Raw genomic sequence first — 54,619 nt, forward strand, 5'->3', positions numbered from 1 at the left:
GCAGATCGACGTGGTGGTGCTGTCGATCCTGATCTACGCGCTGCTGGGCAAGCTGGCCGACAGCCTCGCCCGCGCGATGGAGCGTGCCAGCCTGCAATGGCATCCCGCCTTCCAGACCGTCTCAACCTAGAATGGGGTCCGACATGTCCTTGATCAGCGCCTTTCCCAAGGCCCCGTCCTTTGCCTTCCACGGCGTCACCCGCAGGTTCGGCGCGAAGTCGGTGCTGACCGGGATCGACCTGGAGGTGAGCCAGGGCCAGTTCCTCGCCATCATCGGCAAGAGCGGCTGCGGCAAGAGCACGCTGCTGCGGCTGCTGGCCGGGCTCGATGCCCCCGATGGCGGCAGGATCGAGCGTGCCGCGGTGCCCGCAGGCCAGACCGCAACCCGGGTGATGTTCCAGGAGCCGCGCCTGCTGCCCTGGGCGCGGGTGGTGGACAATGTGGCGGTGGGCCTGACCGGCATCGCCACGGGCGCCGAGGCCCGGACCCGCGCCCGTGCCATGCTGGCCGAGGTCGGGCTTTCGGGCCGCGACGCGGATTGGCCCGCCGTCCTGTCGGGCGGGCAAAGGCAGCGCGTGGCCCTGGCACGGGCGCTGGTCGGCCAGCCGGGAATCCTTGCGCTGGATGAACCGCTCGGCGCGCTCGACGCGCTGACGCGGATCGAGATGCAGCATCTGCTGGCCCGGATCTGGCAGGCGCAGAAATTCACCGCTGTCCTCGTGACCCATGATGTCGCCGAGGCCGTCGTGCTGGCCGACCGCATCGTCGTGCTGGAGGCGGGCAAGGTGGCGCTGGATGTCACCATCCCGATCCCGCGCCCGCGCCGCCATGGCTCGCCCGAGGTGGCGCATTACGAACAGATGATCCTCGCCCGCCTTCTGGAGGAGGAGCGCGCCTGAGCCCCGCCCAAGAAAAACGGGGCGCGCGGGGACCTTTCCCCCACGCGCCCCGCCCTGTCGCAACCCTGGTCTAGCCCCGGGCCAGCAGATCGGCGATCCGGATCGGGAAGTGCCGGACCCTTTGCCCTGTCGCATGCCAGATCGCATTGCCGATCGCGCCGACGGTGCCGGTGATGCCGATCTCGCCCACGCCCTTGATGCCCAGAGGGTTCACATGCGGGTCATCCTCGTGGACGGTGATGACCTGCAGGCCCGTCACATCGGCATTGACCGGGATGTGGTAGCCCGCGAGATCCGCATTCATGATCCGCCCGGTGCGCGGATCGAAGCGCGCCTCCTCGTGCAGGGCAAAGGAGATGCCCCAGATCATGCCGCCCATCAGCTGGCTTTCGGCGAGCTTGGGGTTGATGATCCGGCCTGCCGCAAAGGCGCCAACGAGTCTCGTGACCCGCATCTGGTAAAGCTCGGGGTCGATCTTGACCTCGGCAAAGACGGCGCCGTGCGAATACATCGCATGGCCTGCCGCAGCTTCCGGGCTGCGCCCGCCGCTGCCGCTGCCTTCGATCTGGAGGCCGCCGGCGCGGGCGATGATCTCGGCATAGCTGGCCGAGCGCGCCTCGTCACCCCGGACGTAAAGCCTGCCGTCGCGCGCCACCACCCCGGCATTGCCGGCCCCGAAGAGGGGCGAGGCCGGATCGGCGGTGGCAAGCTCGGAAAGCTTCCTGACCGCATCAAGACCCGCGGCATGCAGCGCGCTGCCCGCCGTCGCGGTATGGCCCGAGCCGCCCGCGATCCCGCCATCCGGCAGGTCGGAGGAGCCGGAGCGGAACTCCACCTTCTCCAAGGGCAGGCCAAGGCTGTCGGCGGCGATCTGGGCGAGTGCTGTCCAGGCGCCCTGCCCCATGTCGGCCGCCGCGGTTTCGACCAGGCCGGTGCCGTCGGGGCGCAGGGTGGCGCGGGCCTGTGCGGCAAACATCGGTGCGGCAAACATCGCCGTCCCCATGCCCCAGCCGGTCAGAAGCCCGTTCTCGTCGCGCATCTGGCCCGCCTGCATCGGCCGCCCGGCCCAGCCGAAGGCGCGGGCGCCCTGGGCATAGCATTCCCGCAAGGCTTTGGAGGAGAAGGGCCTGCCGGTGCCCGGCTCGGTCTCGGCATAGTTCTTCAGGCGGAAGTCGAGCGGGTCCATCCCCGCCGCCTCGGCCATCTCGTCCATCGCACATTCCAGGGCCGCCGATCCCGGCGCCTCGCCCGGGGCGCGGACCGGGCCAGGGGTGCCGGTGTCGACCCTGACCCCGCTGTGGGCCGAACGCAGCGCCGGCGTCGCATAAAGCCCCTGGCTGGCATTGGCGGCACTTTCGATGAAGTCATCGAAGGTCGAGGTGGTGGCCAGCGCGTGATGGTCCAGCACCGTCATCTGCCCCGCCGCATCGGTGCCGATCCTGACCCGCTGCCGCGTGGCCCCGCGGTGACCGACCGGGCCGAACATCTGGGCGCGCTGCAGCATCATCTTGACCGGCCGCCCCATCATCCGCGCCGCCATGATCGCCAGAACCTGCGGCCCGTTGACGATGGCCTTGGAGCCGAAGCCGCCGCCGAGATAGGGGCTGCGGATCAGCACATTCTCCGGCGGGATGCCGAAGTAATAGCCATAGACCCCGCGCGACATCACGATGGCCTGATTGGGCATGTCGAGCGTCAGGTGATCGCCCTGCCATTCGGCCACGACCGCATGCATCTCCATCGCGTTGTGGTAATGTTCGGGCGTCTCATAGGTCACATCGACCGACAGGTCCGCCGCTGCATGGCCCGCCTCGATGTCGCCATGGACCGTGGTGCTGGGCCGCCCGAAAGCGCCGATCTCGAATTCATAGCGGGTGCCGCCGTCCAGCCCGACGCGCGGGGCCAGGGCCTCGTATTGCGGGTTGAGAAGCCGCGCCCCTTCGGTGGCGGCCTCCAGCGTCTCGGCCAGGACCAGAGCGATCGGCTGGTTGGCGTAACGGACGGTATCGTCCTGCAAGACCTCGAACTTGAAGGCGAACATGAAGTGTTTGGAGCTGGGGTCGCCGGCCAGCGGCGGGCGGTTCTGCGGCGTCATCACCTCGACCACGCCGGGATGGGCCTTGGCGGCGGCCACATCCAGCGCGGTCACCCTTCCCCTTGCGATGGTCGCCGGGACATAGACGGCATGCAGCAGGCCTTCGGGGTGGTTGTCGGCGGCAAAGGTCGCGGTGCCGGTGACCTTGGCCAGACCATCCCGGCGCGAGAAGGACTGGCCGGAGTTCGAGCCGAAGCGGGTTGGAAAGGTCACGGTGTCAGACATGGGCGAGATCTCCAAACGGCGAGGCGGGGAAGGCCGGCGTCCGCGCCGGGGTGCCGGCGGCGGCCAGCGTCAGCACGCGGATCACCGAACGGCGGGCCAGTTCGATCTTGTAGACATTGTCGCCCGAGGGGGCTGCACCATCCAGGGCCACCTCTGCGGCGCGGGCGAACAGTTCCGCACTGGGTGTCTGGCCGATCATCAGCGCCTCTGCCGCGGCAGAGCGCCAGGGCTTGGCCGCAACCGCGCCAAGTGCCAGACGTGCCGCGACGATCCGTCCGCCTTCCAGCTGCACCGCCGCCGCCGCCGAGACGAGGGCGAAGGCAAAGGAGGTCCGCTCGCGCACCTTGAGATACCGCGCATGGGCCGCGAAATCGCGGGCTTCGGCGGGCAGGCGGATGGCGAGGATCAGGTCGCCCGGTTCCAGCGCCGTGACCTTTTCGGGGTGATCGCCGGGCAGCAGGTGGAAATCGGCAAAGGCGATCTCGCGCTGGCCTTGCGGGCCCTGCACCTCGACCACCGCCTCCAGCGCGGCAAGGGCCACGGCGAAATCCGACGGGTTGGTGGCGATGCAGGACGCGCTGAAGCCGAGGATCGCGTGGTTCTGCGTCTCGCCCCCGATGGCGCCGCAGCCCGAGCCGGGCGCGCGGCGGTTGCAGGGCGAATGCGGGTCCTGGAAATAGGCGCAGCGCGTGGCCTGCATCAGGTTGCCACCCACCGTCGCCGCATTGCGCAGCTGACCCGAGGCGCCCGACAGCAGCGCCTCGGCCACCAGCGGGAAGGCTCCGGCAAATTGCGGGTCATGGGCAAGGTCGGCATTCCTGACCAGGGCGCCGATCCTTGTGCTGCCATCGGCCAGGGTCTCGATCCCGTCAAGGCCGGGCAGGCGGTTGAGGTCGATGAGCCTTGCGGGTTCAGCCGCGCCGACCTTCATCAGATCGACCAGATTGGTGCCGCCACCGAGGAAAGCCGCCTCCGGCGACCAGGCGGCCAGCGCCTCGGCGACCGAGGCGGGGCGGGTATATTCAAAGCTTTTCATGCGGATACCTTCAGGTTTTCGGCGAGGGTCCGGCGGCTGGCGTCAAGGACGGCCTCGGTGATGCCGTGATAGGCGGCGCAGCGGCAGAGGTTGCCGCTCATCCCCTCGCGGATGCGGTCGGGGTCGGTTCCGGCCTGGCCTTCGGCGATCAGGCCCACCGCGCTCATGATCTGGCCGGGCGTGCAATAGCCGCATTGAAAGCCGTCATGGGCGATGAAGGCGGCCTGCACCGGGTGCAGCTGATCGCCCTGGGCCAGGCCCTCGATCGTGGTGATCTCGGCGCCATCCAGCGTCACCGCCAGCGCCAGACAGGAATTGACCCGCCGCCCGTCGACCAGCACCGTGCAGGCGCCGCATTGGCCGCGGTCGCAGCCTTTCTTGGTGCCGGGCAGCGTCAGACGCTCGCGCAGAAGGTCAAGCAGCGTGACACGCGGGTCGTCAAGCGTCACGTCGCGGGCCATACCGTTAACGGTCAGGCTGATGGAGTGGGACATGCATCCTCCATTGGCTTATGATAGGAATGGGGTTCCGGCCCTGCGCATCGGGGCCAGGTCCGGAGAAGGAACTTTCGAACTTTATCGTGAAACCGGGGACTCGAATCGTCCGTCCCGGTGTGTTATTGTTATACGGAGGCACCCTCCGTTTAGCAACAGGAATTTGGGCAAGTGGATCACGACCGGCGCAAGCCGCGATCAGACGGGCTGCGCAACCGCGAAAGGCTGATCGAAGCGGCCAAGGATGTGCTGGGCCAAGGCGGCCCCGGCGCAAGCCTCGAGGCGGTGGCGCGGCAGGCCGAAGTGGGCATTGGCACGCTCTATCGTCACTTCCCGACGCGGGAGGCGCTGTTTCAGGCCGTCTACCGGCATGAGGTGGAAGAGCTGATCAAGCTTGCCGCCGCCCTGGAGGCCAGCCCCGACGGGGTCGAGGCGCTGCGGTCCTGGCTGCGCGCCCAGGTGGCCCTTGTCGCCACCAAGCGCGGGCTGCTCGGCGCGCTGGCGGTGGTGCCGACCGATGAGTCGAAGGCGATGTACAACGAGCTTTCCGCCCGCCTGACCGAGGCCGTGGCCCGGCTTTTGCGCCGCGCGGCAGCCGATGGCCAGCTGCGCCCCGATGCGACGGCGGAGGATCTGTTGCAGACGATCTATGCCCTCTGCTACGCCCGCCCCCCCGAGGCGGGCTGGCAGGACCGGGTCCTGCGGCTTCTGGACATTTTCGTCGACGGGCTGCGGCTGCGCTGACGGCGCCCCCCGCCGTCAGCCCGCGGCCCGTCACCTCTGCGCGGCGGGGCGCAAGAGGAAAACCACGGCCAGCACCAGGCCCAGAACCTGCAGCCCGGCGGCCACCAGAAGCCCCGCGCCAAGCCCGCCCGCTGCGGCGGCGACGGCGGCGAGGCTCGCCACCCCCAGCGAACCACCGAGCTGGTGGGCGACATTGACCAGACCCGAGGCCGCCCCGGCATCCTTCGGCGCCACGCCCTGCACGCCGGCAATCGTCAGGGGCCCGAGGGCGCTGCCATTGCCGAAGCCCAGAACCAGCATCGGCAGGGCCACCGAAGTCAGATAACCCTGCCCCGGCCCGGCAAAGGACAGCCAGAACAGCCCCAGCGCCGACAGGGCAAAGGCCAGCACCGCCACGCCGCCATTGCCCAGCCGCCGCGTCAGCCGCGGCAGGCAGAGCGAGGCCACAAAGGTCATCCCTGTCATCGGCAAAAAGCCCAGACCCGCCTCCACCGCCGAAAAGCCCAGCTCGCCCTGCATCACCTGGGTGGTCAGGAAGAAGAACCCCATCATCGAGCCCACGAACAACATCCGCGCCAGATAGGCGCCCGACCGCTGCGGGCTGGCGAACAGCCGCAAGGGCAGCAGGGGCGCCGGTGATCGGGCCTGGCGCCAGAAGAACCCGGCCAGAACCAGCAGCCCCGCCAGGCCCGAAGCCCAGGTGACCGGATCGCCCGGCCCTGCCTCTGCGGCAAGGACGATGCCGTAGACGAGGCAGGCCATGCCGATGGTCGACGTGAGGGCGCTGAGAATATCCAGCCTGCCCCCCGTCCCCGCCGTCTCGGTCAGAAGATGCCGCGCCGCGAGATAGACTGCCAGACCCACCGGCATGTTGAGGAAGAAGCCGACCCGCCAGCTGAGCAGCCCGGCAAAGACCCCGCCCAGCACGAGGCCAAGGCTCGACCCGATCCCGGCGGTCGCGGCGTAAAGGCTCAGAGCGCGGGTGCGCTCCTCGCCCTCGGCAAAGTGGATCTGCAACAGGGCCAGCGTCGAGGGCGCCAGCACCGCCGCCCCCAGCCCCTGCACCGCGCGGGCGGCCAGCAAAACCGCGGCATCAGGCGCGGCCCCGATGGCGAAGGAGGCGAGCGTGAACAGCGTCAGCCCGGCCAGGAACACGCGCTTGCGCCCGAAAAGGTCGCCCGCCCGCGCCCCGAGCATCAGAAAACCGCCGAAGGCCAGCATGTAGGAGGTCTGAACCCAGCTGAGCATCACCGCCGAGAAGCCAAGCTCCGCCCGGATCTCGGGCAGGCCGGTGATCACGATCGAGGTGTCGAGCAGGATCATCAGGTAGCTGGCCAGCACGACGATCAGCACGGCGCGCTGCTGCGCCCCGGGGGTGGAGCGGGGGGCCGCCATCTTCGTCTTAAACGCCATACTGGTCATCACGCACCTGCTCCATCCAGGTCACGGTCACCCCGTCCAGCGCCTCCGCGATGGCGATATGGGTCATGGCGACGCTGGGGCTGGCGCCGTGCCAGTGGCGCAGGTTCGGCGGGAACCAGACCACATCGCCGGGGCGGATCTCCTCGACCGGGCCGCCCTCGATCTGGACGCGGCCCAGACCGGCGGTGACGATCAGGGTCTGGCCGAGCGGATGGCTGTGCCAGGCGGTGCGGGCGCCGGGCGCGAAGGTGACGATGGCGCCGCCCGTCCGTGCCGGCGCCTCGGCGCGGAAGGGGCTATCGATGCGGACCTGTCCGGTGAAATACTCTGCCGGGCCCGGGGCGGAGGCCTGGGTGCCGTTTCTGGTGATGGTCATCTGCGTGCTTTCAGCTTTTGATGTCCGGGCGAACCTAGCCCTGCACGAGACCCGCGATTAGCCACTGAATATTGGATGCAGTCATACGTCTGATTCATCAATCGGCCACCGCGCCGCTGTCGGCGAGGCCCCGCGCCGCGCCCGAAGGCAAGCCCATTGATCACACCCCAAGGCCGCCCTACCTTGCACCGGCAGGTCACGCGCGGGGAACACAGATGCGGCAGGTTGGGCTGATCCTCGAAGACGGGTTCCAGTTGATGGGGCTCGCCGCCCTGTCGGCCTTTGAATTTGCCAACCAGGAGCTGGGCGAGGCCGGCTATCAGCTGACCCTGATGTCCGAGGTGGGCGGCACGGTCCGCTCCTCGATGCAGGCGGGGATCGAGACGCGGCCCTTCGACACGATGCCCGATACGCTGATGGCGGCGGGCGAGCTTCGGCCCAAGGCGCCCTCGCCGGCGCTGCGCGCCTATATCGCGCGTGCCGGGCGCGAGGCGCGGCGCGTGGCGGGGCTGTGCACCGGCGCCTTCCTTCTGGCCGAGGCCGGCCTGCTCGACGGGCGCAGCGCCACGACCCATTGGGCCCATGCGCAACGCCTGCAGGCGCGCTTTCCCAAGGTGCGCGTCGATGTCGACCGCATCTATATCCAGGACGGCAATATCTGGACCTCGGCGGGGATGTCCTCGGCCATCGACCTGACGCTGGCGCTGATCGAGGAGGATCACGGCGTGGCCCTGTCGCGGCTGATCGCGCGCAAGCTGGTGGTCTATCACCGCCGCCCCGGCGGCCAGTCGCAATTCTCGGCCCTCCTGGAGCTGGAGCCGCGCTCCGACCGGGTCAAGCGCGCCCTGACCCATGCGCGGGAGAACCTGCGCAACCCCCTCTCGGTCGAGGAGCTGGCCGAGGCGGCGAGCCTCTCGCCGCGCCAATTCAGCCGGATTTTCCGAGAGGAGACCGGGCAGTCCCCGGCCAAGGCGGTGGAATCGCTGCGTCTGGAGGCGGCCCGGATCATGCTGGAGGATGGCCGCCACCCGATCGAGACGGTTGCCCGCGACACCGGCTTTGCCGACCGCGACCGGATGCGCCGCGCTTTCCTGCGCGCCTACGGCCACCCGCCCGCCAGCCTGCGCCGCAGCCTGCGCCTGATCGAGGGCGACCCGGTCGCCTGACGGGGCGGCGCGGGGCGGCGCCTTCCGCCCGGGAAATGTCCGGAAAAGCCGCGTCTTCGTCTTTTGAGCTTCGGCTTCTATCGCCTATCTCTGCTGTCCAGAGCAGGCCCGCCAGGGCCCGCCACGACCACAGGCAGACCCGTCCGATGTTGACCCCGCTTCCCGCGCAGGCCTGGCCTCGCGTCCTGCCGCTTTGGCAGGGCATTGGCGGCGCATGGGCAAAGTGCAGCGCGGCCGGGCCCCACAGGGGCGCAAGACCACAGCATCGTCAGCCTCCCCGCGCCACATCGGCGGCCCGCCTGCGCGGCATCCGGGGCCTGATGACCGAAACGTCACAGATGCCATGACGGTGTAAAAGGTGAGTTTCCGACCGGGCCAGAAGGGTTTCCGCCCCAAGGCCCGCCCCAGTGCCAGACGTTGCGGAACGCGAAAAGACCCAAGAAGACCAGAGAGATGACCACACAGACCCTGATGGAGACCGAAGTGAAACCCTGGTGGCGTCAAGGCCATGCCAGCCTTGCGGCGCTTGTGGCGCTGACCCTGCTGGCCCTGGCCTTTGGCGCGCATTTTGTCACGGCGCTGTCGGGCGCCTCGGTCCTTTGCTTCGCGCTGGCCTCCCTTGTCGGGGCGCAGCTTCTGCCGCGCAAGGGGGCGCTGTTGCTTGCGGGTCTGGCGGTGGCACTGGCGCTTGGCGCGGGCGCGATCGGAAGCTTTAGCCCTGCCGCGGCGGCCTTGCGCCTTCTCCTCGACCTTGCCGCCATCGGCCTGCCCCCGGCGGCGCTGCATCTGGGCGAGCGCCTGCGCCCGAAGCCCGCCAAACCTCCGTTCTGGACCGAGGATATCAAGGCCTTCGCCGATGCGGTGCCGCTGGTCCTCTGGGTGGCAGAACCTACCGGCAAGCTTTTGTACCTCAGCCGCCGCTTCAGCGAATGTACCGGGCTTGATGCCGAAACGGCGCTGCGCACCAACACCTGGCACGCGCCGATCTGGCACGAGGACCTCGCCAGCTACCGCGCCTATTGGGAGGAGGCGCGGCGCAGCGGGGTCGAAGGCCATACCAACATGCGGGTCCGCCAGACCGACGGCACCTACAAATGGATGCACACGGTCGGCACGCCCGTCCGCTCGCCCGAGACCGGCGAGATCATCTTCTGGGTCGGCGGGCTTCTCGATGTGGACGAGGAAATCCGCGCCCGCGAGACCATCGACGGGCTGGTCGAAAAGCTGCAGAAGTCCGAACAGATCCGCACCCAAAAGCTGGAACAGACCGAGTGGCGCCACCGCGTCCTCTACGACGACAAGAACTTCGGCGTCGCCGAGCAGGATTTCAGCCGCTGCCTGCCGATCCTGGCCGAGATCCGCGCCAAGGGCGTCACCAACCTGCGCGATTACCTTCTGGCCAATCCCGAGGTGATCGCGGCCTGCGCCGCCGTCTGGACCACGATCGACGTCAACGACACGATCCTGCGGATGCTGCGGGCGGAAAGCCGCGAAGAGGTGGTGATGCGCCCGCCGCCGGAATCGGTGGCCAATGGCATCGAAGTGTTCATCCTTCAGCTGGAAGCGATCTACGAGGGCCGCGAGTCGGCCAATGGCACGACCGTGCTGCTGGGCGCCGATGGCAGCCGGGTCCATGTCGCCTTCTTCGTGAACTTCCGCCCCGATGGCATCGCCTATTCCACCCTTTTCGACATCGGCGTGCAGGCGCGCACCCATGAGTTGATGCTGGGCGTCCAGAAAGAGCTGGCCCGGGTCAACCGCGCAGCCACGGTGGGGGCGCTGTCGATCTCGATCGTGCATGAGCTGAACCAGCCGCTGACCTCGATCGCCGTCGATGTCGACAACCTCGCCCGCGCCGTGGCCGGCGAGGCACCCGACCTCGCCCTTCTGCGGCGGCTTTCGGCGCGGCTGACCTCGACCACCGAGCGGCTTTTCACCCTCGTTCAGGCCACGCGCAACAAGATCACCCGCCGCAAGGGCGCCGAAGAGCCGATCGACCTGCGCAGCCTTCTGAACGAAACCCACGGCCTTCTGTCGGACGAGATCAACCGCCGGCAGGCCGTGCTGCAGATCGACTGCCCCGATGCGCTGCTGCCCCTGGTGGTGGAACGCGTGCAGCTGCAGCAGGTGATCATCAATCTGGTGATGAACGCGCTGGAAGCAATGGAAATCCTGCCACCCGACCAGCGCCGCGTGGCGATCACCGTCGCGCGCAGCGAGGACGGCTATATGCGCTTCGCCGTCGCCGACACCGGCCCCGGCATCGACGCCGCCCTGCAGGAGAAGATCTTCGAGCCGCTTTTCACCACCAAGTCCGGCGGCATCGGCATGGGGCTGCAGATCTGCAAATCCTCGGTCGAGGAAATGGGCGGGCATCTGTCGGTGCGCAACGGCGCGACGGGCGGTGCGGTCTTCGAATTCAGCCTGCCCCTGAGCGGCGGCTGAGCGAGGGCTGAGCGAAAGACGAACGGAAACCGGGCGTTGCGCCGTTTGGGGGCCGGGCAATACCAACGTATGGCATGACCATAAGCAAACCCGTTGGACCGCTGCGGGCAAGCTTGCTAGGGTTTACCGGTGCAGGTCTTGCCGATGCGCCCGAAGTGAAGACGCCACACAGGTGCCCGTCCGGGCCCTCGACGTGACAGGAGATGCGGAGTGGGAATGAAACAGAAGACCTCTCCCGAACCGCGGGGGGCGGGCGAGACGGAGCCGCAGGGCGAAAGGCCCATCGTGCTTGTGGTCGATGACGACCCCGATGTGCGCGACAGCCTGCGCGACCTTTTCGCCTCGATCCAGCTGGAAACCGCCACCTATGGCTCCACCGCCGAGCTGCTGGCGGCGGGGCTGCCCGACCGGCCAAGCTGCCTTGTCCTCGACCTGCGCCTGCCCGGATCGAGCGGGCTGGAGCTGCAGAAGACCCTGGCCGACAGCGACACCCATCTGCCCATCGTCTTCATCACCGGCCATGCCGATGTCTCCACCTCCGTCCGGGCGATGAAGGCGGGGGCGGTGGATTTCCTGCCCAAACCCTTCCGCAATCAGGAACTTCTGGATGCGGTGACCCATGGGATCGAGGTCGACCAACACCGCCGCAACGCCAATCTGGCGGTGGGCGAGCTGCGCGAACTGGCCAAGCAGCTGACTCCGCGCGAGATCGAGGTGGTGCTGGGCGTCCGCCGCGGTCTTCTCAGCAAGCAGATCGCCTACGAGCTTGGCATCGCCGAGATCACGGTGAAGATGTATCGCAGCAGCGCCGGGCGAAAGCTGAAATCCCGCTCGGTCGCCGAAATGATCCGCAAGGCGGAGATCCTGGGGCTTTAACCGCCCTCCCCCCTTCCCGCCTCCCCCTTGACGGCCCTGTGACATGGGGCCGGCCCGCTCTTGCGCGCCCCATTCTGTCATGGCCGTTTATGACGCTTAATTGACATTTGAGCCATGCCGCCCCTGGCCTATTCTGGCCGCAACGATCCTCCCCAACCGATCAGCAGGAGATTGATCATGACGAAAACCACAGCCCTCGTGACGGGTGCCTCCTCGGGCATCGGGGCCGTCTATGCCGACAGGCTGGCCGCGCGCGGCCACGACCTGATCCTTGTCGCCCGCAATGAAGCGCGGCTGAAAGCCCAGGCCGAAAAACTCTCTGCCGCGCATGGCGTGCAGGTCCGCATCCATCTGGCCGACCTGACCGAGCCCGCCGACCTGCGCGGGGTCGAGGCCCTTCTGGCAGAGGACGCCAGCATCGGCATCCTCGTCAACAACGCGGGCTTTGGCGGCGCGGGCACGATGGCGCAGTCGAAGGTCGACGAGATGGAGAAGATGATCGCCGTCAACGTCACCGCCGTGATGCGCCTGTCCTACGCCGCAGCCCCGGCCTTTGCTGCGCGCGGCAAGGGGACGATCATCAACATCGCCTCCATCGTCGCGGTGGCGCCTGAAATCCTGAACGGCGTCTATGGCGGAACGAAATCCTTCGTGCTGGCTTTCAGCCGGTCCCTGAAGAAAGAGCTGGAGGGCTCCGGCGTCACCGTGCAGGTCGTCTTGCCCGGCGCCACCGCGACCGAGTTCTGGGACATCGCCGGCATGCCGCATTCCAACCTGCCCGAGGCCTGGGTGATGACGCCCGCCACCCTGGTCGATGCCGCCCTGGCCGACCTGGACGCGGGCCATTTCGCCTCGATCCCCTCCTTGCAGGACGAGGCGCAATGGCAGGCCTGGGAGGCCGCGCGCGAGGCGATGATGGGCGGGCTTTCCTCCCGCGAAGCCGCGCCGCGCTATCGCAAGGCCAAGGCCGCGTAAGGCATGAAAAGACCGGGGCCACGCTTTGTGGCCCCGGTTGCTTTCGTGCAAAAGCCGGTGACTAGAGCGCGTCGTAGGCGTCCAGCGCCCGGGTCGAATAGACCAGCGCCGCCCCGGCGTTGAGGCTGACGGCCACGCCCAGGGCCTCGGCAATCTCTTCCTTGCTGGCGCCGTTCTTCACGGCGGCCTGGGTGTGAACGGTGATGCAGCCATCACAGCGCAGGGTGACGGCGCAGGCCAGGGCGATCAGCTCGCGGGTCTTGGCATCCAGATGCCCGGTCTTCTCGCCCGCGCCGCCCAGCGCCACATAGCCGCGCAGGGTGTCGGGGCTGAGCTTGCCAAGGCCCCCCACGCCTGCCATGATCTGGCTCCGGTAAGTGTTCCAATCCATCATCGACATAGCCGTCACTCCTTGGGTTGCGGGTAGATGAGGGCGATCAGGGCAAAGGCGATCAAGGCGCCCGCCCCTTCCGCCAGAAGGAAACCGGGCACCACGCCCGGCGAAAGGCCGAAGGGGCTGGCCGCCATCAGCGCGCCCAGCACCACGGCCGGGTTGGCGAAAGAGGTGGTCGGAAAGGCCAGGATCGCGGCGATCAGCCAGGCGCCGACGGCAAAGGGCGCGATGTCGCCACGCTGGCCACGGCCGCAGCCAAAGACCACGATCATCAGGCCAAGGCTCGCCAGCAACTCGCTTTCAAAGCCGCTCCAGGCCGGGGCGGGCGGGGCGGCGACACCGCCCCCCCAAAGCTGCGCCCCCAGAAGCCCGCCGAGCATCCCGCCGAGGATTTGCGCCACCACATAAGCCAGGGTGCAGGTCAGCGTCCGCTCCCGCCCGAGCCATTGCAGGAGGGTGATCAGAGGGTTGAAATGCCCGCCCGAGACCTTGCCCAAAGCCACGATCAGCCCGACCAAGGCGCCCGCGATGATCACCGCCATCATGGGCAGCACCAGCCCCGGCAGGGGCGCAAAGGCCCGCGCCGCGGCCATGCCGCCCGAACTGGCGGCGAGGACCAGAAGACAGGTCCCCAAAGCCTCGGCCCCGGCGCGGCGCGGCAGGGCAAGGCCGGGGTCATCCTCGTGAAAGCAGGTCCAGGCCACGTCAGCGGTCCTGACAGGGGTCGGCAAAGCGGGCCTCGACCTCGGCCATCTTCTCGGCGAGTTCGGAGGGGGTGAAGAAGCCCTTGGTGAAGCCGATATTGGCGAAGGCCACGATCCAGCGTTCGTAATAGGGCAGCTTGCCGATCAGGGCTTCCCCAAGCGCCTCGACCCCTTTGCGCTTTTCCTCGGTGTTGATCAGCTTGGTGAAATCCAGCACATCGGCCAGCGCATGGCAGCGCTTTTCCCAGGGCTCCAGCACATGTTCCTCGCGCAGGACCGAGCCTGCCGCGAAACCGCCAATGTCATTGGGCAGGCGGCTGACGAAATCGGCGGTGCTCATGCGGCTTCCTTCCGGGTCAGGGTCACGGGGATGACGCCGATCATCGCGTCGCGGGTGACGAGGGTGGCGAGGTCGGCCTCGCTCCAGCCGTCGGTGCCTTCGGGGCGCATCGGCAGGACGAGGTAGCGGATCACGGCGGTGGAATCGCTGACGCGGACCTCGACCTCTTCCGGAATCACGGTGCCGAATTCGGCCAGAACCTTGCGCGGTTCGATGACAGCGCGGGCGCGGAAGGGTTTGAGCTTGTACCAGTCCGGCGGCAGGCCCAGCACCGGCCGCGGGTAGCAGGAGCAGAGCGTGCAGACGATCAGGTTATGCACCTGGGGCGTATTTTCCAGCACGATCAACTGGGTATCGTCGTAGAAGGTGATCCCCATCTCTTCACAGCCCTTGCGGCCATCGGCCAGAAGCCGGGCCTTGAAGGCGGGATCGCTCCAGGCATGGGCCACCACGGCGGCACCGAGCGCGGGGCTGCGGGAATCCAGCACCTCGATCTGGTGGCGGATGTCGTTGGCGGCGAAATAGCCCTTGGCGATCATCAACTCGCGGACGGCGGTTTCCATGATGTCGTAATAGCCCGGCATCCCATCTTGGGTGATCGGGGCGTGGGGGTGGTCGTGATCGTCGTCGTGTCCGTCATGCGGCATGATGGGCCTCCAGCCAGGTTTCGATGACTTCGATGCGCAATTCGTCCCGGGGCGCGCCGCCGTATTCGGGCCAGAGCGCCGTCATCGGGATCGAGATGCGGTAGTAATGCTTCCGGCTTCCGGCATTGCGGCCATAGGCCTCTTCCTCGTTGTCGATCAGCATCGCGGCGATGACCTGTTCGACCCGCGCCACCTTGCCGCGCAGATAGAAGGGCACGCGGTAATGGCCGATCGGCGCACGGGTGCCGACGCGCACCATGTCGCCCACGGCAAAGGCCGGGGTCTCGCCCAGGGCGGGCACCACGGCGCGCATGATCGCGTCGGGTGCTGCCGCCTCCGGCCTCTTGGTTCCTGTGTCACCCATCTGGTCCTGCCTCCGATCCTGTTCGGGACCATGATGGCGGATGGGGCGGGGAGGCTCCATCGCACGAAGGGGAGTGTGCCCCATACCCAAGTCTGCCCCGCCCTGCGCCCCCCGCCCTACCCCGGTATGGCCGAAAGCCCGCCCGCGTATGATTCCCTCAAGGGCGTGCGCGCCTTATCCAGAAGGGCGTGCTGCCGCAGGTCCCGACCGCTCCGCCCTTCAGGACCAAGCCCGCGGCAGACGATGCGAGACACCCACAAGCAACAGCCAAGGGGTTGAAATGACAGACGACACCGAACGTTTCCCCACCCGGCGCGACACGCTCTTCTGGGCGGCTGGCCTTGGTCTTGCGGCCTTTGCGCCGCCGGTCTTCGCCTCACCCACCACGCCGGGAAAAACCCATAGGAAAGGAACCGACATGCTGAACTATATCGAGGCCGCCGAGGGCGTTCACATCTTCTACAAGGACTGGGGTCCGCGCGATGCGACGCCTTTGGTCTTCCACCACGGCTGGCCGCTGACGGCGGACGAGTGGGATGCGCAGATGTTCTACTTCCTCGACAAGGGCTACCGCGTCATCGGCTTTGACCGGCGCGGCCATGGCCGCTCGTCCCAGACCGACCACGGCAATGAGATGGACACCTATGCCGCCGATGTCGCAGCCCTGACCCATGCGCTGGACCTGAAGGGCGCCGTCCATATCGGCCATTCGACCGGCGGCGGCGAGGTGGTGCATTACGCCGCCCGCGCCAAGCCGGGCCGGGTGTCGAAGCTGGTGCTGATCGGGGCGATCCCGCCGGTAATGGTCAAGAAGGACAGCAACCCCGAGGGCACGCCCATCGAGGTCTTCGACGGCTTCCGCACCGCCCTGTCCCACGACCGCTCGCAATTCTACCTCGACGTGGCCTCCGGGCCCTTCTACGGCTTCAACCGGCCCGGCGCCAAGGTCAGCCAGGGCCTGATCCAGAGCTGGTGGCGCCAGGGCATGGTCGGCAGCGCCAAGGCGCATTACGACTGCATCAAGGTCTTCTCGGAAACCGACTTCACCGAGGACCTGAAGAAGATCCCCTATCCGACGCTGGTGATGCATGGCACCGATGATCAGGTCGTCCCCTACAAGGACGCGGGCGTGCTGACCGCCAAGATCATGAAGAACGCCACGCTGAAGCTGTTCGAGGGCTATCCGCACGGCATGGCCTCGACCTTCCCCGATGTCATCAACGCCGAGATCCTGGGCTTCCTCAAGACCACGTGAGGCCCGGCGCTTCAGGCCCGAAGGTGCGATCCGCCCGGTGCGTCCCCGCCGGGCGGGTCTGGCCTGAAGCGGCTTCTGGTGGCGGATGCTCCCGCCGCCACCAGAAGCTCTTTTCTTTCCGACGTGAAAGACCCCGCCAATCCGTGTGATTGGCGGGTTTCTTGCCGGGTCGGAGGCCGCTTAGAACCCATGCAGCCTTTGCGCCCATTGCAGGGCGATCATCATGCCCTTGATCCGCGGCAGGATCAGCAGTGAGGCCAGGATCACGAAGACCGAGGCGCAGAGCGCAAGGGTCAGGGGCGCCGGATGCCAGGTCTCGAAGCCAACAGTGACGAAGACGCCCGCCAGATGCCCGACGATGAGGATGGTCAGATAGGCCGGGCCATCATCGGCGCGCTGGTGGAACAGCTTCAACCCGCAAGAGGGGCAGAGGCGGTTGACCTTGAGGTAACCGCAGAAGAGATGCCCCTGCCCGCAGCGCGGGCAGCGCAGCCTGAACCCCTTGCGCAGGGCTGGCTTCAGGGCACGCTCGGGCAGCAGGTCGGCGCTCTCTGCCTCCTCGGACGGGCGCAGATCCTTCATGGCCGCACCCGCCGGTTCAACCACAGGGCCACAACCTCCACCGCGGCGGCGAGAAGCCCGATCGCCCAGATCAGCTGCGCCGACAGGACCAAAGCGCCAAGCCCGCTGCCAAGGGAAAAGCCCAGATACATCGTCGAGGTGTTGAGCGCGAGCGAGACCGGGGCCTGGGCCGGATCTACCGCCACCAGCCGCGACATCTGGGCGGGAAAGAAGCTCCAGACCGTGAAGCCCCAAAGTGCGATTGCTGCCAGCACCGTGTAGAAGGCGAAGGAATGGCTGATCCCGGTGCTGACCGCCAGCGTCAGGAAGGACAGGGCCAGAAAGGCCAGCGACCAGCGCACCACGGGGTCGGCGCCGATCCGGTCGTTCAGGGCGCCGCCGCTGATCACGCCGATGGCGGCAAAGGCGCCCCAGATCGAGATGCTGGCGCCGATCTCGGCCGGGGTGAAGCCCAGCACGGCTTGCAGGTAGATCGCGATATAGGGATAGGCGGTATAGGCCCCGACCGACCAGAAGAAGGTGACCCAAAGCAGGCGGCGGGTCCTCGCGTTGCGCAGGACCGCGAACCTTTGCGCCAGGCCCGCGACCGCGCCGGTCCGCCCGGACCTGCGCGGAATGCCGGTGACGATGCCGAGCATCGCCAGCGCCGACATCACCGCCACGCCCAGAAAGGTCGCGCGCCAGCCGAAGGCATGGCCGATCAGCGCGCCCAGAGGCAGACCGAGCGCGATGGCGATGGTCATGCCGCCGCTGACGATGGCCAGCGCCCTGCCCCGCCGCGCCGGGCTGACCAGGGTGCCGGCCAGCGCATTGGCCCCCGGCGTGTAAAGCCCTGCCGCCATCGCCATCAGGACCCGCGCCAGCATCAGCGTGGCAAAGCTGGGCGACCAGGCGGCCAGCAGATTGCCGGCAAAGAAGAGGCCGATGGCCAGCAAGAGCACATCGCGCCGGTTCAGCCGCGCCGTGGCCACCGTGGTCAGCGGCGAGGTCAGCGACAGCACCAGCGTGAAGACCACGACCAGCGTCGCGATCTGCGGCACCGGCAGGGCGAAGTCGCGCGCCATGTCTGGCAGAAGCGGCGCGATCATGAAGCCCTCGGCCCCGATGGCAAAGGTCCCGAGCGCCAGAAACCCCGCCGGGATCAGCGAATCCTGACCTGCGCCCAATGCCTTGGACAGGCGTGAAACCGTCATCGGAACGTCCTTTCTCACAAAGCTGGCCTCAGGCGAGGAAGCGGTTCACTTCTGCGGTAAAGTCATCGAGGTACTGGAACAGGAAGCCGTGGCCGGACTTGGGGTAGATCACCAGCTTCGCATTCGGCGCCTCCTGCGACAGGATCCAGGAGCGGTGCGTGGGGATCATCACATCAGCATTGCCATTGGCCACCAGCATCGGCAGGGCCAATTCCCCCAGACGCGGCCTGACCCCCGGCCAGCGCGCAATCGCCTGCATCTGGGCCATGAACCCCTCGGTCGTGGTCGGCGGCCCCTTGGGCTCCACCGCCGCGATCCGGTCGATCGAGGCCTGTCCGAGGGTGCGGCCGATGCCATCCACGGCATAGAAGAGGAAGAGGAAATCCCCCGCGTCATTGGTGCCGCGCGCCATCTTGGCCGGGACCCGCGGGTCCATCTGCGGCCCCTCGGGATCAGGCCCGAAGCTGGAGCCTGCGATGATCAGCCGGCGCACGAGGTCGGGGGCGGCCAGCGTCGCCTCCAGCGCCACGGTCCCGCCGAGGGACCAGCCCAGAAGGTCGAACTGGCGCAGCCCCAGCGCGCGGGCGAAGGCCAGGGCGACCTCTGCCATCTCGGGGATGGTTGCGGGCACCTTGCCCCCGGTCCTGCCGATCCCGAGGTTGTCGAACCGGATCACGCTGCGCCCCTCGGCGAGGCGGGCGATGAAGGCGGGGTCCCAGTCATCCATCGTGCCGCGAAAGCGCTGGGTCAGAAGCAGGGGCACGCCCGGCCCCGCTCCGTCGATCCGGCAGGCGATCGGGCCAAGGGGCGTCGGGACGAGGTGGATTTCCTGGCGCGGCAAGTCGGTGAGCATGGCGGGTTCCCAAGACTGGCGGCAGGCTGGCTGCCGGATTGGTTTGCAGGCCGGGCCAGGTGACTGGCGCCGTCCGATCCCTGCAGGATAGGAAGAAGCGGCCGCGGGCGAAGGTTCTACATGGGTAACCCCGGAGGATACCGGAGTATGGGACGGCACCCGCCTCCCCGCCGCGCAACCGACCCCATACCGCAGTCTTGTTGGCGCCAAGCCCGCCCATCGCCTATGCTTTCCGCCAAGGCTTCAGCATGGGAATCGGGCCGTGACACAGGGAACTTACGGCACGGGAACCTACGGCAGGGCATCCGCCCGCCGGCACGCGGGGGCGCTGATCGTCCCCGATGCGCGCCGGTGCGGAAGGGTTGCGTGATCGCGCTGGAACATTCGGAGCTCTTCCATGTCTCGCCGCTGCCGATCCTCTGCGAGGATTGGTCCCAGGTCCGCCTGCGGGTGATGGAGGTTCTGGCCTCGGGCGTCACCGATTTCGACGCCTTCCTGCGCGAGAACCCCGATTTCGCCTATGAGGTGCGCAAGGTGCATCGGGTGGTGGATTCCAACCCCGCCACCCAGAAGGCCTTCGGCGTGGCCAGCCACGCGGATCTGATGGCGCTGGTGCCCAAGCTTCTGCCCGCCAATCCCGCCAGCAACAACCAGGTCCTGCGCGCCATCGCCCGGGGCGAAACCGACTGTCGGGGCGAGCGCATCCTGACCGGGCAGAACGGCAAGCGCATCCCGATCCTGTGGCGCACAAGACTGCCTAAGACGCAGGAAGGCTTTGAAAAGCTTTACTTCTTCGCCATCGACATCAGCGAACAAAAGCAGGTGGAACAGGACCTTGCCGAGGCGCGGGCCGCCCTGCACCATGCCGGGCGCATCTCGATCGTGGGGGAGCTTGCGGCCTCGCTCGCGCATGAGATGACCCAGCCGCTCAGCGCGATCATCACCGATGTCCATACCGCCTCGAACTTTCTGGCGCGGCCCGAACCGGATGTGACGCGCACCCAGGCCCTGGTCCAGCGCATCGGCAAAAGGGCGAGGCATGCGGTCGACACCGTGCGCAACATCAAGAAGTTCAGCCAAAGCAAGACCGCCGCCCTGACGCCCAGCGACATCTTCGGGCTGATCAAGGAATCAGTGGCCCTCGTCGAACACAGCGCGATCCGCGCCGGGGTCGCGATCGAGATGCAGATCGGCCCCGACCTGCCCCGCGTGCTTTGCGATCCGGTCCGCATCCAGCAGGTCTTCGTCAACATCATCCTCAACGCGATCCAGGCCATCGAGAGCAGCGGCCAGGACCAAAGGGTGATCCGCCTGACCAGCGCGGTTCAAGCCGGGCCCTGGGTCATCTTCACCATCGAGAACTCGGGTCCGATCATCCCGCCCGACACGCTGGATGCGATCTTCACGCCCTTCTTCACCACCAAACCCGAGGGCGTGGGCCTTGGCCTTGCGATCAGCAAGCGGATTGCAGAGGATCACCAGGGCCATCTCTGGGCGGAAAACACCCCCCATGGCGCGCAGTTCCATCTGCGGCTGCCGATCCTCTGACCGGGCCAGCACCATACGAGGCGCTCAGGGGGCGCTGGCGATGGCCTTGGCGATGGCCGACAAAAGCTCCACCGGGTCGAAGGGCTTTTCGATCAGCCGAAACACGCGCAGGCGGTCGGCCTGACGGCGGATCGCCTCGGTCGCGAAGGCCGAGATCAGGATGACCGGGATCGGAACGGCCAGCGCCACCAACTGCCCGGTCATTTCCAGACCGCTCATCCGGGGCATCTGGATGTCGCTGACGATGCAATCGCAATGCAGATGCAGCGGGTCGGTCAGAAAGGCATCGGCGCTGTCGAAGACCTCGACCTCATAGCCCGAACTCATCAGGAGGTCCCGAAGCGAGGTCCTGACCCCTTCATCGTCGTCGACCACGGAAACCAGACGCTTGCACTGCACGGGGCACTTGTCCTGAATGACGACGGAACCTCCGTCAAGTTACATAAGAAACCTGCCTGAAAGGCAAGCATACCCGGGTATCCTTGCCGCCTTCGGCCTCGGCCCACCCCGCGCCACAACCTGAAGCAGAGCGCGGGCGAAATCAGGCCCTACCCGGGTAGGGTTCGCGGATTTTCGGCAAGGCCCTATACTGAAACCCCCGAGATCCGGAGACAGCATGGCCAATTCCTTCCCCCCGCACCCGCGCGAAAAGCAGATCTTCCCGCGCCTGGATGCCGCGATGATCGCCCGCATCCTGCCCTTCGGCACGGTCGAGACGCCCGAGGCGGGCGCGCTGCTCTTTGCCCGTGGCGACACCGCCGCCGATTTCTTCGTGGTCCTCGATGGCGAGGTGCAGCTGCTGGATGACGAGGACCCCGAGGCGCCCTCTGCCCTGCGCAGCTATGGCCCGGGCGAGTTCACCGGCGAGCTTCACCTCTTCAGCGAACGGTCGCTGCTGGTCTCGGGCCGGGCCGGGGCTGCGACGCGGGTCCTGCGGGTCAGGCGGCAGGACTTCCGCCAGATGGCCGCGACCCAGGCCGATCTGAACGAGCTTTTGATGCGCGCCTTCATCCTGCGCCGGATCGAGCTTTTGGCGCTGGGGCTGGGAGGCTGCGCGCTGATCGGGCCGGCGGCGGAGGCCAGGGTGCATCTGATCCGCACCTTCCTGACCCGCAATGCCCATCCTTTCAAGCTTTTCGACCCCGAAGAGGCGAGTGGCCGCGAATTCGTGCAGGCCCTGCATCTTACGGAAGCCGATCTGCCCGCCCTCGTGCTGACCAATGGCGAAGTGCTGCGCAACCCTGAGACGACGCAGATCGCCGATGCGCTTGGCCTGTCGGGCGAAGGGCTGGGCGATCAGGTCTTCGATCTGGTCGTGGTCGGGGCCGGTCCCTCGGGCCTGTCGGCGGCGGTCTATGGCGCCTCCGAGGGTCTGCGGACCCTCGTCGTGGAGCGCGACGCGCCGGGCGGGCAGGCCGGAACCTCAAGCCGGATCGAGAATTACATGGGCTTTCCGACCGGGATTTCCGGTCAGGCCCTGGCCAACCGCGCCCTGATCCAGGCGCAGAAGTTCGGCGCGCAATTCGCCATCTCGCGCGGGACGGTGGATTTCGACTGCTCCGGCCTGCCCTATGGGCTGCAGCTGGACGGGGCGGCCAAGGTGCGGGCCAAGGCGGTCGTCATCGCCACCGGCGCCCGCTATCGCCGCCTCTCGCTGCCCGATTACAGCCGGTTCGAGGGCGCGGGGATCTTCTACGCCGCCACCTCCGCCGAGGCGCAGCTTTGCAAGGAGGCGACCGTCGTCATAGTCGGCGGTGGCAATTCGGCGGGGCAAGCGGCGGTCTTCCTGTCGCAGTCCTGCCGCCATGTCCACATGCTGGTCAGGGCCGAGGGTCTGGCCGCCAGCATGTCGGACTATCTTGTGCAGCGCATCATGAACTCGGCCCATATCACCCTGCATTCCCGCAGCGAAATCATTGATTTGCGCGGCGAAGCTCATCTGGAACATGTGGTGTGGAAGAGCCTGGTCACCGGCGAGGTGACCGAGATGCCGGCTCAAGGGTTGTTCGTGATGATCGGGGCCGATCCGAACACCGAATGGCTGAAGGGATGCGTGCCGCTGGATGACAAGGGCTTCATCCGCACCGGCGAGGGTCAGGCCGCCTCGCCCTTCGCCACCCAGCTTCCCGGGGTCTTTGCGGTGGGCGATGTGCGCTCCGGCTCGGTCAAGCGGGTTGCCTCGGGCGTTGGCGAAGGTTCGGTGGTGATCGCCGCCGTCCACCGCTATCTGGCCGACCTGCAGGAGGAAGCCTTGCGCGCCGCCTCAGGCGCCCCACTGCCCCGGCGCGCTGGCTGTTAGGCCGCGAGGTTCGGGCTTTGCAGCTTGTCCACCTGCCAGGCGTCGATCTCGGCCTCGGGCAGGCCGAGCGCCTCGAGCACGGCGCGGGCCACCTGGGCCTGCGCCCCGGCCTCGCCCTCGACGATGGCCACCAGCCCCAGCGCGGTGAGTTCCGCCGCTTCCAGATGGTCGGGCACCACGGCGAGGGTCTGCAGCGCCTCGAACCGGCCACGCGCCAAGGGGGCGAGTTGAGCTACGGCCTCCATGTTAGGCTCGGTCAGAAGCAGGACCTTGCGCCCCTCCATCGCCAATGAGGCCCAGATGCGCGGGTCGCGCAGATCGCCGAAATAGACCTTGTAGCCATCGGCCAAGGCCTCGCGAAAGCGGGTGAGGTTCTCGTCGATCGCGGCATAGGCGATGCCCAGATCCATCAGCGCATCGGCCACGGCGCGGCCATTGCGGTTCATGCCGAAGATCAGGACCGGCCCCTCGAGCATCAGCGGCACCAGCTCGGCCTCGGCGCGCTTGGTGCGCAGGGCGCGCAGGCGGCCGGCGATCTTGCGGCCCATGTCGGCCACATTGGGCGTGGCGGCCAGCGTCACCGTCACCGCCGCGATCAGGACCGAGGCAACCTCGACCCCCACGACATGGCGCACCGCCGGCAGGTTGAAGATGACCAGCGCAAACTCCGACCCCTGCGACAGAAGGAAGGCGATCTGCAGCGAGCCGGGCACCGACCAGCGGAACAAGAGGCTCGCCCCGGCATTGGTGGCGATCTTGACCAGGGTCAGCACCACCGCGACGACGAGGACAAAGGGCCAGAGCCGCGCCAGCGTCGGCACATCCAGCGACAGGCCGACCGAGAAGAAGAAGAAGCCCAGCAGCAGGCCGCGAAACGGCTTGACCTCGGACTGGATGATCGGGCGATAGGGCGTGTCGGCCAGCATCGCCCCGCCGAGGAAGGCCCCCAGCGTCACCGACAGCCCGATCGAGCCTGTGGCCCAGCCCGCGCTCAAGGCCACCAGAATGGCGATGGCGGTGAAGACCTCTTCGTTCTGCGAGCGGAAGATCAGATGCAGCACCGGCTTGACCACATAGGCCGCGAGCAGCATCGAGATCCCGAAAGCCGCCCCCGCCTTGGCCAGCGCCAGAAGGACCGAGGGGAGGAGGGCCGCCCCCGTCTCGAGCGAGCCTGCGACGATCAGGATGAAGATGGCGACGATGTCCTGAAAGATCAGGATCGAGGTGGCGGTCAGACCGACCGGGCAGCCCTGCTGGTGGCGCGCCGCGATCAACTGCGCCACCACGGCGGTCGAGGACAGGGCCAGCGTCGCCCCGACCAGAACCGCAGGGCCCAGCGCCACCCCGGCCAGCATCGCCACGGCCGCCAGCGCCAGCGTGCCGCCGACCACCTGCGCCATGCCGAAGCCGAGGATATCCTTGGCATGCGACCGGATCTGCCCGAAGGAAAAATGCAGCCCGATGTCGAAAAGCAGGAACAGCACCCCAAGCTCGGCCAGGATCTGGATCGTCGCCTCCGACGGGCCGACGCTGATCCCCAGCACGCGGTAGACAAGGCCCAGCGCGAGGTAGCCGACGATCGGGCTGAGCCGCAGCAGGCGCGAGGCGATGGCCGCCAGAATGCCGAAAGCCAACAGGAAGTTGACCGGCAAGAGCGCATCCAGAAGGTGCTGGGTATCATCCATGCCGGTCATCCTGTCTTGTGTCGAGATGGCCTGTCAAGCAAGGCCGCGTGAGCCGGGCTCAAGACCCAGAGGCGCTGGCAAGATAGGCCAGGACATCGGCGATATCCGCCTCGGATTTCAGCCCGGCGAAGGTCATCTTCGACCCCGGCCGCGCCGTCTTGGGGTTGGCGAGGAAGGCGCCGAGGCTGGTCGCATCCCAGACCTCGCCCGTCGGCTGCAGCGCCTTGGAGTATTTGAAGCCCGGCACCGAGCCGATCTGCCGCCCCATCACGTTGTTCAGCTCGGGGCCGATGCCGTTCTTGGCACCCTCGCCGACCTGATGGCAGCTTTTGCATTTCTTGAAGACAGTGGCGCCAGCCGTGGCGTCGCCGGCGTCCTGGGCCAGGACCGGGGAGGCGGCCAGAAGCCCTGCGAGGGCAAAGGCCCAGCGCAGCGGGGAAATATGGGTCATCGAAAGCTCCTCAGGAGAAGGACAAATTGGCCAGGGGCAGGCTGCGCGGGCGGGTGCCGGTCAGGGCCGCGACGGCATTGACGACGGCGGGGGGAACGCCGGGCAGGCCGGGCTCGCCCACGCCCCCCATCGGCGCACCGCTTTCGACGATGCTGACATGGACCTTCGGCATGTCGTCGCGGGTCAGGATCTGGTAGGTGTCGTAGTTCTGATCGCGGCGCAGGCCCTTCTCGTAGACGACCTGTTCGTAAAGCGTCGCCGACAGGCCCAGCGCCGCCGCCGATTCCACCTGGCGGGCGATGATCGCCGGGTTGACGATGCTGCCGGGATCGAAGGCCACCCAGATGTTATGGACCTTCACCGCGCCCTTCTGCAGCGAGACCTCGGCCATCGTCGCTGTCTCCGACCCGAAGGGCGAGGCCATCGACACGCCCCGCGCATAGGTCACGCCATCCTTGGTGTAAGGCCCGCGCTGCCAGCCGCCCGACAGCTTCTCCACCGTCTCCAGAAGCTTGAGGTGGCGGGGGGAGTCCTTGACCAAAAGCTTGCGCAGGGCGAAGGGGTCCTGCTTGCCGGCATCGGCCATCTCGTCGAAGAAGCCTTCATAGAAGAAGTCGTTCATCGAATGCCCGACCGAACGCCAGAAGGCGATGTTCACCGGATGCGGCACCTTGCCATAAGAGACGCGGCCATTGGCGATGGCATAGGGCTTGGCCACGATGCCCTCGACGGCGGAGGAATCCACCCCGGCCTTGTCCAGCCCGAAATAGCGGCCGATCGGCCCCTCGCCCACCGTCACGACATCCAGCGCCACGGGCATCCCGTCCTTGTCGAGTGCCGCGCGGAATTTCGAGGTGCTGAGCGGGCGCACCGCGTCGTTGAGGAACTCTTCTTCCCGCGACCAGACCACCTTGACCGGCTTGCCCGTGGCCTTGGCCAGAAGGATCGCCTGCGGGAAGGGATTGGCCGGGCCATAGATGAAGTGGCGGCCGAAAAACCCGCCGAGCATGGGGGAGTGGATGTTGACCTGCGCCGGTTCCAGCCCGGCGACCTTGGCCGAGACGGACTGGAAGAACTCTGGCATCTGGTTGGGCAACCAGACATCCAGCGTGCCGTCGGCATTGAAGCGCGCCGTGGCCGAGGGGGGTTCCAGCTGGCCATGGGCGAGGTAGGGCGCGTCATAGCGCGCCTCGATCACCTGGGCGGCCGTGGCGAAGGCGGCATCGACATCGCCCCTGGTTTCGGCGGGCACGGTGGGGCCAGTGTAATCGACCAGCGATTTCAGCATGGCCGCGTTGCTGTATTCCTCCGAGATCGTGTCGAGCCCGGTGGCGGCAGGCTTGGACCAGTCGACCACCGCCGCCTCTGCCGCCATGCGGGCGCGCCACCAGCTGTTGGCGCAGACCGCCACCGCATTGTCGAGCAGATGGACCGAATGGACCCCCGGCATCGCCTTGACCGCATCCTCGTTCGTGATGCTCAGGGGTTTGGTGCCGAAATACTTGCCATGCTGGACGGCGGCGAAGAGCATGCCCTCGACCGCGTGGTCGATGCTGTAGCGCGCCTTGCCGGTGGATTTGTCGCGCACGTCCAGCCGGGCCATCGGCTGGCGGATGTAGCGGAAGGTCGCGGGGTCGCGCAGCGCCACATCCTTGGCCGGTTCCAGCGCGAAGGCTTCGGTCGCAACCTCGCCATAGCCAAGGCTGGCCTTGGTCGCGGCATGGAGGATCCTGCCGTTCTCGGTGGTCAGTTCGCCTTGCGGCACCTTCATCTTGGCCGCGGCGGCACGCAGCAGCATCTCGCGCGCGGTGGCGCCGAGCTGGCGCATCACCGGATAGCTCGACCGGGTGGAGAAGCTGCCGCCGGTCAGGCGCATGCCGCCCATGACCAGGTAATCCGGCCCGGGCGGGGCGCAGACGACTTCGAAAGCCTCGGGGTCGACGTCCAGCTCTTCACCGACGGTCTGCGCCATGCCGGTGGCGATGCCCTGCCCGCCCTCGACAAAGGGGCTGAGGAGGCGGACATGGCCCTCGGGCGAAATCTCGAGGAAGGCCGGAATCCGCGTACCCGGCACCACGGCGGCCGCGGTCTCGGCCATCGCCGGGTCACGGCTGACGGGCAGCATCACCGACAGGGCCAGAGCCCCGGCGCTGACGCCCAGAAAGCGGCGGCGCGACATGTCGGTCAGTTTTTGCGGGCGGGCCAGTTCTTGCGGGTTGGCTTTTGTGGTCTGCATCGCGGCCTCCTTACAGTTCGACCTGACGGATCGCGTCAGCAATGAAATTATAGGTGCCGCAGCGGCAGAGATTGGTCATCGCGGTGGCGATGTCGTCGTCGGTGGGCTTGGGTGTCTCTTTCAGGAGCGCGGTGGCGGCCATGACCTGACCGGACTGGCAATAGCCGCATTGCGGCACCTGAAGGGCGACCCAGGCCTCGACCACCTTGGCGCCCACTTCGTCCTCCTCGATCGCCTCGATCGTGGTGATCTTGGCATCGGCGATCGAATCGACGGTCAGCTGGCAGGAGCGCACCGCCTGGCCATCGACCAGCACGGTGCAGGCGCCGCATTGCGCGATGCCGCAGCCGTATTTGGTGCCGACCATGCCCAAAGTATCGCGGAGCACGAAAAGCAGCGGGGTCTCTGCCTCGACATCGACGGAAGTCATCTTCCCGTTGATCGAAATCTCATATCCCATGGCGGAACCTTTCCGGTTGCAGACGATTTGAGCCAGTGTGCCGCCATTCCCCCCCGCAGGCACAGACATACCACCGTATATGTGGCTGGTGCTGATGGTAGGTCTTTGCATCTGATGCGGGCTGCGCGGCCTCTGCCCAGAATGGGGCGCGGTCCCGGTCAGGCGTCAAGCCCGACAGTGGCCTCGCCGCACCCGTGACGAGGGCCAAAGGGCGCCCTCGGGTCCTGCATGACCTGCGGCGCCGGGTGGAGGCCCCCCTCCCCGGCGCGGCGCAATGACTGGTCGGAGGGGCGCCGCTTGGGCACAGGGCGTCCTCGCCACGGGCCGTCCGGTCCCGGCACCCTTGATCGCCGGGACGGCAAGTCCTGCCGCCCCGGGGTTCGGCATCGCGTCAGAGGCTCAGAAGCCCTCGATGACGATCTTGCCGCGGGCCTTGCCGGTTTCGATCGTGGCATGGGCCTGTTTGAGGGTGGCGGCAGAGATCGGCGCGAGGACCTCGGTCACCGTGGTCTTGATGCGGCCCTCGTCGATCAGCCTGGCCACGGCATTCAGAAGCTTGCCCTGTTCCGCCATGTCGGGCGTGCCGAACATCGGGCGGGCGAACATCATCTCCCAATGGATCGAGACGGCCTTGCGCTTCAGCCCCATGATGTTCAGGCTTTCCGGGTCGTCAATCAGGCCGAAGCGGCCCTGCGGCGCGATCAGGCTGGCGATCTCGCCGATGTGGCGGTGGGTTTCGGTGGTCGAGAAGACGAACCCCGGGGCGCCAAGGCCCAGAGCCTCGACCTGGGCCGCAAGGGGCTTTGCATGGTCGATGACGTGATGGGCGCCAAGGCTGCGGACCCAGGCCTGCGTCTCGGGCCGCGAGGCGGTGGCGATCACGGTCAGATCGGTCATTGCGCGGATCAGCTGGATCGCGATCGAGCCGACACCGCCCGCCCCGCCGATGACCAGAACCGCAGGCGCGGCACCCGGCACCGGACGGCGGATGTCGATGCGGTCGAAGAGCATCTCCCAGGCGGTTATCGCGGTCAACGGCAGGGCCGCGGCCTCGGCATTGGACAGGCTGGCCGGCTTCTGGCCGACGATGCGGGAATCGACCAGGTGGAACTGGCTGTTGGCCCCGGGCCGGGTGATCGAGCCGGCATAATAGACCGCATCGCCGACCTTGAAGCCCTGCACCTCGGCGCCGACCTCGACCACGCGGCCGGCGACATCCCAGCCCAGGACCTTGTACTGGCCCGCCTCGGGGGCGGCATTGCGCCGGACCTTGGTATCCACCGGATTGACCGAAATGGCCTTCACCTCGACCAGAAGGTCATGGCCCGATGCCGAGGGGCGCGGCAGGTCGATGTCTTCCAGGGCTTCGGGGCGGCTGATCTCGCCCGGGGTCTTGTAACCGATCGCTTTCATCTGAACTTCTCCGTTTGGCCTGTTGCCGGGACAAGATCTGTGCTTAGATACGCATCGACGCAATACAGACAAAGATTGCACATAGTATCAAAAAGGGTACCGTAAAATGGCCAAGGCGCGCTTCTCCCGGTTCGACTGCAACCCCGGCTGTTCGGTCGAGGCGGCGGTCGGGCTGATCGACGGAAAGTGGAAGGCGATCATCCTCTGGCACCTTCTGGCCGGCACGCTGCGCTTCAACGAGATCCGGCGCGAGACGCAGGATTGCTCGCCCCGGATGCTGACCAACCAGCTGCGCGAGCTGGAGCAGGACGGGCTGATCACCCGCAAGGTCTATGCCCAGGTGCCGCCCAAGGTCGAATACAGCCTGTCCGACCTTGGCCGCACGATGGAGCCGATCCTGAGCGCCCTCAAGGCCTGGGGCGACGCCCATATCGGGCTTTACGGCAAGCCCCGCGGCCATGACCCGCGCGAGGCCGACCCGCAGGAAGATGCCGCCGTCACAGGCTGACGGCGGCGAGGGACACAGGGGAAGCAGACCTATTCGGCCGCCACGCGCGCTTGGCCAAGCAGCGCCTGCACCGCCTGATCGGTCGTCCACAAGCCATTGGCCAGCCAACGGAAATTGAGCAGCGCCGCGGCATAGGCATCGCCTTCCGGGATCTTGCTGCCCGCCGTCGCATCGCGGATCACCACGACCTCGAACCCTTGTTCGACGAAATCGCGCAGGTGGGATTCCACGCAGAAATTCGCGGCCATCCCGGCGAGGATCACCTGGTCGACCCGCTTCTTGCGCAGCTGGAAGATCGTGTCATTGGTCTGCGGCCCGGCAATCTTGTGCGGCGAACAGACGATGGTCTTGCCGTCCTGGATGATGTCCTTGAACTCGGGCATCCAGTCGGCACCCGAGCCTTCGAAGCCTTCCAGCGACAGCGGATCGCGGCGGTCGAACATCTTCAGCTTGTGCATCAGCTGCTCGCCCGGGGCGGCGAAATCCCAGTGGTCGTCGTGCCGGTAGTAGTAATGGGGCGAGATCACGACCGGAATCTCCGCCGCTTTGGCCGCAAGGAACAGCCGCAGCAGGTTGGGCACGGTGCCGATCTCTTCGATGCTTTCGCCAAAGGCGCCGTAGGCCGCCCCTTTGGGGCTGAGGAAATCGATCTGCGGATCGGTCACGACCAGCGCCGCGCGCGACAGGTCCAGCCGGAAGGTCGAGGGCGGCAGGGCGGGGTTCTCGGGGTCGGCATAGGGGGAGCGGCCGGGTTGGGATGCCATGGCAAAGGTCTCCGGATGAGGGGGCGATGGATGCCGGCGCTGCGGGCCGGCCAGAGCCAAAACTGCCATGGCCGGAAGGTCCGCCGAAACAATACCGCGGTATCGCGCGGGACCTGCCTTGTGGGGGGCGGCCCCTGCCCCCGGACGGCGAAGGCCCCCGGATCACCTCCGGGGGCCTGTAAATCGAGGCAAAAGACCGGGCAGGTCAGAGATTGCTCATCCCGCCATCGACGATCAATTCGCTGCCCACGGTAAAGCGCGACTCGTCCGAGGCGAAGTAGAGGAAGGCATCCGCCACCTCGCGCGGGTCGCCAAAGCGGCCGACCGGCAACTGGCCGAGGATCGCAGTCTGCATCCCGCTCAGCTGTTCGGCGGTCAGGCCCAGCTTGCCATAAAGCGGGGTGGCCACCGGGCCGGGGCTGACGACATTGGTGCGGATGCCGCGCCCGATCAGCTCGCCCGAGAGGGTCTTGGCCAAGGAGATCAGCGCCGCCTTGGTCGCGGCATAAAGGCTGGAATTCGGCATGCCGATATGGGCGTTGATCGAGCCGTTCAGCACGATCGAGGACGGGTTGCTCAGGATCGGCAGCAGCGCCTGGACGAGGAAGAACGGCCCTTTGACATTGATCGCGAAGGAACGGTCGAAGGCGGCCTCGTCAAAGCCCTCGACCGGGCGGAAATCGCCGATCCCGGCATTGATGACCAGAACGTCGAGATGGCCGAACTCTGCCGCGACGCGGGCGGCGATCTCGGCCTGGGTGGCGACATTGCCGGCATCGCCGAGGATGGTGATGACGCCCTCGCCCAGCTGGGCCTTGGCCTCGGCCAGGGTCTCGGCCCGGGTGCCGGTGATCGCGACGCGCGCGCCCTCGGCCAGGAAACGTTCGGCGGTGGCCAGGCCAATGCCGCTGGTGCCGCCGGTGATCAGGACCGTCTTGTTGTGAAGTCGTGCCATTTTGTGAACTCCTGTTGCGATGTGGGGCCAATCTTCTTGGCTGTCCTGAACATGGTCTTGCTCAAAACTGGCACCAATGGCACAATCCTGTTCAGAACATTCAGCTTTCCTGAATCAAGGCTTTCTCTTGGACCGGTTGCGCGCCTTCGAGGTCTTTGCCGCGGTCGTCGCCCGCGGCGGATTTGCCCGCGCGGCCAAGGATCTGGGCACCTCGCCGGCCAATGTGACGCGCTATGTCGCCGAGCTTGAGGCGCATCTGGGCACGAGGCTTCTGAACCGCAGCTCACGCCGGATTTCGCTGACCGAGGCGGGCAGCGCGCTGAGCGACCGGCTGAAACAGGTGCTGGACGACATTGCCGAGGCCGAGGCCGCCGCTTCGGCCAGCGGCATCCCGCGCGGGCGGCTCAGGATCAACGCGCCGCTCAGCTTCGGGATCACCCATCTGGCGCCGCTCTGGCCCGCCTTCATGGAACGAAACCCCGAGGTCGATCTTGACATCACCCTGTCGGACCGGGTGGTCGACCTGGTCGAGGAGGGCGTGGACCTTGCGATCCGCATCTCGCGCGGGGGGTCGCAGACCCATGTCGCGCGCAAGCTCGCCACCTCGCGCAACGTGCTTTGCGCCGCGCCCGCCTATCTGAAGCGTCACGGCACCCCGCAGCACCCGCAGGATCTGACCCGGCACCGCTGCCTGATCTACAGCCTTGGCCAGACGCCCGAGGACTGGACCCTGACCGACGCCGAGGGGCGCGCGCACCGGGTTCATCTGGCGGTACGCTCCAGCACCAACAATGGCGATACGGCGCGGGCGGTGGCGCTGGCGGGCCAGGCGATCATCTGGCAGCCGACCTTCCTGATCGGGCAGGATCTGCGCCAAGGGCGCCTCGTGCCGCTTCTGCCCGGCTACAGCCTGCCCGACATCGACATCCTCGCGGTCTATCCCAGCCGGCGGCATCTGTCGGCCAAGGTGCGGCTGATGGTCGATTTCCTCGCCGATGCCTTCAAGGGCGTGCCCCCCTGGGATGCCGCCTGACAAGGGCGCAAGGCCGCTTTGCCGCTTGTCCAGGCCCTGGATCGGCCGCACATTCGGGACAGGGTGGCCACCCCCAGGCGCCGCCCGCCAGCGATCCCGCAACGCCAACCGGAGGATCACGGATGCCGCAAATCCCCGACTTCGAGGCCTGGGCGATCTTCGCCAAGGTCGCCCAACGCGGTTCCTTCAGCCAGGCCGCGGAGGAGCTGGGCCTGGCCAAGACCACGGTGTCCAAGGTCGTCACCCGCCTGGAAGAGCGGATGCGCACCACGCTCCTCCACCGCACCACGCGGCAATTGTCGCTGACCGAAAGCGGGCGCCTCTCGCTTGAACGGGCGGCCCGCATCCTCGAAGACGGCGCCGCTGTCGAGGCGGAGATCCTCGAGGAAGCCGCCATCCCGCGCGGGCTGATCCGGCTTGCCTGTTCGATGGCCTTTGCCGCCACGCAACTGGCACCGCTGCTGCCGGGCTTCATGAAGCGCTATCCCGAGATCGAGCTGGATCTGGAGATCACCGACCGGCGGATCGACATGGTGGCCGAAAGCTTCGATCTGGTGCTGCGCGTCGGGCCGGAGCCGGATTCCTCGCTGCGCATCAGCCGGCTCTTCTCGTTCCGGGTGCCGGTCGTGGCCTCGCCCGACTTTCTGGACCGCCACGGCCGCCCGCAGCACCCAACCGATCTGGCCCGCTATCCGGCCCTGATCTTCACCCATATCGCCGGCGCCGATGTCTGGCGCTTTCACCACGCGGTCGAGGGCGAGGTGTCGGTGCGGGTCGACGGGCCGCTGCACATGAACTCGGCCGCGGCGGCGGTGCCGCCCCTCGTCGCGGGTCTGGTCCTGACCGCCCTGCCCGAGGCCTATGTGGCGCAGGAGCTCAAGGACGGGCTGCTGGAGGAGGTGCTGCCGGATTGGCCGGTCGTTCCCGCCGCCTTCCATGTCGTCACCCCGCCCGGACGGGCGCGACCGGCCCGGGTGCGGGTCTTTCTGGACTACCTACGCCAGCATTTCGCCAGCAAGAGCTGGGCCCAAGGGATCGAGACGTGAGGGCCGCTCAGGCAAGGCGCAGCCCGATCTCGAAATTGCCGCGCAGCGCGGCGGAATAGGGGCAGGCTGTCTGGGCCGCGCTCAGGACCCGCGCGGCGGTTTCGGGGTCAAGGCCGGGCAGATCGACCGCAAGACCGACATCAAGGTCAAATCCCGTCCCGTCGTCGCGGCGCGACAGGCCGACCGTGGCGGTGACATTGGCGTCGCGCGCGATGGAAACCCGCAGGCGGCGCGCAACGAAGCGGATCGCCGAGAGGAAACAGGACGCATAGGCCACAGCAAACAGCTGTTCGGGGTCGGTGCCGGGATCGCCCGTGCCGCCAAGCGCCTTCGGTCGGCGCAGCCTGACGCGCAGGGCGCCGTCCACGCTGGCCGCCGATCCGATGCGCCCGCCGATGGCGGTGGCTTCAGTCTGGTAGATCAAGGACATGGGGGCTTTCAAAGGGGGGGGGCGCCTCAGGCGGCTTTCAAGGCGGCAACCGCGCCGGGCACCGCGCGAAAGCCGATGGCAAGCCGGTTGTAGGTGTTCATCAGCCCGATCGCGATGGTCAGATCGGTCAGCGCCCTGGGCTCGAAGACCCTGGCGGCGGCCTCGTAATCGGCATCCGGCGCGCCGGTCCTTGCAACCAGCGTCAGGCTTTCGGCCCAGGCAAGCGCCGCCCGTTCGGTCGCAGAGAACAGCACCGCAGCCTCGCGCCAGACCGGCAGCAGGGCGACCTTCTCGGCCGCAACCCCACGCTTGGCGAGATCGCGGCTGTGCATGTCGATGCAATAGGCGCAGCCGTTGATCTGGCTGATGCGCAGATAGACCAGATCCACCAACCCGCCCTCGAGGCCGGATTGCAGGATATGACCATAGACCTGGCCCAGCGCCTTGATCCCGGCGGGGCTGGCGGCGGCATAGTCGATGCGGTGGGACATGGGAGTTCCTTTCCGGGGTGATTGGCGCTGCCGGACCATTCCGGCGTCTGACGCCCTGCCAGAAGCCTAGTCCGGTTCCGCCCCGCCGATTATCCGCCTTGGCGGCATCACTGAGGTGGCGCAGAGATGGATAATCGCAGCGGCGGACCAGAGATGCCGCTCGGGCGGCCCCTGCCCCGCGCAAGCACCGCCAGCGCGCAAGCACCGGCGGCCATTGCGGTTGTCGGACCGGCACTGTTACGTGGACCGGGGCCGAACTTGGTTTCGGACGATTGATATTGAACGCGGCCGGAAAGACCCCAAACTCACCCGGCAGTCAGAAACAAGTGACCAATCCGTCAACAAGGGGGAACGCATGAACTTTTCCATCACACGCAGGGCAGTCCTTGGCCTCGCCATCGCCGCAGGCCTGATGCCGGGCCTGGCCTTGGCCGACACGCTGGCAGACATCACCAAGGCCGGCGTGATCAAGGTCGGGATTTTCGAGGATTTCCCGCCCTTCGCCTCGCTCAACAGCGCGATGAAGGTCGAAGGCTATGACACAGAGGTGGCCGACAAGCTGGCCGCGGCCCTTGGCGTCAAGGCCGAGCTGGTCGCCATCACCGGGCAGAACCGCATCCCCTTCCTCACCGAAGGCAAGGTCGATCTGCTGCTCAGCATCGGCTATAGCGACGAGCGCGCCCAGGTGGTGGATTTCACCGATGCCTATGCGCCCTATTACATCGCCGTCATGGGCCCGAAGGACCTGGACGTGAAGGATGCGGCAGGCCTTTCGGGGCAGACCATCGCCGTGAACCGCGGCACGCTGGAGGATACCGAGGTGTCCAAGATCGCCCCGGCGGATGCGACGATCCAGCGCTACAGCGATTACAGCGGCGTCATCTCGGCCTTCATGTCGGGTCAGGCCACGCTGATGGTGGTGGGCAATGACGTGGGGGCCACGATCCTCGCGCAGAATCCGGCGATTGCCCCGGTCGAGAAGTTCCAGCTGCTCTCCTCGCCCTCGCAGATGGCGGTGAAGAAGGGCGAGACCGCGCTGAAGGACAAGCTGAACACGGCCCTCGCCGCGATGAAGGCCGATGGCAGCCTGAACGAGCTGGCGGTCAAATGGCTCAAGGCGCCGCTGGCTGCAGGTTTCTGACCGCCGATGGGTTATGTCTGGGACTATACGGCCATTCTGGACAACGCGGGCCTGCTCCTTGAAGGGGCAGGCCTGACCTTGGCTCTGGCGGCGATTGCGGGGGCGATCGGGATTGCGCTCAGCATCGGCGGGGCGGTCACGGCGCTTTGGGGTCCGGTCTGGGCGCGGCGGGCGGTGCTGGCCTATGTCGAGCTGATCCGCAACACGCCCTTCATCGTGCAGCTGTTCTTCATCTTCTTCGGCCTGCCGAGCCTTGGCGTGAAGATGCCGGCGCTGGCGGCGGCCTCGCTGGCCATGGTGATCAACCTGACCGCCTACGGGATCGAGATCATGCGGGCCGGCATCCAGTCCGTCCCCCCCGGCCAGCGCGAGGCGGGCTTTGCCCTCGGCATCAGCCCGGTGGTGGCCTTCGTGCTGATCATCCTGCCGCAGGCGATCACGACGGTCTATCCGGCGCTGGTCAGCCAGATCATCATCACCATGCTGGAAAGCGCCGTCGTCAGCCAGATCGCCGTCACCGACCTGACCCATGCCGCCGATTTCATCCAGTCGCGCAGCTACCGCGCCTTCGAGACCTATGGCGTCGTGGCGCTGATCTACCTTGCGATGGCCCTGGCGCTGCGCTGGGTCTTTGGCCAGATCGGCCGCCGCTATTTCACGGTGAGGCGCGCATGACCCTGTCCCTTGCCCAGATCCTCCCCTTCCTTCTGATGGCGGCGCGCTGGACGCTGCTTCTGGCCGCGATTGCATTCATTGGCGGTGGCATCGGGGCGACGCTGCTTCTGCTCTGGCGCTATGCCTCGCCGCGCTTTGGCAGAAGGTTCACCTCGGTCTATATCCAGCTTCTGCAGGGCACGCCCCTGCTGCTGCAGCTGTTCATCGTCTTCTTCGGCCTGCCAATGCTGGGCGTCGATGTGGCGCCCCTGATGGCGGCCAGCATCGCGCTGACGCTTTATGCCAGCGCCTTTCTGGCCGAGATCTGGCGCGGCTGCGTCGATGCCATCCCGCGCGGGCAATGGGATGCCAGCGCCAGCCTGGGGATGAATTACCTCGTGCAGATGCGCTATGTGATCCTGCCGCAATCCCTGAAGATCGCGATCCCGCCGACGGTGGGCTTTCTGGTCCAGCTGCTCAAAAGCACCGCCCTCGCCTCGATCGTGGGCTTTGAAGAGCTGACGCGCGCCGGGCAGATCGTCGCCAATGCCACCTTCAAACCCTTCGTGGTCTATGGGCTGGTCGCCTTGATCTACTTTGCGATGTGCTACCCGCTGACCCTCGGCTCGCGCTATCTGGAACGCCGGATGCGGAGCACGCGCTGAATGGAAACCCCGATGAACCCGGAACTATCTATGGCCCCGGCCCCCGCGCTGACCCCCGAACCCCCGATGATCGAGTTGCGCCATGTCGACAAGTGGTATGGCCCGTTTCAGGTTCTGAAAGACGTGTCGCTGACCGTGGCGAAGGGCGAGCGCGTGGTGATCTGCGGGCCCTCCGGATCCGGCAAATCCACCGCGATCCGCTGCATCAACCGGCTGGAAAGCCACCAGAAGGGCCAGATCTTCGTCGAAGGGGTCGAGCTGACCGATCAGGTCAGGAACATCGCCCATGTCCGGCGCGAGGTGGGCATGGTCTTCCAGCAGTTCAACCTCTTCCCGCATCTGACCGTCTTGCAGAACCTCACCCTCGCCCCGCGCCGCGTCCGCCATCAGGCGCGGCGGCAGACCGAGGAGCTGGCGATGCATTACCTCGCCCGGGTCCGGATTGCCGAACAGGCGCATAAATACCCCAGCGAGCTGTCGGGCGGCCAGCAGCAGCGCGTCGCCATCGCCCGCGCCCTCTGCATGGAGCCGCGCATCCTCCTGTTCGACGAACCGACCTCGGCGCTCGACCCCGAGATGATCAAGGAGGTGCTGGATGTGATGATCTCGCTGGCCGAGGATCACATGACGATGGTCTGCGTCACGCATGAGATGGGCTTTGCCCGCACCGTGGCCGACAAGGTGATCTTCATGGATCACGGCCGGGTGGTGGAGACCGCCCCCCCGGCGCAGTTCTTCTCACACCCTGAACACGAACGCACCCGGCTGTTCCTGTCGCAGGTCCTGTCGCATTAGGCCGTGACCGCCGCCCGCCCGATGGGCGCCGGCTTGCGCGCGGCATGGACCTTGCGCAACTCCTTCAGGAAGACCGAAAGCACCGGCTTGGTCGTCTCGGCCTTCCGCGTCGCAAGATAGACCGGGTTGGGATAGCCCACGGCGCTTTCCAAAAGCGGGCGCATCAGGTCCTGCGCCACCCAATGGGCGGCGACATGGGCGGGCAGGAAGCCCACGAACTGACCCGACAGGACAAAGGCCGCGACCGCCTCCATCAGGTCGGCCACCGCGGTCGAGGTGGTCTTGACGCCCGCAGGCAGGCGGTCCGGCGCGGCATAGGCGCGGCGGACGAACTGCTGGTCTTTCAGGTCCGCCACCCGGATGTCGCGGCGTTCGAAGAGGGCATGGCCCTTGCCGCAGTAGAGAACCTGCCGCTCCTCGAAGATGTCTTCATAGTCGAGATAGGGCGAATGCTGGCCGCAGGTGCCAAGGCCAAGGTCGCAGCTGCCCTCCAGCACCACGCGCTCGATCTCGGAAGGCGAGGTGACGCGCAGGGTGATCTGCACCTCGGGAGCGATCTGGTTGAAGCTGCCGATGGCGGCATGAAGCTTGCAATCGGGGTTGGCGATCAGGCTGTCGACGATGCCCACCACCAAGGACCCGGTCAGGCAGTTGCGCGCGGCCCCGGCATCGGAACGGAACTCGTCGATCGCCGAGAAAAGCCGTTGCGCCGCCTGATAGATCAGCTGCCCCCGCTCGGTCAGCTTGAAGCCCGAACGACCCCTTTCGCAAAGCCGCAGGCCAAGGCGCTGTTCCAGCGCGGTCATATGGGTGCTGATGGTGGACTGGCTGACATTGAGGTCGATCTGCGCCGCCGAAAAGCCCCCGGCATCCACCACGGCGGCAAAGACGCGAAGCAGCCGGATATCGGCTTCGGACAGATTGCTGAGCATGGGACCTCTCCTTACCGCGCCAGATTACGCCCTGCCGCCCGGTTTCGTAACCCCGATACATCGACCAAAGGCCAACCCAGCTTTCACAGGTCGATATTGTTCGGTCCCCGGGCATTTTTTAACCTTTTGCGCAAGGACAGCAGATCCAGAACCAACAGCAACGGGGAACGACATGACCAGATTCACCAGACGGCAAGCCTTGCAGACCGCAGCGGCGACGGCGGCCTTTTCGTCCATCGGCTTCATGAGCCGGGCCGCCACGACCGAACTGACCGCCGTCGAATGGGGCGGCGGCGTGGTCGATGCGATGAAGCAGATCGCGGCCAAACAGGATGCGGTGACCTTCAACTGGGTGCTGCACCAGGGCGGCTCGGGCGCGATCCTGCCCAAGATCAAGGCGACCTGGCCCACGGCCGATTACGACTATGTCGCCGGCTGGGAAGGCTCGTTCAACGGCATGCTGAAAGAGGATTGGCTGGTGCCGGTGACGGTGGAAACGGTGCCGAACCTCGCCGACATTCCCGAAAAGATCATCGTCAAGAACGCCAAGGGCGAGTGGATGGCCGTGCCGCGCGCCGTGGGCGGGATCTATTTCGCCTACCGCTCCGACATCAGCCCGATCGAGATCAAGAGCATCGACGACCTGCTGAACCCGGCGCTGAAGGGCAAGCTCTGCTGGCCGGGCCCGACGCAAAGCATGCTTTTGCAGCTGGTGGCGCTGGCCTTGCACGGCGGCGGTGACGAGAACAACCTCGAACCGGGCTGGGAGTTCATGAAGAAGCTCGCCGCCTCGGGCAATATCGGCCGGGTCGCGGTCACAGACACCGACTTCACCACCTCGCTCACCAGCGGCGAGACGGTCGGGGGCTTCTACTCCGAACCGCAGCTGACCGAGGTCGCCAAGGCCTTCCCGCTGGTGCGCCTGACCAAGACCGAGGGCATGCCGGTGTTCCTGTATCAAAGCGGTTTTGCGGTCTTCAAGAACCGCCCGAACCTGCAGGCGACGCTCGATTTCATCAACTTCGCGATCAGCCCCGAGATGAGCGAGCTTTACGCCAATGTCGCAGGCGAGGCGCCCCTGAACGTCAAGGCCAAGACCCCGGACGCCCTCAAGCACCTGGCCTTCACGCCGGAAGAGTTCGACAAATACGTCTATGTGCCTGACTTCAATGTGGTTCTGACCAATCAGGACGCCTGGGCCAAGCGCTGGGAAGACGAGATCGCCCCGCTCTTGTAAGCGCTGCGGCTGTCGAAAAGGGAGACAGGACGATGACCACAAGACGACCCTTCGTCCTGTTCCTGCCGGGCGGCGCCTTGTTTCTGGCGCTGTTCGTGCTGCCGATGGCGGGGCTTCTGATCCAGAGCCTGCGCTACTATGAACCCGGCAGCATCGGCTCGGCCGCCGATGCGCCCTTCACGCTGGCCAATTATGGCGAGCTCTTCAAGACCTCCTTCGTGGCCTTCTTCCTGCAGACGCTGCGGATCAGCCTTCTCGCCTCGGCCGCGGGGGTGTTCTTCGCCTTCCCCTTGGCCTACTGGATCGCCCGCCGCCTGTCGCCACGGGGGCGGATGCTGGCCATCGGCTTCTTCGTCGCGCTGATGTTCCTCAGCGTCCTCGTGCGCACCTATGCGCTGGAGCTGACCTTCGGGGCCACCGGACCTTTCGGGCCGTTGCTGCGCAACCTGGGCATCGCCACCAACGGGCGGCCCTATATCGAGACCTTGGTCGGCATGGGCCTCCTGCATTATGTGATTCCGATGTCGGTGCTGACCCTGCTCGCCACGATCCAGAACGTCGACCCGCGCCTGACCGATGCGGCGCAGGTTCTGGGCGCACCCAGCTGGAAGGCGCATCTGACGGTGACCCTGCCCCTCTGCATGCGCGGGATTCTGGCGGCCTTCCTCTTCGGCTTTACCTTCTCGATCAGCGCCTTCGTCATCCCGATGATCCTGGGCAAGGGGCGCGTCCTCTTCATATCGAACCTGATCTACACCCGCTTCAGCGAGATCGCGAATTACCCCAGCGGGGCGGCAATTTCGGTCGTGCTCTTCGTGCTGGCGATGGGGATCGTCTACGCCATGACCGCGCTGATCAACAGAAGGTGGCCGCAATGAGCAAGCATCTCGCCGATGACCTGATCCGGCTCGCCTGCAAGGTGATGAACTGTCTGGTGGTGCTGTTCCTGCTGGCGCCCATCCTCGTCACCGCCCTGATGGCCTTTGACGCGCGGGCCTTCCTTGGCCCGCTGCCGCCGCCGGCCCTGTCGCTGCGCTGGTTCACGGCCTTCTTTTCGGACAGCTATTTCCTGACCGGGCTTGCGACCAGCCTGAAACTGGCGCTTTGCGCCACGGTGATCTCGCTGCTGATCGGCCTTGTGACCGCCTATGCGCTGGACCGGGCACAGTTCGGCGGCAAGGACCAGCTGGTGGCCTTCTTCCTGTCGCCCTTGGTCGTGCCCCCGGTGGTGATCGGCTTTGCGCTTTTGTTGTTCCTCAGCCAGATCGGGCTGATCAACGGCTTTGCCCGGCTTCTCTGCGGCCATGTCATCATCACCGTGCCCTATACGATCCGCGCCACGCTCGCCTCGATGCAGCAGATCGACCGCAGCTATACCGAGGCGGCGCTGGTCCTTGGCGCGACCGAGCGGCGGGCCTTCTGGGGCGTCACCCTGCCCCTCGCCCGCGCCGGCATCCTGTCGGGGGCGATCTTCGCCTTTGCCGTGTCGATGGATGATGTCGCCGTGTCGATCATGCTGACCGATGCGCATACCTATACCCTGCCGATTGCCCTGATCAGCTCGATGCGGGCGAATTTCGACCTGACCATCGCCGCCGCCTCGCTGATGCTGATGGGGCTGACCGTGGTGCTGATCCTGGCGCTGGAGAAGGTCGTCGGCCTCAACCGTGCCATCGGCGAAGGCGCCTTCCGTTGAAAGGACCCACATGCCAACCGTGATCAAATTCGAGAATGTCCGCAAAAGCTTTGGCGCCATGGCTGCCGTCGATGGCATCAGCTTTTCGGCCGAGGCGGGGGAAACGGTGGCCCTCCTTGGCCCCTCGGGCTGCGGCAAGACCACAACGCTGCGCCTGATCGCGGGCTTCGAGGAGCCCGATGCCGGCGTGATCGAGATCGGCGCGGAATCGGTGATCGGCAAGCGCCCTTATGAACGCAACGTGGGCCTTCTGTTCCAGCATTACGCCCTCTTCCCGCATATGAGCGTCGGCGAGAACATCGCTTACGGCCTGAAGCAACGCGCCTTCCCCAAGGCCGAGATCGCCCCCCGCGTGGCCGAGATGCTGCGCCTTGTGCAGCTGGAGGGTGTGGCCGACCGCCGCCCCCGCCAGTTGAGCGGCGGCCAGCAGCAACGGATCGCCCTCGCCCGGGTTCTGGCCACGAGGCCGAAACTGGTGCTGCTGGACGAACCCCTCTCCGCACTCGACGCCAAGCTGCGCGAGGAACTTGGCGCCGAGTTGAAAGAGATCCTGACCGCGGTCGGCTCGACCACCCTCGTCGTCACCCACGATCAGGACGAGGCGATGAGCCTTGCCGACCGCATCATCGTGATGAACCGCGGCAGGATCGACCAGCAGGGCGCGCCGGCGGAGATCTATTCCCGCCCGGCCAACCGCTTCGTCGCGGGCTTCATGGGGCGCAGCAACTGGCTGGAGGGCACTTTGAAGCTTGGCAAGGGCAGTTTCGCCACCGTGCTGACCCAGGGCGCGGTCCTGTCGGCCACGGCGCAGGGTCTGGGCGATGACACGCCGGTCAGCCTTGGCATAAGGCCCGAGCGCATCACCATGGCCGAGGTCGCCGACAAGACCCCGGCGATGGGCGCCAACCAGTTCGATGCCGAGGTCCTGCAGGCCCGCTACATGGGCGCCGAGATCCATTATCAGCTGGGCAGCGCGCTTGGCCCCCTGATGGTGGTCGAACCCAGCACCCGCAGCGCGCCTTTCGTTCGGGGCGCCCGCGTCAAGATCAGCTTTTGTGCCGAGGATTGCCTCGTCTTTGCCTCAGGCACCGGAACCGGAGGATAAGATGACCCATTTCAACCAACCGCTTGGCGGCAACCAGATGCCGCGCTTTGGCGGCCAGGCCACCATGATGCGCCTGCCGAGCCAGCCGACGGCTGCCGGCCTCGATGTCTGCTTCGTCGGCATCCCGCTCGACATCGGCACCTCGAACCGCCCCGGCACCCGGTTCGGCCCGCGCGAGATCCGGGCGGAATCCTGCATGATCCGGCCCTACAACATGGCAACCCGTGCCGCGCCGTTTGAATCGCTGCAGGTGGCCGATATCGGCGATGTGGCGATCAACACCTTCAACCTGCTGGATTCGGTCCGCATCATCGAAGCGGCCTATGACGAGATCCTGTCGCATGGTGCCAAACCCCTGACGCTCGGCGGCGATCACACCATTCCCCTGCCGATCCTGCGCGCGATGCACAAGGTTCACGGGCCGGTCGGCGTGATCCATGTCGATGCCCATGCCGATGTGAACGACCACATGTTCGGCGAGCGCATCGCCCATGGCACCCCCTTCCGCCGCGCCATCGAGGAAGGTCTGATCGACCCCAAACGCATGGCGCAGATCGGGTTGCGCGCCACGGGCTATGCCGCCGACGATTTCGACTGGGCGGCCGACCTTGGCGTCCGCGTGGTCCCGGCGGAGCAGTGCTGGTACAAGTCCCTCACCCCGCTGATGGCGGAAATCCGGGCCCAGATGGGCGACGGGCCGGTCTATCTGACCTTCGACATCGACGCTTTGGACCCCGCCTTCGCCCCCGGCACCGGCACGCCGGAAATCGGCGGCCTGACCACCATCCAGGGCATCGAGATCATCCGCGGCTGCCGCGGCCTCAACCTCATCGGCGCCGATTGCGTCGAGGTCTCGCCGCCCTATGACACCACCGGCAACACGGCGATCACGGCGGCCAACCTGATGTACGAGATGCTCTGCGTCTTGCCCGGCGTGCAGTACCGGACATGAATACCTGCGGAGAGGTTCTGGTCGAGATCCTGGAAAGCTACGGCATCGACACGGTTTTCGGCATCCCCGGCGTCCATACGGTCGAGTTGTACCGCGGCCTGCCCAACACCAAGATCCGCCACATCACCCCGCGCCACGAACAGGGCGCGGGCTTCATGGCCGATGGCTATGCAAGGGCCAGCGGGAAGCCTGCGGCCTGTTTCATCATCTCTGGCCCCGGCATGACCAATATCCTGACCGCGATGGGCCAGGCCTATGCGGATTCGGTGCCGATGCTGGTGATTTCCAGCGTGAACAACAGCCATGAGCTGGGCCTGGGCGAGGGCCGCCTGCACGAATTGCCCGATCAGCGCGGCCTCGTGCGCGGCGTGTCGGTCTTCAGCCATTCGGTCCTGCGCGCGGCGGAACTGCCGACGGTTCTGGCGCGGGCCTTCGCGGTCTTCGATTCCGCCCGCCCCGGCCCGGTCCATATCGAGCTGCCGCTGGACGTGATCACCGCCCCCGCCGATGGCCTGACCCGCCACGCCATTCGTCCGCGCGCCCTGCCCGGGCCCGATCCGAAGGGCATCGCGGAGGCTGCCGCCCTGCTGCGGCAGGCGAAATCGCCCTTTGTGGTCCTGGGCGGCGGCACCTCGCAAGCGGCCCCGCTTGCCCAGGCCCTGGTCGAACGTCTGGGCGCGCCCACCGCCGTGACGATCAACGCCAAGGGGGTGCTGCCGCCGCATCACCCGCTCTGCCTTGGCGCGACGCTGCCGCAGCCGCCGGTTCTGGCCGCGCTGCAATCCGCCGATGTGGTCCTGGCCATCGGCACCGAATTGTCCGAGACCGATACCCTCCTCTTCGAGCGGAGCCTCGACATCAAGGGCCGGGTGATCCGCATCGACATCGAGGCGCAGCAGCTGGTCCGCAATGTGCTGCCCGAGGTCGGGATCTGTTCGGATGCCGGGCTGGCGATGGCGGCGCTTCATGCGGCACTCGAAGGCTTTGCCCCCGATCAGACCAAGACCCGCGCGCGGGTAGCCGCGATGCGGCAGGAGCTGGCGCAGATCCTGCGCGCCGATTACCAGCTGCATCACCGCTTTCTGGACGCGGTGGCCGCGGCCCTGCCCGATGTGATCATCGTCGGCGACAGCACCCAGCCGGTCTATGGCGGCAACCTCGCCTATGAACCTGCAGGGCCGCGCAGCTATTTCAACTCCTCCACCGGTTACGGCACTCTCGGCTACGGCCTGCCCGCGGCGCTTGGCGCGAAGCTCGGCCAGCCGGACCGCCCCGTGGTGGCGCTGATCGGTGACGGAGGGCTGCAATTCACCATCGCCGAGCTGGCCACGGCGGTCGAACTGCGCCTCGCCGTGCCGATCCTCGTCTGGAACAACCAGGGCTATGGCGAGATCAAAAGCTACATGGCCGACCGCAAGATCCCGCAGATCGGCGTCGATATCTACACGCCGGATTTCCAGACCATCGCCCGCGGCTTCGGCTGCCAGGCGGTCAAGCCCGACAGCTTTGCCGCCCTGCACACCGCCCTGCAGACCGCAGCTGTTGCCGCAGGGCCCACGGTGATCGAGATCGACGATCCGGCCATCGCCAGCTGGGCCTGACCCGCGGCTTTCCCAGGCCGCTGCCTAGGCGGCAAAGGCCTGGGTCTGCAGCCAGATCAGATGCTCCTCGCGCACCCAGTCGAGGAAGACCCGCACCTTCTTGTAGCGCAGATGGTCGGGCGGGCAGACGATCCACTGGGTCGTCAGCTTGATCGTCGGTGTGTCCCTGACCGGGCAGACCAGACGGCCATCGTGCAATTCGCGCCACATCATCAGATTGCTTTCCAAGGCAATCCCCATCCGGTCACAGGCGGCGTCGATCGCCATATGGCTGCGGTCGAACTTCACGCAGCGCCAGCGGTCGGTCAGCACCACGCCCGCATCGGCAAGCCAGCGCGACCATTGCGCCTGCGACTTGACCGACTGGATCAGCCGGTAATTCAGCACATCGCGCGGCGAGAGGCTGTCCTTTCCGGCATAATCCGGCGAGGCGACCGGGAAGAAGGTCTCCTCCCCCAGACCCTCGACGAAAAGCCCGGGCCAGCGGCCATCGCCATGGCGGATCTCGATATCGACCAGCTCGCGTTTGAAATCGGTGGGCTCGTTGGTGCCGTCGAGGCGGATCTCCAGCTCGGGATGGGCGTCCAGAAAGCTGCTGAGCCGCGGCAGAAGCCATTTGTTGGACAAGGTCGGCGTGGCCCGGATGTTCAGCGTGGTCACGTCACGGTGGCCACGGATGATGTTGGTCGCCTCGGCGATGCGTTCGATGTCATCCGAGATCATCGCGAAATAGCGCTCGCCCGCCTCGGTCAGCACGATGCCGCGGCCCATCTTGCTCATCAACGACACGCCAAGTTGCACCTCAAGCGCCTGAATCTGCTGGCTTACGGCAGAGGAGGTCACGCTCAGCTCCTCGGCGGCCTTGCTGATGCTGCCGACACGGGCGGCGGCATGAAACACACATATGGCTTTGATCGGCAACTGCACCCAAACCCTCCCCCGCACCGGATTCCCTGCCCGATCATACAGCGCGCAATGCCCGGCGCCATCGCTTAGAATTTCTAACTGGAAGGGAAGGCAATCTAATTTGTGCCTAAACAATCATCTGCATAGGCTTGCGGGGGACACATTGGCGCATGTGCCTGGACCTTTGCGAACATCACCGCGGACGGCGGGGGAAACCCCGGCGCCAGAGACGCCCGGCTGCTGGGAGGCTGACGGGCGGATGGCAGAGGGCCGGGCCGGATCCAGCGCCGCGGATGTCATCAAACCCGGCGCCGAAACGCCGCGCCGGGACAACACGGGAGGAATGAAACATGACCAGAAGGACAACCATTCTCGCAGCGACCACGGCGGTTTCGGCGATGCTGGCCGGGGCGGCCTTTGCCGCCGACACCTGCACGGCCTATCCGACGGCCGCGACCGACAAGGTGGAATCGGCCGATCTTGCCAAGACCTTCGGCGCCGTGCCCGCGCCCACCAAGCCGCTGCATGTGGTCTATGTGACCAAGACCCTGATCAACGAATTCTGGCAGGACGTGGCGGCCGGGGTCAAGGACGAGGCGGCCAAGTACAAGGACATCACCGTCGATGTGCAGGCGGCCAAGGACGAAAGCTCGCTGATCGAACAGTTGAACCTCGCGCAGACCGTGCTGTCGCAAAAGCCCGACATCCTGCTTCTGTCGCCGCAATCGGACACCAACCTCGCCCCGGTGATCGCCGCGGCCAAAGAGGCCAATATCCCCACCATCATCATCGACGACGCCCGCACCGAGGGGGCGACGAGCTATATCGGCACCGATCAGGTGGCGATCGGCGCCAAGGCGGCGGATTACCTCAACACCCGCTTCCCCGAGGGCGGCAAGGTTGCCCAGATCGAGGGCGCCGCAGGCTCGCCCAATGCCCGCAAGCGCATCCAGGGCTTCGAGGATCAGCTGAAGACCTATCCCAAGCTGCAGCTCGTCGCCTCGCAGCCCGGCAACTGGGACCGGATGACGGCGATGAACGCCACTTCGACCATCCTGCGCGACACGCCCGACCTGGTCGGCGTCTATGCCAACAATGACGGCATGGCGCTGGGTGTGGTCGAGGCGGTGCGCGCCGCCAATGCGATGGCGCAGGTCGCGGTCGTCGGCACCGATGGCATCCGCGATGCCAAACGCTCGGTCGGGGCCAAGGAGATGGCCGCCACCGTCGCCGAGTTCCCCTTCGCCGAAGGCCAGCTGGGCGTCGAGGTCGGTCTGCGCATCCTCGGCTGTCAGGCGATCCCGGCCTGGGTCGTCTCGCCCCAGGCGGTGATCACGGCGGAGAATGTCGCCGAATTCCCCGATCCCGCCGTCAAGTAACCCCGCCCCCTCTTCCAAGAGCCGCGCTGTCCGGGCATCGTCCCGGTCAGTGCCCCGTTTGCAGAGGCCGCGCCATGACCCTTCCCCGCCCATCCCCCGATCGCGGCCCGCCGCTACTGGCGCTCACCGCCATCGAAAAGCGCTATGGCCCGGTCGTGGTCCTGAAAGGCGTCGACCTGACGCTGCGGCCCGGTGAGGTGCATGGCCTTCTGGGCGAGAACGGCGCCGGGAAATCGACGCTGATGCGGATCGTCTTCGGTCTGGTCCAGCCGGATGCGGGGACCATCACCCTGGCCGCCAAGGGCGCGGTCCGGATCGACAGCCCGCGCCATGCCCTGTCGCTGGGCATCGGCCTCGTCAGCCAGGAATTGAGCCTCGTGCCGCAGCTCGATGTGGCGCAGAACATCTTTCTGGGCAGCACCCCTGCCCTCAGCACCATCCCCCGGGCCGAGCTGCGCCGCCGTGCTGCGGCACTCCTCGCCGAACTTGCCCCCCATATCGACGGCAGGGCGCTGGTGGCGGACCTCGGCATGGCCGACCGCCAGCTGGTCGAAATCGCTCGGACCCTGGCGCGCGGCGGCGAGATTATCGCCTTTGACGAGCCGACCTCCAGCCTGACCCCGTCCGAGCGCGACAACCTCTTCAAGGTGATCGCCAAGCTGCGCGATGCCGGAAAGGGCATCATCTACATCTCGCACCGGATGAGCGAGATCCAGAGCATCTGCGACACGATCACCGTGCTGCGCGACGGCCGCGTCATCATGTCGGACCGGACCGAGGCGCATGACGCCGACAGCATCAACGAGATGATCACCGGAAGACACCTCGCCGCGGCCCTCGCCCACCGCGCCGGGCCCCTGGGGCGCGAGGGCCCCGTGGCGCTGGCGCTGGACCAGGTGACGACGGACCGCATCAGCGAGGTCTCGCTGCAGGTCCGCGCGGGCGAGATCCTCGGGCTGGCCGGGCTGGTCGGCTCGGGCCGCTCCGCCGTCCTCCGCGCGATCTTCGGCATCGATGCGATCCGCGCCGGCCGCCTGTCGCTGGCGGGCACCGAGGCGCGGATCACCCAGCCCGCCGATGCCATCGCCCGCGGCGTGGCCTATATCCCCGAGGACCGCCGCGGCAAGGCCGTGGTGCCGATGATGAGCATCGAGGCCAACTTCGGCCTGGCCAACTTCTCCCGCTTCACGCGCGGCGGCTTCACCGATTTCACCCGGCGCCGCGCCGCGATCCGGCGCCTGTCGGAAGAAATGTCGATCAAGCCCGCCGATATCGCGGTGCCGCTCGGCAACCTGTCGGGCGGCAACCAGCAGAAGGTGGTCATCGCGCGCTGGCTTGGCACCAAGGCGAAAGTCTACCTCTTTGACGAGCCGACGCGCGGCATCGACGTGGGGGCCAAGGCCGAGATTTACGATCTGTTGCAGAACCTTGCGGCACAGGGGGCGGCGGTCGTCGTCGTCTCCTCCGAACTGCCCGAGGTGCTTTTGTTGGCCAACCGCATCGGCGTCATGGAAAACGGACGACTGACAGCGCTTTTGGACAATGTCGAAACCCTGACCGAGGAACGCCTGATGAAACACATGTCCGCCGAGGTGGCCCGATGAGCGCCAATCCCCACAGCGCGCGCCCGGCCCCCGCCAAGGCCCCGGCCAAAACCCCGGTCGACCGCGCCGAGCTGTTGCGCAGCGCCTCGGTCCTCTCGGGCTTCGTCGTGCTGTTCGTCGTCTTCTCGGCCCTGTCGCATACCTTCTACCAGCCCGCCAACCTTCTGGACATCCTGCTGCAATCCTCGATCAGCGCGATCACTGCGGTGGCGATGACCCTGGTCATCATGACCAAGGGCATCGATCTATCGGTCGGCTCCATCGCCGGATTGTCGAGCATGGTGGCCGCCGATATCGCCACGAGCCAGGGCGTCACCCTCGCCATTCTGGCGGGCATGGCGACCGGGCTCATCTGCGGTTTTCTGAACGGGGTGATGATCGCCAAGCTGAAACTGCCGGATTTCATCGTCACCCTCGGCACGCTGAGCATCTTCCGGGGCGCGGCGCTGATCTATACCAACGGCCAGCCGATCTATGGCCTGCCGCCGCTGTTCCGCGACATCTTTGCCGGGCAGCTTCTCGGCCTGCCGACGCCGGTGCTTCTGGCCATCGGCATCGCGGCGCTTGGCTTCGTGGTCATCGCCTATACGGGCCTCGGCGAACGGATCATCGCGACCGGCGGCAATGAAGAGGCGGCGCGGCTGTCGGGCATCAACATCGACGCGATCAAGATCACGGTCTACACGATCTCCGGCCTGCTTTCGAGCATCGCAGGCTTTGTCCTGATCGCCCGCATCGGCGCGGCAGAGCCGATCGGCGGCCAGGGGTTCGAGCTTCAGGCCATCGGCTCGGCGGTGATCGGCGGCGCCAGCCTGTTCGGCGGCATCGGCAACCCGCTCGGCTCGCTGGTCGGGGCGGTGACGTTGGGGGCCCTGCAGAACGGGTTGACCCTGATCAACGTGCCGTCCTTCTGGCAATTCGTCGCCTCCGGGGCGGTGGTGATCCTTGCGGTGCTGGCCGACCGTCTGACCCGAAAGCAGCGCTAGATGGTGCCGGAGCCTGTCGTCGATGCCCATCAGCATTTTCAGGACATCCGCCGCCACAGCTATCCTTGGCTCGCGCCGGGGCGACCGCAGGCGCTGGAAGGCGATCTGACGCCGATCCGCCGCAACTTCCTGCCCGGGGATTACCGCAAGGCGGTGGCGGGGCAGACTGTGGTCAAGACCGTGCATGTCCAGAACGGCTGGACCCCCGAGGACCCGGTGGGCGAGACGCTCTGGCTCGCGGGCCTTGACCCCGCAGGCCTGCCCAGCGCCATCGTCGCCCATGCGGACCTGTCCCATCCCGATTGCCCCGCCGTTCTGGCGGCGCATCGCAAGGTCCCCCAGGTCCGCGGCATCCGCCAGATCCTGAACTGGCACGCGGACCCGAGGCTGCGGGTGGCCCCGCGCGACCTGATGCAAAGCGACGCCTGGCGCCGGGGCTTTGCCGCCCTGGCCGCGCGGGGCCTCAGTTTCGATCTGCAGATCTACTGGCCGCAGATGGCCATGGCGCGCGAACTGGCCGAGGATTTCCCCGCCACGCCCTTGATCCTGAACCATTTCGGCATGCCGATCGACCGCAGCGCGCAAGGCCTGGCCGATTGGGCGTCGGCACTCAAGGACCTCGCCCGGGCCGGGAATGTCGCGGTCAAACTCTCGGGCTTTGGCCTTGGCCATCCGCGCTGGACCCTTGCCGACACGGTGCCGATCCTGTCGCAGGTGATCGGGATCTTCACCCCCGACCGGGTGATGTTCGGCAGCAACCTGCCGGTCGATCTGCTGTTTGCCGGGACCGCGCAGATCTTTCAGGCGCTGGAGGCGAGCCTTGCCCCCCTTTCCGCCGCCGACCGCGCCCGGGTGCGCTGCGGCACGGCAGAGCGGATCTACCGGATCTAGCCCCCTCATTCCCTCGAATGACGCCCCTTGCCCGCCACCGCGGGCGGAGGGCTTTGCGCCTTGCCTTGGCAAGGCTTCTGCGCTCCGGTGATCGCTTAGATAAACTAAGCATTCGCCCAAATAAGTTAAATTGTTCTGCGGAATGAATTGCGAAACACTGGGCGCATCGGGGACGACGAGGTCGTGACCGATAGGGAGGAACTTGCCTGCTCGTCACGACACTGACCGCGCCACCCCTCGGGAGGCGCGCGGGCCTTGATCTTCTCTTTCCGCGAACTTTCCGGGTCGAGACCCGCTTTGGCCCCGCCTGGGGCCCCCTGTGGAGATAAGACATGAACCTTTACGCGATGCTGTCCGCCCGCAACGAATCCGGGCGGCCGATCCGGGTCGGGCTGATCGGAGCCGGCAAATTCGGCTCGATGGTCCTGGCGCAGGCGCGCAAGATTGCCGGCTATCACATCGTCGGCGTGGCCGATCTGAACGCCGGCAAGGCGCGGGCCTCGCTGGCGCGCACCGGCTGGCAGCAAGACGAATATGCCGCCACCTCGCTGGGCGATGCGATGGACACCGGGCGCACCTTCGTGACCGAGGATGCCGCCGCCCTCTGCGCCTTTGAGGGCATCGAATGCATCATCGAGGCCACCGGCCACCCGATCTTCGGCGTGCGCCATGCCCTGATGGCCATCGACGGCATGAAACATATCGTCATGGTCAATGTCGAAGCCGATGTGATGTGCGGCCCGATCCTCGGCCGGATGGCGCGAGAGAAAGGTCTCGTCTATTCCATGGCTTACGGCGACCAGCCCGCCTTCATCTGCGAGCTGGTGGACTGGGTGCGCTCCTGCGGGTTCGAGCTGACCTCGGCCGGCAAGGGCATGAACTTCCGCCCCGAATACCGCTATTCCACCCCCGATACCGTCTGGGGCTATTTCGGGTGGAGCGATGAATTCGTCGCCAAGGGCGATTTCAACCCGAAGATGTACAACTCCTTCACCGATGGCACCAAGGCCGCCATCGAGATGGCCGCCGTCGCCAATGGCACCGGGCTCGATTGCCCCGACGATGGCCTGGCCTTCTACCCGACCGGGCTGCACGACCTGGCCCAGGTCTTCAAACCGGCCTCGGAGGGCGGGCGTCTGCCGGGCAATGGCCTCGTCGACATCGCCGCCAGCATGGAGCCGGACGGGCGCAAGGTGGTCAACAACATCCAGTACGGCATGTTCGTGACCTTCCGCGCCCCCGACGACTACACCAAGGCCTGTTTCGAACAATACGGGCTGCTGACCGACAAGTCGGGCTGGTACGGTTCGATGTGGCGGCCCTTCCACCTGATCGGGCTGGAAACCTCGGTCTCGGTCCTCTCGGCCGTGCTGCGCAAGGAACCGACCGGCTCCTCGCGCGAGTTCCGCGGCGATGCGGTGGCCACGGCGAAATCGAACCTCAAGGCCGGGTCCTATCTTGATGGCGAGGGCGGCTTTGCCACCTGGGCCAAGGCCATCCCGGCGACGATCTCCACCGCGATCGACGCGCTGCCGATGGGGCTTGCCCATCATGTGAAGCTGAAGAACGACATTCCGCGCGATCAGATCGTGCGCATGTCGGATGTCGAATTCGTCGATGACATGGATGTGGTCACCCTGCGCCGTGAACAGGTCGCGAGCATGGGCCCCAAGGCGGCAGCCAAGGCATGAGCTTCGTCGTCCTGCCCGAATTTCATGTCGCGCCAGAGAAGCTCTCCGCCTTTCTGGCGGCGGCGCGGGCCGATGCCGCGGCATCGCTGGCCGATGAGCCCGGCTGCCTGCAGTTCGACGTGATCGTCGCGGCAGAGGAGGCGCCGGCCAAGGTCCTCTTCTACGAGGTCTATGCCGACCGCGCCGCCTTTGACGCCCATCTGCAGACCCCGCATCTGGCGGCCTTCCGCCAGGCGCTGCACCTCTGCGACGAAAGGCCGGTGCGGTTTCTCGACCGGGTGGCGCCGTGACGCAGGAAAGGCGGATTGCCGTGCTGGGCACCGGGCTGATGGGCGGGCCGATGGCCGCCAATCTGGCCCGGGCCGGGCATGAGGTCCGGGTCTGGAACCGCACCCCCGCCAAGGCGGAAGGGCTGGGCGAAGGGATCATCCCCTGCCCCACGCCTGCTGCCGCCGTAGCAGGCGCCGGGGCGGTGATCGTCATGCTCTCCTCCGGTCCGGTCTGCGACGCGGTGCTCTTCGGCCCCTCGGGCGCGGCGGCGGCGATGGCGCGGGGGGCCAGCCTGATCGTGATGTCCTCGATCGGGCATCAGGAGGCGAAGGCCATGGCGGCCCGCGCCCGCAAGCTCGGGCTGGTCTGGGTCGATGCCCCGGTCTCGGGCGGCACGGTGGCGGCCAAGGCCGGCAACCTGTCGATCATGGCGGGCGGACGGGAGGAGGAGATCGCGGCGCTCGACCCGGTCCTGCGCCCGATGGGACGCGTGACCCATGTCGGGCCGGATGGCGCCGGGGCGCTGACCAAGCTCGTCAACCAGCTTCTGGTCGCCTCGACCATCTGCGCCGTTTCGGAGGCCCTGCTGCTGGCCCGGCAGGGTGGCGCCGATCCGGTGCAGGTGCGCCAGGCCCTGATGGGGGGCTTTGCTGCCTCGCGCATCCTCGATCTGCATGGCGCGCGGATGATCGCGGGCGATTTCGCCCCCGGCGGCCCGGCGAAATACCAGATCAAGGACACCGGCGCCGCAAGGGCGCTGGCTGAAAGCCTCGGGCTGGACCTGCCGCTTCTGACGCTGGCAGACCAGCTTTTCACCGATCTTGTCGCCCATGGAGGGGGCGATCTGGATCATTCGGCCCTTATTCTTGAACTCGAACGACGCAACGGCCTGCGCCCCGCGGCGCTGGCCTGAGAAGACACGACAGCTTGACGTCTTATGGGAGGAACCAGATGACACAGACCTTGACCCGCCGCGCCCTGCTTCAGGGGGCCGCAGCCTCGACCCTGATCGTTTCGGGGGTGATGGCGCCCCGCACCGCAAGGGCCGCGACCCAGCTGCGCCTCGCCGTGCCCGACCCGGCCGAAAGCGCCGTCGGCCGCGCCGCATCGCATTTCGCCGAACTGGTTTCGGACAAGACCGGCGGCGCCGTCGCGATCCAGGTCTTCCCGGACGGCATCCTCTACGGCAAGGACCAGAATGCCGCGATAAACCAGATGGGGTCGGGCGCGCTGGACGGGCTGATCCTCGCCTCCTCGGTCTATGCCTCGTTCGAGCCGAAGATGAACGCGATTTCGCTGCCCTATCTCTTTTCGAACTACGACCAGCTGAAGGCCTATCTGGCCGGCGCGCCGGGCCAGGACTTGCTGGCGGCGGTCGATAGGCTCAAGATCAAGGGCCTCGGCTTCTTCCTGCGCACCTTCCGCAACGTGACCACGCGCGAGACCGCGATCACCACGGTCGAGGGCTTCAAGGGGCTGAACCTGCGCACCCCCAACAACCCGCTTTTCGTCAGCCTGTTCCAGGCGCTTGGCGCCAATCCGACGCCGATGGCCTTTTCCGAGGTCTATTCCGCGCTGCAGCTGAAGGCGATCGACGGGCAGGAAAACCCGGTGGAAGTGGCGCTCAACAACCGGCTTTACGAGGTGCAGGGCCATCTGAACATGACGCGGCACCTGGCCGACAGCTTCCTCGTCGGCCTGTCCAGCGCG

The 54,619-nt window shown here is 66.9% G+C and carries 56 protein-coding genes (2 of these 56 only partly in view); 31 read left to right on the forward strand and 25 right to left on the reverse strand.

The genetic code is table 11. From position 1 onward, the window contains the following. Positions 1 to 130: the 3' end of an ABC transporter permease subunit gene (locus AC1DZT_RS04105; RefSeq protein WP_478005326.1), read on the forward strand. Its footprint begins 650 nt before the window's first position; 130 of the gene's 780 nt are visible here — the last part of the coding sequence; its start codon lies off the left edge, out of view; the stop codon is at positions 128 to 130. Positions 131 to 143: 13 nt separating this feature from the next. Next, positions 144 to 899 (forward strand): ABC transporter ATP-binding protein, encoded by a 756-nt coding sequence (locus AC1DZT_RS04110; RefSeq protein WP_478005327.1) that lies wholly within the window; start codon positions 144 to 146, stop codon positions 897 to 899. A 70-nt stretch (positions 900 to 969) separates the two neighbouring features. On the opposite strand, the gene AC1DZT_RS04115 is transcribed toward AC1DZT_RS04110, so the two are convergent. The 3 genes from AC1DZT_RS04115 to AC1DZT_RS04125 are packed head-to-tail and all read right to left on the reverse strand — an operon-like array spanning position 970 to position 4,749. After that, a complete protein-coding gene (locus tag AC1DZT_RS04115; protein WP_478005328.1) occupies positions 970 to 3,219 on the reverse strand; it encodes a xanthine dehydrogenase family protein molybdopterin-binding subunit in 2,250 nt (749 codons plus the stop codon). Beyond that, entirely contained in the window at positions 3,212 to 4,255 is a 1,044-nt protein-coding gene (locus AC1DZT_RS04120) for an FAD binding domain-containing protein (protein ID WP_478005329.1), read from the reverse strand. The genes AC1DZT_RS04115 and AC1DZT_RS04120 overlap by 8 nt, the downstream gene beginning before the upstream one ends. After that, positions 4,252 to 4,749 carry a (2Fe-2S)-binding protein gene (locus AC1DZT_RS04125; protein WP_478005330.1) on the reverse strand — a complete coding sequence of 166 codons (498 nt, stop codon included), beginning with the start codon at positions 4,747 to 4,749 and terminating at the stop codon, positions 4,252 to 4,254. The genes AC1DZT_RS04120 and AC1DZT_RS04125 overlap by 4 nt, the downstream gene beginning before the upstream one ends. A 171-nt stretch (positions 4,750 to 4,920) precedes the next feature. Here AC1DZT_RS04125 and AC1DZT_RS04130 point away from each other — a divergent pair, with 171 nt between their 5' ends. Further along, on the forward strand, positions 4,921 to 5,493 hold the full coding sequence (locus AC1DZT_RS04130) for a TetR/AcrR family transcriptional regulator (protein WP_478005331.1): 573 nt from the start codon (positions 4,921 to 4,923) through the stop codon (positions 5,491 to 5,493). 30 nt (positions 5,494 to 5,523) lie between these two features. Here the strand turns inward: AC1DZT_RS04130 and AC1DZT_RS04135 are convergent, their stop codons facing one another. Continuing rightward, entirely contained in the window at positions 5,524 to 6,915 is a 1,392-nt protein-coding gene (locus tag AC1DZT_RS04135; protein ID WP_478005332.1) for an MFS transporter, read from the reverse strand. Then, entirely contained in the window at positions 6,896 to 7,291 is a 396-nt protein-coding gene (locus tag AC1DZT_RS04140; RefSeq protein WP_478005333.1) for a (R)-mandelonitrile lyase, read from the reverse strand. The genes AC1DZT_RS04135 and AC1DZT_RS04140 overlap by 20 nt, the downstream gene beginning before the upstream one ends. 215 nt (positions 7,292 to 7,506) lie before the next feature. Between AC1DZT_RS04140 and AC1DZT_RS04145 the strand changes: the two genes are divergently transcribed. The 4 genes from AC1DZT_RS04145 (at position 7,507) to AC1DZT_RS04160 (ending at position 12,753) form a co-directional block, all read left to right on the forward strand. Next, positions 7,507 to 8,457: a GlxA family transcriptional regulator gene (locus tag AC1DZT_RS04145; protein ID WP_478005334.1), complete on the forward strand. Its 951-nt coding sequence runs from the start codon at positions 7,507 to 7,509 to the stop codon at positions 8,455 to 8,457. Between the two features lie 453 nt (positions 8,458 to 8,910). Next, complete coding sequence (locus tag AC1DZT_RS04150) at positions 8,911 to 10,902, forward strand: PAS domain-containing sensor histidine kinase (protein ID WP_478005335.1); 1,992 nt, start codon at positions 8,911 to 8,913, stop codon at positions 10,900 to 10,902. Positions 10,903 to 11,118: 216 nt separating this feature from the next. After that, positions 11,119 to 11,778, forward strand: coding sequence for a response regulator transcription factor (locus tag AC1DZT_RS04155; RefSeq protein ID WP_478005336.1), 660 nt, complete (start codon positions 11,119 to 11,121; stop codon positions 11,776 to 11,778). 177 nt (positions 11,779 to 11,955) lie between these two features. Continuing rightward, positions 11,956 to 12,753 (forward strand): SDR family NAD(P)-dependent oxidoreductase, encoded by a 798-nt coding sequence (locus AC1DZT_RS04160; protein ID WP_478005337.1) that lies wholly within the window; start codon positions 11,956 to 11,958, stop codon positions 12,751 to 12,753. 61 nt (positions 12,754 to 12,814) lie between these two features. Here the strand turns inward: AC1DZT_RS04160 and AC1DZT_RS04165 are convergent, their stop codons facing one another. The 5 genes from AC1DZT_RS04165 to AC1DZT_RS04185 are packed head-to-tail and all read right to left on the reverse strand — an operon-like array spanning position 12,815 to position 15,202. Further along, positions 12,815 to 13,153 carry a carboxymuconolactone decarboxylase family protein gene (locus AC1DZT_RS04165; RefSeq protein WP_478005338.1) on the reverse strand — a complete coding sequence of 113 codons (339 nt, stop codon included), beginning with the start codon at positions 13,151 to 13,153 and terminating at the stop codon, positions 12,815 to 12,817. Positions 13,154 to 13,158: 5 nt separating this feature from the next. Further along, positions 13,159 to 13,851, reverse strand: coding sequence for an aquaporin (locus AC1DZT_RS04170; RefSeq protein WP_478005339.1), 693 nt, complete (start codon positions 13,849 to 13,851; stop codon positions 13,159 to 13,161). Between the two features lies 1 nt (position 13,852). Continuing rightward, positions 13,853 to 14,191, reverse strand: coding sequence for a hypothetical protein (locus AC1DZT_RS04175; protein WP_478005340.1), 339 nt, complete (start codon positions 14,189 to 14,191; stop codon positions 13,853 to 13,855). Further along, on the reverse strand, positions 14,188 to 14,838 hold the full coding sequence (locus AC1DZT_RS04180) for a nitrile hydratase subunit alpha (RefSeq protein ID WP_478005341.1): 651 nt from the start codon (positions 14,836 to 14,838) through the stop codon (positions 14,188 to 14,190). The genes AC1DZT_RS04175 and AC1DZT_RS04180 overlap by 4 nt, the downstream gene beginning before the upstream one ends. Continuing rightward, positions 14,828 to 15,202 carry an SH3-like domain-containing protein gene (locus tag AC1DZT_RS04185; protein ID WP_478005342.1) on the reverse strand — a complete coding sequence of 125 codons (375 nt, stop codon included), beginning with the start codon at positions 15,200 to 15,202 and terminating at the stop codon, positions 14,828 to 14,830. Before AC1DZT_RS04185 ends, AC1DZT_RS04180 begins: the two co-directional genes overlap by 11 nt. Before the next feature lie 280 nt (positions 15,203 to 15,482). Between AC1DZT_RS04185 and AC1DZT_RS04190 the strand changes: the two genes are divergently transcribed. Continuing rightward, positions 15,483 to 16,457 (forward strand): alpha/beta fold hydrolase, encoded by a 975-nt coding sequence (locus tag AC1DZT_RS04190; RefSeq protein WP_478005343.1) that lies wholly within the window; start codon positions 15,483 to 15,485, stop codon positions 16,455 to 16,457. Positions 16,458 to 16,637: 180 nt separating this feature from the next. Here AC1DZT_RS04190 and AC1DZT_RS04195 read toward each other — a convergent pair whose 3' ends face one another. From AC1DZT_RS04195 to AC1DZT_RS04205, 3 genes are read right to left on the reverse strand one after another with little or no spacing between them, the layout of a single operon-like run. Beyond that, the gene (locus AC1DZT_RS04195; RefSeq protein ID WP_478005344.1) at positions 16,638 to 17,039 is read right to left on the reverse strand and encodes a DUF983 domain-containing protein; all 402 of its coding nucleotides are present in this window, start codon (positions 17,037 to 17,039) and stop codon (positions 16,638 to 16,640) included. Then, positions 17,036 to 18,232: an MFS transporter gene (locus AC1DZT_RS04200; protein ID WP_478005345.1), complete on the reverse strand. Its 1,197-nt coding sequence runs from the start codon at positions 18,230 to 18,232 to the stop codon at positions 17,036 to 17,038. The genes AC1DZT_RS04195 and AC1DZT_RS04200 overlap by 4 nt, the downstream gene beginning before the upstream one ends. A 28-nt stretch (positions 18,233 to 18,260) precedes the next feature. Next, on the reverse strand, positions 18,261 to 19,085 hold the full coding sequence (locus tag AC1DZT_RS04205) for an alpha/beta fold hydrolase (RefSeq protein ID WP_478005346.1): 825 nt from the start codon (positions 19,083 to 19,085) through the stop codon (positions 18,261 to 18,263). Positions 19,086 to 19,451: 366 nt separating this feature from the next. On the opposite strand from AC1DZT_RS04205, the gene AC1DZT_RS04210 reads away from it, so the two are divergent. Beyond that, a complete protein-coding gene (locus AC1DZT_RS04210) occupies positions 19,452 to 20,633 on the forward strand; it encodes a PAS domain-containing sensor histidine kinase (protein ID WP_478005347.1) in 1,182 nt (393 codons plus the stop codon). A gap of 24 nt (positions 20,634 to 20,657) precedes the next feature. On the opposite strand, the gene AC1DZT_RS04215 is transcribed toward AC1DZT_RS04210, so the two are convergent. Then, positions 20,658 to 21,032, reverse strand: coding sequence for a response regulator transcription factor (locus tag AC1DZT_RS04215; protein WP_478005348.1), 375 nt, complete (start codon positions 21,030 to 21,032; stop codon positions 20,658 to 20,660). A gap of 217 nt (positions 21,033 to 21,249) precedes the next feature. On the opposite strand from AC1DZT_RS04215, the gene AC1DZT_RS04220 reads away from it, so the two are divergent. Continuing rightward, the gene (locus AC1DZT_RS04220) at positions 21,250 to 22,932 is read left to right on the forward strand and encodes an FAD-dependent oxidoreductase (protein WP_478005349.1); all 1,683 of its coding nucleotides are present in this window, start codon (positions 21,250 to 21,252) and stop codon (positions 22,930 to 22,932) included. On the opposite strand, the gene AC1DZT_RS04225 is transcribed toward AC1DZT_RS04220, so the two are convergent. The 5 genes from AC1DZT_RS04225 to AC1DZT_RS04245 form a co-directional block, all read right to left on the reverse strand. Then, on the reverse strand, positions 22,929 to 24,617 hold the full coding sequence (locus AC1DZT_RS04225; RefSeq protein ID WP_478005350.1) for a cation:proton antiporter domain-containing protein: 1,689 nt from the start codon (positions 24,615 to 24,617) through the stop codon (positions 22,929 to 22,931). The genes AC1DZT_RS04220 and AC1DZT_RS04225 overlap by 4 nt on opposite strands. Positions 24,618 to 24,675: 58 nt before the next feature. After that, positions 24,676 to 25,068, reverse strand: coding sequence for a c-type cytochrome (locus AC1DZT_RS04230; RefSeq protein WP_478005351.1), 393 nt, complete (start codon positions 25,066 to 25,068; stop codon positions 24,676 to 24,678). A gap of 10 nt (positions 25,069 to 25,078) precedes the next feature. Continuing rightward, entirely contained in the window at positions 25,079 to 27,304 is a 2,226-nt protein-coding gene (locus tag AC1DZT_RS04235; RefSeq protein WP_478005352.1) for a xanthine dehydrogenase family protein molybdopterin-binding subunit, read from the reverse strand. Positions 27,305 to 27,314: 10 nt separating this feature from the next. Next, positions 27,315 to 27,764, reverse strand: a complete 450-nt coding sequence (locus AC1DZT_RS04240; RefSeq protein ID WP_478005353.1) for a (2Fe-2S)-binding protein — start codon at positions 27,762 to 27,764, stop codon at positions 27,315 to 27,317. Positions 27,765 to 28,163: 399 nt separating this feature from the next. Continuing rightward, positions 28,164 to 29,177: a zinc-binding alcohol dehydrogenase family protein gene (locus tag AC1DZT_RS04245; protein WP_478005354.1), complete on the reverse strand. Its 1,014-nt coding sequence runs from the start codon at positions 29,175 to 29,177 to the stop codon at positions 28,164 to 28,166. A gap of 106 nt (positions 29,178 to 29,283) precedes the next feature. Here AC1DZT_RS04245 and AC1DZT_RS04250 point away from each other — a divergent pair, with 106 nt between their 5' ends. Beyond that, positions 29,284 to 29,685 (forward strand): winged helix-turn-helix transcriptional regulator, encoded by a 402-nt coding sequence (locus AC1DZT_RS04250; RefSeq protein ID WP_478005355.1) that lies wholly within the window; start codon positions 29,284 to 29,286, stop codon positions 29,683 to 29,685. Between the two features lie 29 nt (positions 29,686 to 29,714). Here AC1DZT_RS04250 and AC1DZT_RS04255 read toward each other — a convergent pair whose 3' ends face one another. Both AC1DZT_RS04255 and AC1DZT_RS04260 read right to left on the reverse strand, forming a co-directional pair. Beyond that, complete coding sequence (locus AC1DZT_RS04255; RefSeq protein WP_478005356.1) at positions 29,715 to 30,449, reverse strand: cysteine hydrolase family protein; 735 nt, start codon at positions 30,447 to 30,449, stop codon at positions 29,715 to 29,717. 205 nt (positions 30,450 to 30,654) lie between these two features. Continuing rightward, on the reverse strand, positions 30,655 to 31,404 hold the full coding sequence (locus tag AC1DZT_RS04260; protein WP_478005357.1) for an SDR family oxidoreductase: 750 nt from the start codon (positions 31,402 to 31,404) through the stop codon (positions 30,655 to 30,657). Positions 31,405 to 31,531: 127 nt separating this feature from the next. Here AC1DZT_RS04260 and AC1DZT_RS04265 point away from each other — a divergent pair, with 127 nt between their 5' ends. Together AC1DZT_RS04265 and AC1DZT_RS04270 are read left to right on the forward strand one after the other, a co-directional pair. After that, positions 31,532 to 32,437, forward strand: a complete 906-nt coding sequence (locus AC1DZT_RS04265; RefSeq protein WP_478005358.1) for a LysR family transcriptional regulator — start codon at positions 31,532 to 31,534, stop codon at positions 32,435 to 32,437. 122 nt (positions 32,438 to 32,559) lie between these two features. After that, positions 32,560 to 33,483, forward strand: a complete 924-nt coding sequence (locus tag AC1DZT_RS04270) for a LysR family transcriptional regulator (RefSeq protein WP_478005359.1) — start codon at positions 32,560 to 32,562, stop codon at positions 33,481 to 33,483. A gap of 7 nt (positions 33,484 to 33,490) precedes the next feature. On the opposite strand, the gene AC1DZT_RS04275 is transcribed toward AC1DZT_RS04270, so the two are convergent. After that, positions 33,491 to 33,913 carry an Ohr family peroxiredoxin gene (locus AC1DZT_RS04275; protein WP_478005360.1) on the reverse strand — a complete coding sequence of 141 codons (423 nt, stop codon included), beginning with the start codon at positions 33,911 to 33,913 and terminating at the stop codon, positions 33,491 to 33,493. A 26-nt stretch (positions 33,914 to 33,939) separates the two neighbouring features. Continuing rightward, on the reverse strand, positions 33,940 to 34,404 hold the full coding sequence (locus AC1DZT_RS04280) for a carboxymuconolactone decarboxylase family protein (protein ID WP_478005361.1): 465 nt from the start codon (positions 34,402 to 34,404) through the stop codon (positions 33,940 to 33,942). Positions 34,405 to 34,759: 355 nt separating this feature from the next. Here AC1DZT_RS04280 and AC1DZT_RS04285 point away from each other — a divergent pair, with 355 nt between their 5' ends. Genes AC1DZT_RS04285 through AC1DZT_RS04300 form a run of 4 tightly spaced genes read left to right on the forward strand, consistent with a single transcriptional unit; the run spans position 34,760 to position 37,659 of the window. Continuing rightward, entirely contained in the window at positions 34,760 to 35,545 is a 786-nt protein-coding gene (locus AC1DZT_RS04285; protein WP_478005362.1) for a transporter substrate-binding domain-containing protein, read from the forward strand. A gap of 6 nt (positions 35,546 to 35,551) precedes the next feature. Further along, complete coding sequence (locus tag AC1DZT_RS04290; protein ID WP_478005363.1) at positions 35,552 to 36,220, forward strand: amino acid ABC transporter permease; 669 nt, start codon at positions 35,552 to 35,554, stop codon at positions 36,218 to 36,220. Further along, the gene (locus tag AC1DZT_RS04295) at positions 36,217 to 36,864 is read left to right on the forward strand and encodes an amino acid ABC transporter permease (RefSeq protein ID WP_478005364.1); all 648 of its coding nucleotides are present in this window, start codon (positions 36,217 to 36,219) and stop codon (positions 36,862 to 36,864) included. The genes AC1DZT_RS04290 and AC1DZT_RS04295 overlap by 4 nt, the downstream gene beginning before the upstream one ends. A 30-nt stretch (positions 36,865 to 36,894) precedes the next feature. Continuing rightward, positions 36,895 to 37,659, forward strand: coding sequence for an amino acid ABC transporter ATP-binding protein (locus tag AC1DZT_RS04300; RefSeq protein ID WP_478005365.1), 765 nt, complete (start codon positions 36,895 to 36,897; stop codon positions 37,657 to 37,659). Here AC1DZT_RS04300 and AC1DZT_RS04305 read toward each other — a convergent pair. After that, positions 37,656 to 38,591, reverse strand: a complete 936-nt coding sequence (locus AC1DZT_RS04305; protein ID WP_478005366.1) for a LysR family transcriptional regulator — start codon at positions 38,589 to 38,591, stop codon at positions 37,656 to 37,658. The two genes, AC1DZT_RS04300 and AC1DZT_RS04305, sit on opposite strands and share 4 nt — an antisense overlap. A 172-nt stretch (positions 38,592 to 38,763) precedes the next feature. Here AC1DZT_RS04305 and AC1DZT_RS04310 point away from each other — a divergent pair, with 172 nt between their 5' ends. The 6 genes from AC1DZT_RS04310 to AC1DZT_RS04335 are packed head-to-tail and all read left to right on the forward strand — an operon-like array spanning position 38,764 to position 45,182. Next, entirely contained in the window at positions 38,764 to 39,828 is a 1,065-nt protein-coding gene (locus AC1DZT_RS04310; protein ID WP_478005367.1) for an ABC transporter substrate-binding protein, read from the forward strand. Positions 39,829 to 39,860: 32 nt separating this feature from the next. Next, positions 39,861 to 40,706, forward strand: a complete 846-nt coding sequence (locus AC1DZT_RS04315; RefSeq protein ID WP_478005368.1) for an ABC transporter permease — start codon at positions 39,861 to 39,863, stop codon at positions 40,704 to 40,706. After that, the gene (locus tag AC1DZT_RS04320; protein WP_478005369.1) at positions 40,703 to 41,524 is read left to right on the forward strand and encodes an ABC transporter permease; all 822 of its coding nucleotides are present in this window, start codon (positions 40,703 to 40,705) and stop codon (positions 41,522 to 41,524) included. The genes AC1DZT_RS04315 and AC1DZT_RS04320 overlap by 4 nt, the downstream gene beginning before the upstream one ends. A gap of 10 nt (positions 41,525 to 41,534) precedes the next feature. Further along, positions 41,535 to 42,629: an ABC transporter ATP-binding protein gene (locus AC1DZT_RS04325; protein ID WP_478005370.1), complete on the forward strand. Its 1,095-nt coding sequence runs from the start codon at positions 41,535 to 41,537 to the stop codon at positions 42,627 to 42,629. A gap of 1 nt (position 42,630) precedes the next feature. Continuing rightward, complete coding sequence (speB, locus tag AC1DZT_RS04330) at positions 42,631 to 43,581, forward strand: agmatinase (protein ID WP_478005371.1); 951 nt, start codon at positions 42,631 to 42,633, stop codon at positions 43,579 to 43,581. Next, positions 43,578 to 45,182, forward strand: coding sequence for a 5-guanidino-2-oxopentanoate decarboxylase (locus AC1DZT_RS04335; RefSeq protein ID WP_478005372.1), 1,605 nt, complete (start codon positions 43,578 to 43,580; stop codon positions 45,180 to 45,182). Before speB ends, AC1DZT_RS04335 begins: the two co-directional genes overlap by 4 nt. A 24-nt stretch (positions 45,183 to 45,206) precedes the next feature. Here AC1DZT_RS04335 and AC1DZT_RS04340 read toward each other — a convergent pair whose 3' ends face one another. Continuing rightward, positions 45,207 to 46,109, reverse strand: a complete 903-nt coding sequence (locus AC1DZT_RS04340) for a LysR substrate-binding domain-containing protein (RefSeq protein ID WP_478005373.1) — start codon at positions 46,107 to 46,109, stop codon at positions 45,207 to 45,209. Between the two features lie 329 nt (positions 46,110 to 46,438). Here AC1DZT_RS04340 and AC1DZT_RS04345 point away from each other — a divergent pair, with 329 nt between their 5' ends. The 8 genes from AC1DZT_RS04345 to AC1DZT_RS04380 all read left to right on the forward strand — a co-directional run. After that, complete coding sequence (locus AC1DZT_RS04345) at positions 46,439 to 47,467, forward strand: sugar ABC transporter substrate-binding protein (protein WP_478005374.1); 1,029 nt, start codon at positions 46,439 to 46,441, stop codon at positions 47,465 to 47,467. A 74-nt stretch (positions 47,468 to 47,541) separates the two neighbouring features. Beyond that, entirely contained in the window at positions 47,542 to 49,071 is a 1,530-nt protein-coding gene (locus AC1DZT_RS04350; RefSeq protein WP_478005375.1) for a sugar ABC transporter ATP-binding protein, read from the forward strand. Continuing rightward, complete coding sequence (locus AC1DZT_RS04355) at positions 49,068 to 50,057, forward strand: ABC transporter permease (RefSeq protein WP_478005376.1); 990 nt, start codon at positions 49,068 to 49,070, stop codon at positions 50,055 to 50,057. The genes AC1DZT_RS04350 and AC1DZT_RS04355 overlap by 4 nt, the downstream gene beginning before the upstream one ends. Further along, entirely contained in the window at positions 50,058 to 50,948 is an 891-nt protein-coding gene (locus AC1DZT_RS04360) for an amidohydrolase family protein (protein ID WP_478005377.1), read from the forward strand. 332 nt (positions 50,949 to 51,280) lie between these two features. Beyond that, complete coding sequence (locus AC1DZT_RS04365; RefSeq protein WP_478005378.1) at positions 51,281 to 52,639, forward strand: NAD(P)H-dependent oxidoreductase; 1,359 nt, start codon at positions 51,281 to 51,283, stop codon at positions 52,637 to 52,639. Next, entirely contained in the window at positions 52,636 to 52,929 is a 294-nt protein-coding gene (locus tag AC1DZT_RS04370; RefSeq protein ID WP_478005379.1) for a putative quinol monooxygenase, read from the forward strand. The genes AC1DZT_RS04365 and AC1DZT_RS04370 overlap by 4 nt, the downstream gene beginning before the upstream one ends. Beyond that, positions 52,926 to 53,822 (forward strand): NAD(P)-dependent oxidoreductase, encoded by an 897-nt coding sequence (locus AC1DZT_RS04375; RefSeq protein ID WP_478005380.1) that lies wholly within the window; start codon positions 52,926 to 52,928, stop codon positions 53,820 to 53,822. The genes AC1DZT_RS04370 and AC1DZT_RS04375 overlap by 4 nt, the downstream gene beginning before the upstream one ends. Before the next feature lie 38 nt (positions 53,823 to 53,860). Beyond that, positions 53,861 to 54,619: the 5' portion of a DctP family TRAP transporter solute-binding subunit gene (locus AC1DZT_RS04380; protein WP_478005381.1), read on the forward strand. It continues 261 nt past the right edge of the window; 759 of the gene's 1,020 nt are visible here — the first part of the coding sequence; it begins with the start codon at positions 53,861 to 53,863; its stop codon lies beyond the right edge, outside the window.

The sequence above is a fragment of the Rhodobacter sp. P1_C2 genome (assembly GCF_056406375.1).

Excerpts from the sequence above, each read along its gene's own strand:
- AC1DZT_RS04315 (WP_478005368.1), top strand. The coding sequence starts at position 39,861 with ATGACCACAAGACGACCCTTCGTCCTGTTCCTGCCGGGCGGCGCCTTG.
- AC1DZT_RS04250 (WP_478005355.1), top strand. The coding sequence starts at position 29,284 with ATGGCCAAGGCGCGCTTCTCCCGGTTCGACTGCAACCCCGGCTGTTCG.
- speB (WP_478005371.1), top strand. The coding sequence starts at position 42,631 with ATGACCCATTTCAACCAACCGCTTGGCGGCAACCAGATGCCGCGCTTT.
- AC1DZT_RS04175 (WP_478005340.1), bottom strand. The coding sequence starts at position 14,191 with ATGAGCACCGCCGATTTCGTCAGCCGCCTGCCCAATGACATTGGCGGT.
- AC1DZT_RS04350 (WP_478005375.1), top strand. The coding sequence starts at position 47,542 with ATGACCCTTCCCCGCCCATCCCCCGATCGCGGCCCGCCGCTACTGGCG.
- AC1DZT_RS04370 (WP_478005379.1), top strand. The coding sequence starts at position 52,636 with ATGAGCTTCGTCGTCCTGCCCGAATTTCATGTCGCGCCAGAGAAGCTC.
- AC1DZT_RS04235 (WP_478005352.1), bottom strand. The coding sequence starts at position 27,304 with ATGCAGACCACAAAAGCCAACCCGCAAGAACTGGCCCGCCCGCAAAAA.
- AC1DZT_RS04220 (WP_478005349.1), top strand. The coding sequence starts at position 21,250 with ATGGCCAATTCCTTCCCCCCGCACCCGCGCGAAAAGCAGATCTTCCCG.
- AC1DZT_RS04295 (WP_478005364.1), top strand. The coding sequence starts at position 36,217 with ATGACCCTGTCCCTTGCCCAGATCCTCCCCTTCCTTCTGATGGCGGCG.
- AC1DZT_RS04150 (WP_478005335.1), top strand. The coding sequence starts at position 8,911 with ATGACCACACAGACCCTGATGGAGACCGAAGTGAAACCCTGGTGGCGT.
- AC1DZT_RS04190 (WP_478005343.1), top strand. The coding sequence starts at position 15,483 with ATGACAGACGACACCGAACGTTTCCCCACCCGGCGCGACACGCTCTTC.
- AC1DZT_RS04230 (WP_478005351.1), bottom strand. The coding sequence starts at position 25,068 with ATGACCCATATTTCCCCGCTGCGCTGGGCCTTTGCCCTCGCAGGGCTT.
- AC1DZT_RS04365 (WP_478005378.1), top strand. The coding sequence starts at position 51,281 with ATGAACCTTTACGCGATGCTGTCCGCCCGCAACGAATCCGGGCGGCCG.
- AC1DZT_RS04160 (WP_478005337.1), top strand. The coding sequence starts at position 11,956 with ATGACGAAAACCACAGCCCTCGTGACGGGTGCCTCCTCGGGCATCGGG.
- AC1DZT_RS04280 (WP_478005361.1), bottom strand. The coding sequence starts at position 34,404 with ATGTCCCACCGCATCGACTATGCCGCCGCCAGCCCCGCCGGGATCAAG.
- AC1DZT_RS04260 (WP_478005357.1), bottom strand. The coding sequence starts at position 31,404 with ATGGCACGACTTCACAACAAGACGGTCCTGATCACCGGCGGCACCAGC.
- AC1DZT_RS04245 (WP_478005354.1), bottom strand. The coding sequence starts at position 29,177 with ATGAAAGCGATCGGTTACAAGACCCCGGGCGAGATCAGCCGCCCCGAA.
- AC1DZT_RS04200 (WP_478005345.1), bottom strand. The coding sequence starts at position 18,232 with ATGACGGTTTCACGCCTGTCCAAGGCATTGGGCGCAGGTCAGGATTCG.
- AC1DZT_RS04270 (WP_478005359.1), top strand. The coding sequence starts at position 32,560 with ATGCCGCAAATCCCCGACTTCGAGGCCTGGGCGATCTTCGCCAAGGTC.
- AC1DZT_RS04110 (WP_478005327.1), top strand. The coding sequence starts at position 144 with ATGTCCTTGATCAGCGCCTTTCCCAAGGCCCCGTCCTTTGCCTTCCAC.
- AC1DZT_RS04240 (WP_478005353.1), bottom strand. The coding sequence starts at position 27,764 with ATGGGATATGAGATTTCGATCAACGGGAAGATGACTTCCGTCGATGTC.
- AC1DZT_RS04115 (WP_478005328.1), bottom strand. The coding sequence starts at position 3,219 with ATGTCTGACACCGTGACCTTTCCAACCCGCTTCGGCTCGAACTCCGGC.
- AC1DZT_RS04125 (WP_478005330.1), bottom strand. The coding sequence starts at position 4,749 with ATGTCCCACTCCATCAGCCTGACCGTTAACGGTATGGCCCGCGACGTG.
- AC1DZT_RS04195 (WP_478005344.1), bottom strand. The coding sequence starts at position 17,039 with ATGAAGGATCTGCGCCCGTCCGAGGAGGCAGAGAGCGCCGACCTGCTG.
- AC1DZT_RS04355 (WP_478005376.1), top strand. The coding sequence starts at position 49,068 with ATGAGCGCCAATCCCCACAGCGCGCGCCCGGCCCCCGCCAAGGCCCCG.
- AC1DZT_RS04180 (WP_478005341.1), bottom strand. The coding sequence starts at position 14,838 with ATGCCGCATGACGGACACGACGACGATCACGACCACCCCCACGCCCCG.
- AC1DZT_RS04275 (WP_478005360.1), bottom strand. The coding sequence starts at position 33,913 with ATGTCCTTGATCTACCAGACTGAAGCCACCGCCATCGGCGGGCGCATC.
- AC1DZT_RS04290 (WP_478005363.1), top strand. The coding sequence starts at position 35,552 with ATGGGTTATGTCTGGGACTATACGGCCATTCTGGACAACGCGGGCCTG.
- AC1DZT_RS04360 (WP_478005377.1), top strand. The coding sequence starts at position 50,058 with ATGGTGCCGGAGCCTGTCGTCGATGCCCATCAGCATTTTCAGGACATC.
- AC1DZT_RS04135 (WP_478005332.1), bottom strand. The coding sequence starts at position 6,915 with ATGACCAGTATGGCGTTTAAGACGAAGATGGCGGCCCCCCGCTCCACC.
- AC1DZT_RS04310 (WP_478005367.1), top strand. The coding sequence starts at position 38,764 with ATGACCAGATTCACCAGACGGCAAGCCTTGCAGACCGCAGCGGCGACG.
- AC1DZT_RS04335 (WP_478005372.1), top strand. The coding sequence starts at position 43,578 with ATGAATACCTGCGGAGAGGTTCTGGTCGAGATCCTGGAAAGCTACGGC.
- AC1DZT_RS04320 (WP_478005369.1), top strand. The coding sequence starts at position 40,703 with ATGAGCAAGCATCTCGCCGATGACCTGATCCGGCTCGCCTGCAAGGTG.
- AC1DZT_RS04285 (WP_478005362.1), top strand. The coding sequence starts at position 34,760 with ATGAACTTTTCCATCACACGCAGGGCAGTCCTTGGCCTCGCCATCGCC.
- AC1DZT_RS04205 (WP_478005346.1), bottom strand. The coding sequence starts at position 19,085 with ATGCTCACCGACTTGCCGCGCCAGGAAATCCACCTCGTCCCGACGCCC.
- AC1DZT_RS04305 (WP_478005366.1), bottom strand. The coding sequence starts at position 38,591 with ATGCTCAGCAATCTGTCCGAAGCCGATATCCGGCTGCTTCGCGTCTTT.
- AC1DZT_RS04165 (WP_478005338.1), bottom strand. The coding sequence starts at position 13,153 with ATGTCGATGATGGATTGGAACACTTACCGGAGCCAGATCATGGCAGGC.
- AC1DZT_RS04140 (WP_478005333.1), bottom strand. The coding sequence starts at position 7,291 with ATGACCATCACCAGAAACGGCACCCAGGCCTCCGCCCCGGGCCCGGCA.
- AC1DZT_RS04345 (WP_478005374.1), top strand. The coding sequence starts at position 46,439 with ATGACCAGAAGGACAACCATTCTCGCAGCGACCACGGCGGTTTCGGCG.
- AC1DZT_RS04155 (WP_478005336.1), top strand. The coding sequence starts at position 11,119 with ATGAAACAGAAGACCTCTCCCGAACCGCGGGGGGCGGGCGAGACGGAG.
- AC1DZT_RS04255 (WP_478005356.1), bottom strand. The coding sequence starts at position 30,449 with ATGGCATCCCAACCCGGCCGCTCCCCCTATGCCGACCCCGAGAACCCC.
- AC1DZT_RS04120 (WP_478005329.1), bottom strand. The coding sequence starts at position 4,255 with ATGAAAAGCTTTGAATATACCCGCCCCGCCTCGGTCGCCGAGGCGCTG.
- AC1DZT_RS04225 (WP_478005350.1), bottom strand. The coding sequence starts at position 24,617 with ATGGATGATACCCAGCACCTTCTGGATGCGCTCTTGCCGGTCAACTTC.
- AC1DZT_RS04185 (WP_478005342.1), bottom strand. The coding sequence starts at position 15,202 with ATGGGTGACACAGGAACCAAGAGGCCGGAGGCGGCAGCACCCGACGCG.
- AC1DZT_RS04300 (WP_478005365.1), top strand. The coding sequence starts at position 36,895 with ATGGCCCCGGCCCCCGCGCTGACCCCCGAACCCCCGATGATCGAGTTG.
- AC1DZT_RS04325 (WP_478005370.1), top strand. The coding sequence starts at position 41,535 with ATGCCAACCGTGATCAAATTCGAGAATGTCCGCAAAAGCTTTGGCGCC.
- AC1DZT_RS04145 (WP_478005334.1), top strand. The coding sequence starts at position 7,507 with ATGCGGCAGGTTGGGCTGATCCTCGAAGACGGGTTCCAGTTGATGGGG.